Genomic DNA, 50,513 nt, shown 5'->3' with positions numbered 1-50,513 from the left:
GACAACCTCAGACAACCTCAGACAACCTCAGACAACCTCAGACAACCTCAGACAACCTCAGACAACCTCAGACAACCATGTGAAAGGCTTTTGAAAAAAATTTCCTCATTGAAAATTTTTACAAGGTATTTTTTTAGATTATAGTCTGTTTTCCACCTAAAATGATGATTTTACCACCTGAAACCAAAGAAAAATACATGTCACCTTGCATGCTTTGTTGGCTTTCCCCAAAATGACAAAGCCTTCTCCACCGGTCTTCAAACAATGCCAATCGATAAACAACAATCTGTAAACAATCTGGTTTCTTATCTAACGGATTTGACTGAGCTTCCCCTTCAAATGCAGCCTTGTCTAGAGTTATTCTACAAAAAACGCTGCTTTAAGAATACGCACAGACGAAAAACATCCCAATGCATAAAGTTTTAACCGCATCTCAAACAATGGTATTTTACGACACAACGGGATAAACTATTGTCTTACAGATTTTCTCGTATCACTCTCATTCTGTTTCAAGAAGTTTCCTGACAAGTACAAAATGCATCTAAGAGAGTTCAATTACTCACCATGTGTTAACGCATCGCCAATTTGCTCTAGCCAACAGAGCGCCCATTTTGAAAAAAAAGAACGCCTTTTGCATACACGCTCTACCCAAAAGAGGGAGAGTACCATTTTGCCTTTTCTCGCTTTAAATAAATATATCCGTTGATCTCTTCCCGCCACCTCAAAAGACGAAGATTTTAGCCCCACATCGATTTGTAAACAATCCAACGACTCTGAAGGGATTCCGTCTGCTGCTCACTTATATGATTCAATTGCATAAGGCTTAACGAAGCACCCCTTCCCCTGAATAGATGTCTCTTTAATACTTAAATGGATCAAGTATTGTATGTCTTATTTTCCTTATATCACCAGCTTCAATAATAGTGTTTTAATGACGGTGTTTTACGGTATAACAGGATAAAATTCTACCCATGGGCTTTTTGTCATCGCCTATCAGCACCTTAAACCCAGCGCTTTAAGCCCAGCGCTTTAAACAATGTATCACGATACCACAAGAGAGAGCATTTTGGATACAACTTTATTCCTTAGAAAAAAACTCTATGAATAAAGGAAGATTTTTTGTTCTCTTTTACCCCTACCTTCAATAATCACTGTCTTGATCCTCTAAAAAACAATAGGCAAACTGACCGTTACACATCCAACAAAGGCAGCACAAAAAATAAAATAATAAAGAACGCCTCAAAACTTTCTGCACAATATATTCTATAAGATTTTATATTCTATAAGATTTTTTTCTCATAACAGACATTTTGCAATCATTTTTATCTCTCTCAAAGCTTTCATTCTCAGGCTTTGACAGCATAAACCACCGCCATATTGACGGGGCGTGTTTCATCCCCCCCTGTTTTTTGCAACAAGACCTTATGTTCATGCTCTCCCGCAGCCTTCGTTAACCGATCTTTATTGTAGACTTGAGCCAGATTTCTATAATATTCACCGTGATTCATATCCCAAACTACCTTGTCAATCATTGGATAACTATGCTGGTGGTTACCTGTTGAATCTGTTTTTCCCTCATGGGTATGAGATTTAAAAGACTCTTCTTGTCGACTTCCCAAGCGACGTCCTTTATCAATTGCTTTTCCACTATCGAGCCCCCGTAAAAACATTCCACGCAAATCGGGAACATTGAATGTTGTTCTCCCGTCTCCTTTTCCCCACGTTTCCCCCAAAACAGCAAAGAGATTGGCATAGTTCTTTCGCGAATATTCTTTACCATCACACAGCAGCCATCCAGAGGGTATTTTTTCTGTAGCAAAAGTCCCAATAAATCCAGAAGAAAAAGTTTCCGGCAAAGGGGGAAAGGGGGGGATTTCAGGAAGTTTTATAGTAGGATTGGTTAAAAACCATCCATCAGCATTTTTTCCGGCAATATCACACGTATAGACGATTTCATAAAGCCCCCCCTTTTGAATTTCCCCCCCTTTTAAAGGCATAATACCCTCTGGCGTTGCCATATAAGTTGGTCTTGGCGGCAATTGATTTAAAGAAACATTTGTTATTCCTCTGTTGACGCCTTGTGCTTTAAAGCGCACAACAATGCCATCCATATAAGTCTCAAAAAAAGACTTTGTCGCCAACCGAAGTGATGTCCTCTCGTTTTCCACATCGACAGTAAACTGTGTTTCAATCCCGCCCCCATTATCCAACAAATATTCTTTGATGCGTTGCATCATAGCGCGAGCACTATCATTGACTGTGCTTGGCGGTTGCCCTTCTGACCAGTTTATACTCTCGTCGGCATAAGCATTTTCTGATGCGATAATTGACCAATCATAAATTGAACTCATAGAAGATACTCTTTTTTCAAAAAGGGAAAACGAGCAAAAAATGAAGAAAAGAAAGCCGCAATTTTATTTTTAGATGCCGGTATTTTCTCCCCTTTCATTTTCTCCATTTTCAGGCCTATTTTGTCATAATCAACATGCAATAATTTTGTTTTTGCATTGACATAAACAGCTTCCGGCTTCACACGCAACACGTCTTGCGCCATAACACCCTGATAACGTTGTGGATTTCCCTTATAATTAAAGGTATAAAGTGGGTATCCCTTTTTCTGCCCCACAGGGATAATATTTTCTTTTGCTCTCACATCACAAAGCCCTAAAATTCCTCCTACCAATCCAAGTACTTGCTGCGCATCACGCAATGGATCTTTTGTCACAGAAGGCATTGTCGTGGATTTTCCTGAAGTCGTTCCGTAATTTCCAGCAGCCTGTGTTCCTATCTGTAACAAGCTTTGCAATCGGTTCCAATCTTGATTATCTTTTTCTGACCATTTTTGGCGTTCAGCATCTAAGACATTTTGACGGTTTATATCTTGAATCATGCCCCCTTTCAAAGCATTGCTTTGCACGTTACTCTGTCCTTGATAATAGCTATTTGCCGCATTAACCTGATCATTCTGAGAGCGATCAATCATCTGATTTGCATTCATCATATTGTTAATATCTTGATTATATTGCTGTGCCGCAGCATTTGTTGCCAAGGCGCCTAGTTCATCGGCCAGCACACCGGTGTGAGCCCCAGAGCCATAACGTCCTGCCCCAGACATCGATTGATTAATTGCATCGGAAGTTTTATTCAGAGCATTTTGCAATGCAGTATTAAATTTACTATTGCTTCCAATCCAGCTTCCCTTAGCCATACCGGAAAGATTTGTAGCGCTGTTGGTTGGTGCATTCAACCATTGCGTTACCGTTGGATTGTTATAGAGCCCTGCTGCTTGTTGTAAACCGGTCAGAGCATTTTTTGTCATATCGCTAAGACCAGCGACTCTGTCTCCCTGATAAACGTTTCCGCCAATTCCTTTATTATAAAGTCCAAGTGCATCAGCACTGGCTTGTTTAAAAATATCAGCCGCCCAAGCAGGTGGAGCATTTGTTTGTGTTGTTGTCTGCACCTGAGGTGTGGTTTTTCTACTCATGGCTTGAGAACCTTTCTATATTGAATAAGATTACGAGAATATCCGTGATGAGCGAGCCTTTTCGCCCATCCAGTTCTTCCAAACATGTGCATTTCTTCAGCATTAATTGTTCGCGCCCATTTTTCGACTTCATCAATCAATTTGACCAATTTCAGCCCTCCCTCTCCAGCAAGATCTGAGAGAACGACGCATTTTTTCCCCGTATGGGTTATTTCAACTTTGGTTATTGCAAAAGCACTAAATTGGATTTTATTTTTTAAGACCAGCCACAATTGTGCTTGTCCTGTAGCGATTTCTTCAGCAATTTTTTCCAGACAAACATCATCCGGAAAGCGCTGAGCATATTTTTTCAATGCAGCATTGAGTGCCTCTTGATAGGGAGCTATTTTTTCCCATGGCCATTGCTCTGTCAAATGAGCAGAATACAAATCTTGACTCTCTTGCATCATAACTTTGGCTCTTTTAGCTTTATCACTCATCTCCCCTTAAAGAACATCCCCCTACGCATTTCACATATTCCATGCTTTCCGCACAAAAAAAGTAAAGAAGCCCCATCATCCCTTTGTCACAACAAATAGGAAACTTTCTTCTTTATAAAAATAAGCCATTGTGCAGACTATTTTTCCTTTATCGCAGAAAAGCATGAAGCATAACGCACCACCTTGTTCCTTTGTTTATAAAGGCTTTGGTCTATGAGCATTTATTCTTTAATAATTTTAATAATAGAGGCTTTGGCCTATCGCATGCCGGCTCGCGTCAATTCCACATCAAATCCAGTGACATGAGTCCAATTTACCCCTTCAGGAATGCGCAATTTAAAGCGATAAAACCGTGCCCTTGCGCGACAATGAATTTGTCCAGTATTATAAGAGGGCTGTTTTTCTGGCAACCAAACAGTTTCCTCTTCAAGAGATTGTCGAAAGCGCATTCCCACAGACAAATAAAACTTTCCACTATTGACTTGAGGCATAATATTTTTCACCCGTGTTATCATGCCATTTGTCTGCCCCATTTCTTGTGATGTCACGACACAAGCCATAGCCCCCCCAGAAAACGAACCCAGTCTCCCCTGTTGATCAAATGCCCCCAGAATAGGCGATTCATTTTTCCAAGCTTTACTATCGAGAGAAAAGGACAAATCATCAATATTCTTAGTCACAAAATCAAGACCTTCTAGGGTTGTTCCTGCTAAGAAAATAGGCAATATCATTTTGATATCCACGAGAGCTTTTGTCCATTTTTGCAATCCCCAATCATAAATGAGCAAGATACGTTTATGAAGGTTCTCATCAGAATCAACCATCCAATAAACACGATTATACACCCCATCGATAGCTGCAGACATGGTATACAGATTATCCTGCCTTGATTTTGCGGTCATCGTTCGATCGACTTTTTCGAACCCAATGGGGATAATCTGTCCATCATTTGTTATTTGATAAAAACCGCCCTCATCGGCAAAGAATGCTAAATCGCCTCTACAAACAATCGATTCAGCATTTTTTGCACCTCGTTTATCGTGGATTTTTTGGAAACTAAAAATAATCTTAGAGCCAGGGATAAAAGAACCGGCATAGATTGCAGAACGCATAAAGATAATTGGATTTGTTGTCTCGGTTGCCCCTTGGACGAATCCGCCATCAGGAAAATCTTGATAATCGCAACTTTTTTTCCCCACGGTCCAAAATTCAGCATCATTTAATCCAGACCAATGAACCCGTCTTGGATACTCGGTTAATTTCATCAAACAAACAAAATCTCCCCAAACTCGAACAATCCCTGCTTGTGGTGGATTTCCCCCCAAATTCCTAAATTTTTTATCATGATTAATATCAATCACTTGTGGTTTATCATTGGCATTCACCGCAATGATAAAATCACCAAATAAAGCAAAAGACCACGGAGCATCGATATTAGCAAGATAAGATTTCCCTTTTTGGCTAATGTCTTTCCACTTCATTGTTGTATTATCAAGCAAGAAGATTTTTTCTCTTGTCCCAACAATAATAGAAACCCCATTTTTTGTTTTAACCGCAAGAGCGCCTAAAATTGGCTCAGGACAAGGATCTGATAAAGGTTCAAAACTTGGCATAGGAATATAGGAGCCATCAGCCGGTAGCACATTAACAAGTTCATCGGTAAAAATTCCATTGATATCCGCCACATCGGGTCGATAATCAGCGATTGGGAAAAAAGCCATCAAGACCCCCATAAAATCTTTGAAAAGCCTAGTGCCATTCAAAACACCAAGGCTTATTGATAAAAAACCACAAAAGCCCTTAAAACTCTAAAGGCATAAAATTCAACAAAAACACAACCTTAAGTTGATTAATACGTCGAAAAAAAAGATACCATAAATAATGGCATACCCAGCGCCATCCACCAGCGCCAGACCAAAATCAACCGCCAGCAATCCCCCAAATAACTAGGAAAAAATCCTTAAAACTCTCCATAAAATCTTTGAAGAGCCTAGTACCATTCAAAACACCAAAGCTTACTGATTGAAACCACAAAAGCCCTTAAAACTCTAATGGCATAAAATTCAACAAAATACACAACCTTAAGTTGATTAATGCGTCGAAAAAAGATACCATAAATAATGGCATACCCAGCGCCATGCACCAGCCCTTCACCATCAATTCCCAGCGCTCATCCAACCATAAGGGACAAACCAGCCATCAACGATTTGAAACAAAGCCTTTTAAAAACTCATTGGGCGAATCTTTGAAGAACCCTTTCGGCGCGATGTTTCAATGCGCAAAGCTTGAAGCTGTTCTTGAAAATCTCTGAAAGAAACGGCGGCATATTCAGGATCTTTAAGAATATTTTTATAAAGTTCATATTTTGCCCGTGCTTTAATAAGATCAAAAGCATAAATCAACCAAGGATTATCGCTTTCTTTCAGCTGTTCATCAGCAAAATGAACAGGAGCATAGGAAAGCTGTACAGTTTCCACATATTCTGGTGTTGGAAAGAGTCCTATTTTTTGATCAAGGCACGTATAAAAGAATGGCGTTCCCAGCGCAGGATGCATACCATATTGTTGATGCAATACTTCCAAGGGCTTAAAGAACAACTTTGTTGGTGTTGCATTCTTTGTTGCTAAAAAGACGCCTTCCAAACTCTTTTCTGATCCAATAAAAACTCCCTCTTTTTGCCCATACCATGTTTTACCACTTTGTGTTTTAAACGTCCTTTCTCTTTTTTCATTAAAGAAAAAGGGTTCGCATTCACACACACGCAAAGCCGTAAAAATTGAATCTTGAATTTGCAGAGAATATTCTGCTGTTGTATCGTCAATTTCATCTTGAATAAGCGCGACCATATAAGCAAAAGTTTTAGAATGGTCTGAATGTGTAAGGTTTAGATTTTTGGGATCAGTGGATAAAGTGGTCATAAGTCTGTCCTTTTTCTGGAAGCATTTTAAATTTTTCCCCCAACAGATCCCTCTTGTTGGGGGAAGTTAGCAAACATTCGCTTTAAGCAGGTGCTCCATAAGTTGGGATGACGATAGTGCCAAAATCCTGAGCCCCTTGCGTACTTCCTGGCAAGGTAAAGCAAGTTTTTTTCATACCAATAATGGTTTTTGCCGCGACCCCGAATTCTCTTTCATAGTCGAAGAGTTCTTCCACCAATTTATAGCGTGTCGCCCCTCGATCTTTACCAAAAGCAATCACAGCACTCTGCGCACCAAGTAGAACAGCACGACGCACATTTGGTACAGCTTTATTTGCCGTCCCAGATTCGACTCCTTCGGTAATATGTTCAGCTTCGCGCAAAACCACACCATTATACATGCCCAAAGATCCATCATAGAGTGGATTTTTGATACGGCTTCCACTATAGATTGCCTTGGTAATATCGAGCCATTGCCCCGCATCTGTATTGGTTCGCAATTGCGTCACTTGGGTTGGATGTAGATAAAGCACATAGACATTTTCCCCATCGATCCGCACGGGTCTAATTTTGGGATTTGCCAATTTAGCCCTTTCAACAGCTTTATCAATGAGCTTGAGATCAAAAACATCGTTTGATTTTAAATCTTCATCTTTTGTTTTTCCATTAGGGCGCACGACGCGTTTATCGGTTGGTGCCGTTGGCGCATTAAACCCATAATGGACAGGTTTAAGAGTAATCGTACGTCCCTCAAAGTTAATAGCTTTTGCGGTATATCCACACACTTGAATGAAGAACATCATACTCAGACGATCTGCATACCAATCAACTAAGCCATTTTTTGCCTCGGTACGCAAATCATGGAGAATTCGTTGTTGATCAATCGTTCCCTCATTTTTGACACGCACAGCATGAACGAGTTCATTAATTGCCAAGCGATCATTGAGAAACTGTAAAGCTTCTTCATTGCCTTCCAATGTCTGCCCTTCACTCACCCCATCGCCTAGCAACTGCACACGCAAATTAAAGCTAATGGCATCCCCACTTGCTTTCGTGGTTTCATCCTTTAATTGTACGATACTATTTGAATCATTTCCAATCAACGGTGCAATCGGAAGTGCTTTTGAGACTTCTTGGTTTAGTAATTTAGACCATGTGCGCACTGCCATTGGGTCATTAAGTCCGATATAAGTTACAGTCATTTTGTCCTCTAAAAGTTTTATTGACATAAAAAACCCGGCAAAGCGCCGGTTGTTAAAACACCACATTTCATTTCAAATGGTGAATAGGTTATTCGTGAGTTTTATCTAATTTCTGTTAGCGTCTGCCTCCCCCTTATAAGAGCTCTCCTCACCACATCCGTGCTTTGAGAAATCCCCCGTATTCCCCCGCGCTAAAAGCCTCTCCACGTTCCTGCAAAAAACACTCCCCCGCATTCCCTGCGCTAAAAGCCTCTCCACGTTCCCGCAAAAAACACTCCCCCGCATTCCCTGCACTAAAAGCCTCTCCACGTTCCCGCAAAAAACACTCCCCCGCATTCCCTGCGCTAAAAGCCTCTCCACGTTCCTGCAAAAAACACTCCCCCGCATTCCCTGCACTAAAAGCCTCTCCACGTTCCCGCAAAAAACACCCCCCGCATTCCCCGCGCTAAAAGCCTCTCCACGTTCCCGCAAAAAACACCCCCCGCATTCCCTGCGCTAAAAGCCTCTCCACGTTCCCGCAAAAAACACCCCCCCGCATTCCCTGCGCTAAAAGCCTTCCCACGTTCCCGCAAAAAACTCCCCCCACATTTTTATTTTTAAAATTCTCTTCCCCCCATTAAACGATTAAAAGAAGCTTTATTTTTAGGATCAGAAACCCAAGCGCTAAACTCTGCTTCTGACATTTTATCAAGCATCTCCAAAGAAATCGGCCCATTTGGCGTCAAGCCGTTATAAGCAGCAAGTGTACGTGCAGAATTGTGTCTTTCCTGTAAATTTTCATCCATGTTATTGGAAACATTTGTGTAGCCAATTTTTTGTGCAATAGAGTAAATCACTTCAGCCGGATTTTGATTTTTTTGCGCACAATCGCGCAAGATCTGCTTCAACTCATCGCCAATCAACGCATCAATATTTTTGGGATCTGCCATCTCAGGATAGAGCGAAGCGCAAGCTGCCAACTGTTTAGCCCGCGTTTCATAAATAAAATCAGCAGCTTGATCAAAATCATGATGCTTTTGTTTAACACTGGCAACAGACTGCTGAAAAAACGCATGCAACTGTTCTGCTTCGCGATCCAGAGAAGGTTGTTGTTTTTCATTAACAAGTCCCTGTTTTTGGAGTGTTTTTCCCAACCATTGCATATAGCCCATAAAGTCTTTTTGTGGATCTGGTGGAGCATCTTCTCCCCCTTGAACCTCTTTTCCAGCCTTTTGCGAAGAATACTGCTGTTGATGCGTTTGCCCTTGGAAATTATCTTCAAGAGTTTTTTCTTCTCTTCCAATTTCACCATCTTCTCCCTCTTGTGTTGAGAGTAGATAATCCTGTTTCAATTGGTTTTGTTCTGCCGGCGTTAAGTGTTCTTGATCCATGACATTAGCCTTCTCTTTTTTTAAACAATAAAATTAAATTTTTCAGATAAAACAGCCTGAGAGCATTTATCCCCTTAATGCTTACCCATCTTTTGGCTCCAACATTCCCCCACATGGCTCCCCCACCATGACGACAAGACTTCTATCGAACATTTTCCCCAATACACACTGTCCAATAAAACAGCTCTTCTGAGATAAAGAGAGGCGACATTGCACGACATAAGCAACATGGGTAACTATGGAAATTGTTTAGATAAGCAACTTCTGATAGACGAAATTCATCCAAGAGAGCACATGATAAAGCACCCTATTGTTGAGCCTTTACTGTCTGCAACATCTGCATTATCTGCTCTGTTCCCATATTACCCCCCATCTGCGCTGAGGCATTTTGCTCTTCTTGAAGAGAATTTTGCGCCTTTATCGCAATTTTATGAATGAGTGAGGCTGGTAAAGGTGAATAGCGTAAGAGATCAAGCATAATCTCAGGCGTTGCAAAATTTTGCATCAAAGGAAGTAATTGCATAATCAGTGCAAAAGTACGCTCTTTTTCATTAAGACTTGTTGGCGCATCATCCACAACAATATCATATTCCAAACTTGTCACCATTTCGCGTGTCAGTGGAACATACTGGGCATTTTCATCACCAGCAATACGAACCAGCCGCCCATCGGACAGATAGTTTTGAATAAGATAGAGAATAATTTTCCCCTGTCGTTGCCGATATCGACGCAACCCATCAAAAAAGGAAGCCAAAAGATTAAGTGACGATTGTCGCCGTTGTTGTTCAAGAACGCCAGGCTGATTGACAGCTCTTGTCCCAATAAATTCAGAAGACAACCCCGTCACCTGTTCAAGTGCGCTCTTTGCTTCATTAAACAATTGGAAAAACCCTTGCGGAAACTGAGCCACGGGTTTAGGCTGAATTCTTCCCCCAGACACAGCACCACTTTTCAACCAAGTAATGCTATCGGCTCTAGCCCAACTCTCGAGGGCTTGTCGATCATCATCAAAAGCATCGCGTTCTGCCATAATTCCGCCTTTTGATTGGCTATTGAGCAAATGCATCACTTGACTAAAATATTTGTTTGCCCACCGTTGGGGATCTTTTGTTGGTTTAACAAGTCCGTAAAAGTGCCGGCTTAACTTATCAAAAGTACCGGTAATACATTCCCATCCCAATTGATTGTGTGGGACCAAGGGCTTATCAGGCGCTTCGAGCAGCTTTCTGCCCAAAAATGCCCGTTTGACAATTTTTCTGTTCAACCTTGTTGCTTGAACATGAGGAAAGGTTTTGCTTAAATTTTGGAAATCCTGCTCTGAATAATCGATAAACTTTCCACTTTGAGGCTCGAGAACTTTATAAATCACCTCGCGTTCAAACCAACGACATTCTACCAATGTCACCATTTTAGGACGTTGATAGGTGCCTCCCTCTTCCCAGTCTCCCTGATATCCCCTCTCAGCTTGATAACTTTGTGTCATCCCATTGCTGGTTGAATGTAAAAAACTCTGATGTTTAACCCAATCAGCATTAAGATCACTCCAATGAACATTGGGAAACATTTCCTGAGCCACAGCAAGAGGTTTTTCATCAATATACCATAAACGTTGTGCATCAATAAGATTAGGCTTAACAGCACTTGCATCCCACACCATTTTCATAGGGTCGAGCCGCGCAATGATTGGTTTTCCTTGTGGATCTTCTTCATAATCAAGGCGTGTATCTGTCCACCCCATTCCGCAAATAATTGCATCTTGAAAGGCATCGGAATCTTCGTATTCCCCATCGGCTTCATCACGAAACCACTCAGCCGCCCCTGTCAGAATCTGGTTTGCAAAGGCTGCTCCTTCTTGTCGTGGAATAAATTGCACTTGTCTTTTATTATTGCGCTCAGCCCCAATCACGGCATTAATTAAAGGTGCAATACGGTTAAAAGTCATGACCGGTCTGTTTTGTTCGTGCAAGGCAGCCAAGTCTTGCTCATTCCATTGCCGTCCATTATAAAAATCGTAATCTTCTTGGGCATTTTTTCGCCATTTTTCGACATGGGCAATATCATCCTGATACCACCCCACGAGTTTTTTAAAGAGTGCTTGATTTTCAAGCGTTTCGATTTGATCAAAAGAAGAATCTGTAGAAATATTCATTAAAAAGCCATCCATGAAGTTTGAGAATGGTGAAACGAGCGATAAGGTTTTTTTCGCGCTCTAGCATTTGGTTGTTCATAAGCCACACACATCAGTCCAAAGGCATCGGCCCCATGGCTAGCCCAATCATGTTCAGCCCCTAGTCCGATATTGCGCTGTTCGTCGCGCTTTTCATGATACCAAGCGAGTGCTTTTCTGCCCGCACATGTCGTTTCACGATTAAACCATAGTGCAGGAAACAATCGCCTTACGGCTTCGATACGCATTTTCACAGCGCCTGTCCCTTGATTAGGGATCACTTTAGTTTGAAACCCAGCTTGTTGAAGGGCACTTTCAAAACTCACATTATAAACACGATCTTTTGTTGCGCCATCATGGGGCAAAACCATGAGAGCCTTTTCATATCCCCTTTGAAAGACCCAGCCCACATGCTCTGAGAGAGGCTGTCCTTGGGCTTCATAATAATCGAGCACTCGAATTTCCCGTCCAATAAATTGCGCAACCCACAATGCGGTAGCATCAGCCTTTGCTCCTGTTCCCCCGATATCCCAAAAGATTCTCACCTGCATCAAAGGATCACGTGGAACGGTAGTAATCCGCCCTTCCATTTCAGCTTCGAGAAGACATTTCTGATAATAAGCCCCTTGGACAGCTTGGAGATATTCGCCTTCCCAAATATGGTTATACTGCTCTGGTCTTTGCTGCAAATCGTCCATTCGATCACGATTGAGTTTTTCAGGAAATTGCGGATTATCACGCCAATTAATTTCTGCCCCTTTGATATGAGGATTATCGACATTTCGGAAACGTTTTTCCACGGGTGCATTTTCATGGCACGGGTTCCATGTGACCCATAATTCTGCATTCCAATCTTTTCCTTCTTCGCGCAAAGTTGGAATGAGGGTTTGCCAAGCAGTTTCTGTCACGGGCTCGGCTTCATCGACCCAGCAAAGGAAAACGCGCCCCATTGATTTAATACTTGCGATATTTCGATCAAGCCCAGCAAACACATAGACAATCCGTCCATCTTTTGATTTAATATACTTATCGCCGATTTCATAATAGTCTTGTAAAAAAGGATAAGATTCGATAGCGCGTTTAATTTCTTCCAAAGAACTGTCATTGAGAGAATTTTGAAATTGCCTTGCACAAAGAATAATCCCGCGTTCTCCAGCCATTCCATGGCGATATCCCACAACAGCCGACATCAAAGCAAAAGAACGTGTTTTTCCAGACCCCCGTCCTCCCCAAGCAGCTCGCACATCTGCTTTTCCAGTAAAAACAGGAATAAGCTTTGGAATAAGAGCCACTTGAGCCGTTTTCTGCTCTATTTTTTGAGAAATTTTCTGAACAATTTTCATTATAAATTTTCATACTTTAGCAATAATTGCGCTTCACCCTTTTGCTTATCCCAAGTTTAATTATCCCAGAGCAATTGAACGAAACGAGCAATTGAACGAAAAACGCCCTTCTCAAAAGCAGCGCTTTATCTTTTCTTCATCCTAATACGCAATGAATTTCACTTTTTTGCATGAAGCCCCCCCTTGGACCGCGTTTGACCCCGCATATACACGATATGCGCCCCCCCAAGGGTCCCACCCCTCAAACACCGCGCCCTGTCATCCCCCAACCAAAGCACGGCATCCCCCCACCAAATCATAGCCTCAGCACATGGCTCTCAAGCATATCCAAAGCCCAACATCCTCCAATATCATGCCTCTCAAGCTTCACCAATCCTCACACTTATCTATCCCCGATACCCCCACCAAAACACATGCATCCCGCAAGCATAATACTTCTCTCAAGTTTCACGCCCTTCACCCATCAAAACACTGTCCCATATCCACCACACAAACATCCTGCACCAAATCTCCTCCAGCACATGGCTCTCAGGCATCATTCACCCAAGCCAAGTATCACGAGCACCTACAAAGACGATAAGCCTCCGCTTCAATCCCCTCAAGACAAGCAATCACTAAAGCAGCCCCCTTGCAAGACATCACCCCGCATCATCCACCTCAGCCTAACATTTTTCAATGTCACAAGCCTCCGTTGCTGAAAAATCACGCTTCTCCGGTTCGATATTTTTTGCATTCACTGGTACAATCTCAATACGCGAAACTGTTTTTAATATCTCCACACCTTCAATAACGAGAAAAGCCCAAACCTTCACAAAAAATCCAAAACAGTAGATAACATCACGCCCTCTAAGCATCGTACCTCTCGAGTATCACCTCTTCAGCACACGCCCCTCTGTCATCACCCATAAAAGCCGGCGTCCCCATAAAGCCAAGCCCAAATATCTCCCCCCGAAATATTCTGCCCTCCAATAAACGCCCAAACATCACAGCCCCCTCTTCAAGCCTCCGTTGCTGAAGGATCACTCTTCTCCGGTTCGATACTTTTTGCATTCACTGGTACAATCTCGATACGCGAAACTGTTTTAACCTCCCCTTCTCCAGTCCCCTGAAGAGGCAACACTTTTGCAAGCAGCGAAAAAAACGGTACGGGATTATTCAGAGCATGATACTGAAGATAAGACACCAACCCATCTTCACCATAGTGATAGCCAGCCTGCTCCGCCGCTGTCAGAAGAGCTTCATTAAATCGCTTTGTTGTTTTATTCAAAGCCCCTTTTTTCCGCCCTCTTCGACGTAAGGGAAGACAATGTTCATCTACCATCATCATGTTCCTTCCAACTAAAGAGAAACCAAAACCTCAAACACAAAAAATGACATGAAAATCAGGAATGAAACCTCAAAAGCAACCAGCAATTAAAAAAATGGGACACACCCTAAAAGATAAAAAACACGCACAAAGCACAAAGCCTCTGCTCCTTTTTTACAGATCAACGTTTTTACGCTTTTACATCATTACAGAACAAAGCCAAATGAAACTCCCAAACCATTACCCCGCATCGCTCTGTAAACACGGGTCTGTCAACAATCTGATTTCTCGTCTATCAGATTCCCCTGCTGATTATTTCATATGGCTATCCCACACTTCAAAGAAGGCTGTTTCATCAAACACGCCAGATAAGCTCTGATCTACAATTTGACTTCAAAAAGCAAATTTTCCTCTGCAGGATAAAGCTTCCACCCCGCACCGGTTTTAAACTATAATCCAACCTCTTACCCAGTAAATTCCCCTACTAACATCAGATTACTTACCCTACTAACATCAGATTACCGCTCCCAAACATCCCTATTTTACAGTATAACCGTATAGCAAATATTTTAATTTTCTTGCCAATCTTCTGAAACTACTTTATTGATGAGCTTCTGTTTTTGATCGTCCACGCAACGGTCAAATAGGGATTTGAAAGCCCAAAAACTCAAACGTTAATTTACCCCACTTTGTGGGTATCTCGGAGTTCCGGGAGTTTTTGCTATGTCCAAGTGCTTGTCAGCACTAAAAGCAAAAAGCTGATTTGAGTTCAGTATTTTCAACCTCCCGGAATACCAATGCGAGGGCGCTCGCAACCGGAGGGGGGCTTTAAGTGCCAACTAAAAATCCACATTTCAACGACATTTTGATCGGTAAAAGAATCCGTCACAGACGCATTTCAATGGGGCTTTCTCAAAAGGAATTAGGAAGCCATTTAGGTGTCAGTTTCCAACAAATCCAGAAATACGAAAAAGGCTCCAATCGTGTAAGCGCAGGGTGTTTGCTCGAAATTGCTAAAAAACTAGCAGTTCCTATTACCTTTTTTTATACTGATATTTTTGCAGAAGAAGATATTCCCACAAAAGAAACTCTCCTACAGCGTGATCAATACACCTATAGCGAAAAAGAACACGCCCTTTTGAAAAACTTTAGAGAACTCAAAGCGAAAAAACAAAAAGCAGTTTTGTGGTTGATTTCTGATTAGACAAAAGCGCACCTATCGACATCCCTCACCAATATATCCAACACCCTTAAAATATAAGCTTCAGATCACGACACCTCAAAGAATGCAGTTTCATCAGACAAGACAGATAAGCCCTGCCCTAAAATATTCCTTCACACACTTTTCTCCAGTCAACGCACTTAACACCCCTCTTCATCCCAGCTTTTCCCTGCTCCACTCACAAATGCATCTCTCCTAGTTCTCTGACCACATTCCATGCCATGATAAAAGCATACACAAAGTACAAATCCTCCGCTTCACTTTTACAGATCACCGTTTTTGCGCTTTTACATCATTACAGAACGTAAGCCAAACGAAATATCCACCACCCCGCACCGCTCTGTAAACAGGGGTCTGTCAACAAGCTGATTTCTCGTCTATCAGATTTCCCTGCTAACCACTTCACATGGTTATCACCGCCCCCAAACATCCCTATTTTACAGTATAACCGTATAGCAAATATTTTAATTTTCTTGCCAATCTTCTGAAACTACTTTATGAATTAGCTTGTGTTTTTGATCGTCCACGCAACGGTCAAATAGGGATTTGAAAGCCCGAACGCTCAGTACATAAATTTATCCCGCTTTGCGGGTATCCCGGAATTCCGGGAGCTTTTGCTATGTCCAAGTGCTTGTCAGCACTAAAAGCAAAAGGCTGACTGAGCTCAGTGCTTTCAAACTCCCGGAATACTAATGCGAGGGCGCTCGCAACCGGAGGGGGCACAAAGTGCAAACTAAAAATCCACATTTTAATGACATTTCGATAGGCAAAAGAATTCGTCATAGACGCATTGCAATGGGGCTTTCTCAAAAAGAGTTAGGAAGCTATTTAGGCGTCAGTTTCCAACAAATCCAGAAATACGAAAAAGGCTCCAATCGTGTAAGCGCAGGGTGTTTGCTCGAAATTGCTAAAAAACTAGCAGTTCCTATTACCTTTTTTTACACTGATATTTTTGCAGAAGAAGATATTCCCACAAAAGAAACTCTTCTACAGCGTGATCAATACACCTATAGCGAAAAAGAACACGCACTTTTGAAAAACTTTAGAGAACTCAAAGCGAAAAAGCAGAAAGCAATCTTGTGGTTGATTTCTGATTAGACAAAAGCGCACCTATCGACATCCCTCGCCAATATCCCCCTCTGCCTAAAGCCTTGCCCGCCTGATACCACCACATCTCAAAAAACGGTTTACGGCACCGGTTTACGACATCATAGGATAACAAACTTCACAATAGGATAACAGACTTCAAAATAGGATAACAAACACCAAAGCCTTGGAAAAACATCCCCACCCCTCTCACAGAATCTTATCAAGAGATCTCTTCTGATTTAAACGCACAATTCCGATTGTATCATTATGATACCTTTTTACATTTACCTTGTCAAGTTTTTATATTTTTCTTTTTATATTTTTGTGTTTTTCTTTAAGGGAGCCACATCCCTCAAAACACCTCTCTTGCAAAACGCCATTCCAGCAAAACGCCTCTCATAAAAAACACAATGTCCAAAACAACAAGAGCTAAAATAGGATTTCCCCTCTAAATAGGATTACCCCTCTAAATAAGATTACCATTGTATTTCTCATTCACCCACTTATTAAAAAAACATCTCTCAATGCTTCTCACACCCATTTCACGGATATCCCCCATACAAATATAGACGCAAATATAATTGTTAAATTCCGCATAGAATATAAAAGCCAACCACGATTTTCTCTCTTCACATCTCTTTACACATCCCCTCTTTACACATCCCCCTTTCAATCTGTTCACAGCTATTCCCAAACTCTCCTCTCCAACCAACGCACGAACAGCACTCTTCATTTCCCCTCCAGTTTGCATAACTCTTCGCCTCAACCCCTCCTTCTCACCACTCCATACCATAACAATATATTGATTTATAAGGATAATTTAGCATCATTGATATTGATTGAGAATTCCAAACATCGTAAGATTCTCTCATTTCAAATCTCTCCCATGTTGAATCAATCAAAATCATTCGCTTGCACGTCAAAAGAGAGGAGAGCCCGTGTGGATAAAAAAACGATTAAGAAAGGAATAAAAATAGCTCTTATGAACCATCTCAAGTGCCAAGGGCTGTAGCCAACACCCACGAGCTAGCAAAATAATGATGATACCGGCTTGCTTCTTCACAAGCGTAAAGATAGGAGTGCTCAATGGATTTATCATTATACCATGACAAAAAACACGCACAATATATAAATCCACAAATCCTCCGCATCACTTTTACAGATTCACATTTTTACGCTTTTACATCTTTACAGAACGCAGCCAAATGAAACTCCCAAACCACCACGCCGCACCGCTCTGTAAACACGGGTCTGAAACAATCTGATTTCTCGTCTATCAGATTCCCCTGCTGATTATTTCATATGGCTATCCCACACCTCAAAGAAGGCTATTTCATCAGACAAGACAAATAAGCTCTGCCCTAAAATATTTCCCACAAGCTCTTCTCCAGTCAACACGCTTAACACCCCTCTTCATCCCAGCCTTTCCCACTCCATTCACGAAAACACTTCCCCCAATCCTCGCACCACATTCCATGCCATGATAAAAGCGTACACAAAGCACAAATCCTTCGCTTCATTTTTACGGATTCACATTTTTACGCTTTTACATCTTTACAGAACGCAGCCAAATGAAACTCCCAAACCACCACTCCGCACCGCTCTGTAAACACGGGTCTGAAACAATCTGATTTCTCGTCTATCAGATTCCCCTGCTGATTATTTCATATGGCTATCCCACACCTCAAAGAAGGCTATTTCATCAGACAAGACAAATAAGCCCTGCCCTAAAATATTTCCCACAAGCTCTTCTCCAGTCAACACGCTTAACACCCCTCTTCATCCCAGCTTTCTCCGCTCCATTCACAAGAGCCCCGTGTGGATAAAAAAACGATTAAGAAAGGAATAAAAATAGCTCTTATGAACCGTCTCAAGTGCTAAGTGCTGTAGCCAACACCCACGAGCTAGCAAATATAATGATGATACCGGCTTGCTTCTTCATAAGCGTAAAGATAGGTGTGCTCAATGGATTTATCATTATACCATGACAAAAAACACGCACAATACATAAATCCATAAGTCCTCCGCTTCACTTTTACAGATTCACATTTTTACGCTTTTACATCTTTACAGAACGAAGCCAAACGAAACTCCCAAACCACCACGCGACAATTTGATAAAAACAAAACACCTTTCAACAATCTCAAACAACAGATTTCCGTAAAGAGTTCATATGAATTTGATTGTTTAGATCTGACTATTAAATTGGCGTATAGAGCCGTAGAACAGAAAGTAATTTTCTATAAGACAGAAACGATAAAAGCGCTATATAACTGAGACAGAACATGAAGAATTGCGAACAGATAAAACGATATCTCTTTTCATTACAATACTGAAATTGTAAACGAGACGACTGGTAATTGTCAGCTGAATATATAATTTTCACATCTGTAAATTTTTATTGATTAATTCAATCCCAAAATTTCCCCTGAAACACATTTCTTCATTATCTACTTCTTTGAGACAAACCGGCAAAGGAGCTTCATCTATTATAAGTACGGAAATAATAACGCGTTACTCCAACCTCATCATAAGAAACCATAGACAGGATACCTGTATTTATTGGCGTTATTTTATAAGTCAAGATTACACCATTTTGCTGTTTGTTTGGTTGATCTGTATAGATCACGTTATATCCATTCCGTCGCAAGAGATCAATAAATACAGGAGTAAAGTTGTCTTCTGTTTTATTTTTTTTCACAATAAGTGTTGTTGTAGCGGGCGGTAAAGGTTTTTTAAGATTACGAACAAAATCGTTAGCAATTAATTTTACATCATCTTTCGTAATATTTGGACTGACATAACTTGATGAATAATTACCCATAGATGCACAACCAGCCACCAAGACAAGAGGCAACGGAAATAAATATTTTGACATCGAGAGTCCCCCTATAAATTGTATTCCTTTTTGAGAAGCTCCTACACCAGAAATAAGAGCATCCTTTCTAAGAATAGCCTTAACAACATATTTCTTTACAATCAAGCGTTAGTTAATCACTTTCTCACTTGTTAAAAAAACGACCATCATCTCTCATAGTACTCAAAGCTTACGCTTAACATAAAAAATATATATTAAAAGTACACAAAACATATGCAAAGAATGTAGTATACATATAATATATTTATACTTATTTTCATGATTTTCTGTATTACATATTATTTAAGACAGATTTATCATTAAAGAAGCACAAACATTGGATGACTTTCCAAGCAATAAAAATGATATTTTTTATCCCCATAACATTGAAATTATCACGTGATCGAAGAGTAATTATTGTTTGAATACTTAGGCTTTTACGGGCCATTTAGATCCCGACTTCCCCACTATCTACCAATTTGTACCGATATTGTTTCTTTTGGTTTTTCATTTACGCTCATCATTAGCTATTTTATGTGTTTTTTGAAACAATTATGAAGCTCTACCCTAAAACAACGAATGAAATTTCCCAAATCCCACGCGACAATTTGATAAAAACAAAACACTTCACAACTTAAATTCCACTGGCAAGCTTATCCCCACCCCTTTTCATTTTTTCTCCATCCCAAGGGGGATATCTACCCCTCACACATCATCCTTCATCCCTTCGCACCACCACCTCTTATCCACACTCTCCTAACCTATCCATGCGCACTCTCTTCATCTTCTATTCCCCCTTTTTCCCCCCCATTATACACTTAACAACTTAACACCCCTCTTCCCTCCAACGTCCCCCTCCATTCAAGAAAACTCTTCCTCCAATCCTCGCACCCCATTCCACGCCCCAAAAAGCCCAAAGTGACCAAAAACACGCACAATATATAAATCCACAAATCCTTCGCTTCACTTTTACGGATTCACATTTTTACGCTTTTACGTCATTACAAAACAAAGCCAAAGGAAAGGCTCACCACCCCACGCTGCTCTATAAACACTGGTCTGTAAACGAACAAAGCTTTTTGCCTAGTACCCCTTACAGTCTTCAGACACCCCTCCTCAAACGACAGCACTTAATCAGGCTCAACAAATCAAGCCCTGCCCTCAAATATTCTAGCTCTTCACTCCCCCTCAAAGAGCGATGTTTTTACATTACAACAGGATAATTAACGAACCGTCTTAGAAAAAAGAAACGGCATAGAGATATTAAATATATCAATGGTCGTCATCTACTGTCGTATTAAGAGATGTTGTATCTTTATTTTTCTTAATTTTTAAAATGCCAATCATTCCCGTGGAAATAATTAATGCAGACATAGCTAAAAAGGAGCTTAACAATCCCAAGAGTGCAAAAAGTCCAGCAATAAAGCCAGACACTGCTTCCGCAGAGTTCGCTAAAGTTGAAAAAGTTCCAAAACTCATACCAAAATCTTCACGACGAGAATATAATTGAATAGCTGAGACTAAACTAATATCCACAAGTGCACCAATAAATCCTAAAACAAATGCTAACACGAGAAGGAGTTTTAAATAAAGTCCTGCTGCTAAGGGCATAACAAACAGAATAACCCCATAAAGAAGCCAAAATACCATGAGCTTCAACGATGTAATCTTGAATATAATTTTACTATATAACAAACCACCAACAATAGTTCCAACAGCCATGAGAGAAAAAATATAACTCACAAGGCTTTCCTCTCCCCCTATAGAGAGGACAAAAGCTGGAATTAAAAATCTTAAAATTGCACCAGTAAAGAGAATAGCAAACGACGAGCCGACAAGCGTAATAAATAAATTATTATTTTCTTTAGAAATATATTTAAGATAGGAAGCTGTTTCTCGATAAATTTTTATAAAATTGAATGATTTATTCTCGCTTGAATTTAAATTCATGAGATTAAATAACACTATAATAGATATAAAATAGGTAAAAAAATCAAAAATGAGTACTGCCGATTTATTTGCTAAAAAAAGCAGTAGGGAACAAACTAAAGGACCCATGACGGATGCAGTTTCCTCTATAATTTGTGCAATGCTATTGGCCTTTGTCAGATCCTTTACTGAGAACATTCTGGGAATAGCAGCTTGAAAACTTGGTTGGAAAATACTTCTTCCTATCGTTGTACATATTGCTGCGAAAATAAGAACAATAATATGTGCAGTCCCTGTTATAGTGGTTATAAAAACGAATAATGAGGCTAATAATCTAACAAATTCACTTAAGATCATATTTTTCTTCAAAGAAAAATTATCAGCTAACCAACCTCCTATAGGACCAAAAAAGAGAAAAGGGATAAATCGAAAAAAATACACAAGACCTGTAAAAAAGATGTTATCTGTTAATTCTAAGACAAGTAAAATAAAAACAACTTCATAAGCATAATCACCAACTTTAGAAATAAAGAGAGAGGAAAAAAGAGCTAAAGGACTCTTTTTTAAAAATAAATTCATATCAACCATCCGATATTAAACTTTTCTACAGTTAAAGTTGCATTCCCTTCAATACAATTGGTGATATGAACTTCAAAAGAGTTGTTTACTCTAACAAATTGCTTAATAAGTTAAGTGAAAATTTTTAAAGAAATACTCCTCTTGATATAAGCATTTAGACTAATATCAAGTAATATATTAATTTTTCTTTCTTATTTGCTTTAAAAAAAAAGAAAGAATGTAAAAATTATGAGATCAAAATCTGCTATATTATTATATTGACTTCCAGCCCACGTCTCAAAGAATGAAAATTCCCAACCAGCACTGGTCTACAACCCCACTTCAAAAAGCAGCTTTCCCCACAGAACAAAGCTTACACCCAACCGCCCCTCAAATGACAACACTTCGTCAGGCTCAACAAATCAAGCCCACTCTCCTCGCCAGCCTTCATCCCTTCGCACCACCACCTCTTATCCACACTCTCCTCCTATCCATGCGCACTCTCTTCATCCTCCATTTCCCCCTTTTTTCTCCCATTATACACTTAACAACTGAACACCCCTCTTCCCTCCAGCTTCCCCCTCCATTTATGAAAACACTTCCCCCATTTATCTCACTACATTCCACGCCATGATAAAAGCCCAACGTGACCAAAAACACGCACCAATACCCCTCTCCACTCCTTTCTCACAGACACATTTTTACGCTTTTACGTCATTACACAACGCAGCCAAACGAAAGCCCGCACCGCTCTGTAAACAATAGTCTATAAACGAACAAAGCTTTTTGCCTAGTACCCCTTACAGTCTTCAGACTATTCTCCTCAAATGACAGCACTTCATCAGGCTCAATAAATCAAGCCCACTCTCCTCGCCAGCCTTCATCCCTTCGCACCACCACCTCTTATCCACACTCTCCTCCTATCCATGCGCACTCTCTTCATCCTCCATTCCCCCTTTTCCCCCCCATTATACACTTAACAACTTAACACCCCTCTTCCCTCCAGCTTCCCCCTCCATTTATGAAAACACTTCCCCCATTTATCTCACCACATTCCACGCCAGACAAAAACCCAACGTGACCAAAAACACGCACAATATATAAATCCACAAATCCCCCACTTCACTTTTACGGATTCACATTTTTACGCTTTTACATCTTTACAGAATGCAGCCAAATAAAATTTCCACCCCACACCGCACTGCTCTGTAAACAATAGTCTGTAAACAATCCAGCTTTTTGCCTAGTACCCCTTACAGTCTTCAGACTATCCTCCTCAAATGACAGCACTTCATCAAGCTCAACAAATCAAGCCCTATCCTTGAATATTCCAGCTCTTCACTCCCCCTCAAAGAGCAGTGTTTTACGGCGTAATAGAATAGAAAATGTTTTCATTTTTCTTGCCAATATACTGAAATTACTTTACAAATTTAAAAGTGCTTTGGTCGTCTACGCAACGATCAATAGGGAAGACGAGCCCTAAGCTCTAGCGTAAAAACGAACCCGCTTTACGGATATCTTCAAATTCCGGGAGATTTTGCTATGTCCAGGTGCTTCTCAGCACTAAAAGCAAAAAGCTGACTCGGATTCAGTACCTTTAACTCCCGGAATACCAATACGAGGGCGGCTCTCCCCCAGCGGGGGGCTTGAAGTGCAAATCAAAAATCCACATTTTATCGACATTTCTGATTAAGCAAAAAACGCGATTTATAATCCATATTTCGCACTTTTTTAAAAAGTACCCAATCTTATAGTCTTTGAGATTATTTTGATTTTTCTTGCCAATTTTCTGAAACTACTTTATTACTTAAAGTGTAATTTTGGTCGTCTACGCACCGATCAAGAGGGATTAAAGGTCCTAAATCCGAGCGTAAAAACAAACCCGCATTGCGGGTATCCCGGAATTCCGGGAGATTTTGCTATGTCCAGGTGCTTCTCAGCACTAAAAGCAAAATGCTGATTCGAGGTCAGTGCTTTCAGGCTCCCGGAATACCAATGCGAGGGCGCTCGCAACCGGAGGGGGACTTGAAGTGCCAACTAAAAATCCACATTTTATCGACATTTTAATAGGCAAAAGAATCCGTCACAGACGCATTTCAATAGGGCTTTCCCAAAAAGAATTAGGGAGCCATTTAGGTGTCAGTTTCCAACAAATCCAAAAATATGAAAAAGGCTTCAATCGTGTAAGCGCAAAATGTTTGCTCGAAATCGCCCAAAAACTAGATGTCCCTGTAAACTTCTTTTATGCAGACCTTGCCACAAAAGAAGATCTTTCAACAAAAGACACTCTCTTACACCACGATCAAGAAACCTATAGCGAAAAAGAACACACCCTTTTAAAAAACTTTAGAGAGCTCAAATCTAAAAAACAAAAAGCAATCTTGTGGCTAATTTCTGATTAAGCAACAGCGCAACGATCAACGTTATTCCATTCATATCCCCCCCCTTAAGTCAAATTCAAACCAGCTTCCCCTCAAACAACAGCACTTCATCAGGCTCAATAACTCAAGCCCTGCCCTCAAATATTCTAGCACACCACACACCTTCAAAGAGCGATATTTTACGGCAGATAGGATAATCAGCTGCATTTTTGTTTTCACTTATAATTTTCCAATGACTTTTGAATGCCTCAATTAATCTTTTTATAGCACTTTTACTCTTTTTAAAGCTTCTTTCTCTGCTTCTTCTTTTAACTTCATGTCATTGGCGACTTCGTACCTTTTTATTGTTTTTTCAATCTGATCATCAGTCCCTGCTTTAAAAACAATCATTGTTTCAAACGGACGAAATAATGACGATTGCGAAATATGAAAAAAGATATTCGTGCTCAAATTGTTTGGATCAAACTTGCTATACCTTTTTATTTTTAAGTCATCGATAGATATCGCTTCTTCTGACATAGCAAGACCAATAACATCGCTATTTTTCTCACCAAAATCTCTCACTTTTAAAAGGTTATTTTTAGCGTCACAAACTGTCGATATATTCATGACTTCGTTAAGAACTTGATCATTTATGTCAAATTGAGCACCTATGCCAAAAATGAATACAAGATCACGCAAAGAACAAGCTTTTTGAAAATAACAAGCATTGTACAAACGTGAGAGAATCCCAAGACATCCGACTGCTTGTCGAATGATTTTTATAGCGAGCTCATATGATTTTTCATCTAAACGAAGATTACGAATGTCTGGAATGTAGATTTCTTGTGTTTCTTGTAACGGTGCAACTTCATTGTTTAATGCACGATCAATAAGCTTTTCTAACCAATGGTAACTCTCAATATTATCCTGCTCTCGGACAGACGATCTGATCTCTTCTAAAAGATTGTCCAGCCCATACTCTTCTCTAAAAGCATGCTCTCTTCGATCACACGTCATCGTAAATGTATGGGTATTTTCTCGTTTGTCCGGTATAGATGATGCGTCAATTTCTGGATCATTCACTTTAAATGGATCAACGCTTTCTCCACTTTTAACAGATATCGAATGCTCACCTCTAATAGTATCAAAAACTCTCGCCCCTTGCTTCTCCCTAAAAGAAATGCCTTGTTCAAGAAACATCTTTAATGGATTGGAATCATCCGGTGTTAACGATATACGCTGTATTAAAGAGTCCAAAATTTCCTGTTGAAGCTTATCATCACTTATTAACGAATCTTTCCTATCCTCGTAGAAATCCTTTAAGCCTTCTGGAATACGCCGATTGTAACTCTTAACTTCCTTTGCAAACCAGCTGTTAATTAATTCCTTGTTTGTGGCTAATTTCATGAGATTATACCCCCCATTTAAATTTCAAATGATCCTTTTGATCAATAAACTCCAATACAGTTTTTATTAAAACTCTTGAAAAAAGTTCATTATCTTTTTGTTTTACTTAGTATTTACCATATTATAGTTTATTGGTAAATAAGTAAAGTAAAGTAAAGTAAAATCAATTAAGATATAGATGATATTTTTAATATACACCTTCACTTAAACTTGCTTTTATAACAACGAATAGCGGAAATTTTAACCAAAAACAGGTTAGGGGTCTTGTTTTTCAAGTCTTTATCTTGATTAAAAAAACTGCAAAGGAGCAAACTTGATTGTGCAGATAATCATGCTCCATCATCTATTAGCCACCAACATAGAGTTGTGATCAATCAAACAGTTTTAAAAAACTTTTAGCAAAATTTTAAAGCAGAAAAACGCACGTCACCGAAAAAATGAGAGAGCTGTGCATTTTACGCATCCTCCACCTTTTGCTTAAACAGCAAAACTCCAACCCATCGTCAAAATATCTTCGTCTAAAATCCCCCATGTCACAGATCAGCCCCCTCAAAGAGCAGTGTTTTACGGCAGATAAACAGCATTTCTCTTTAACGCTTTTACGCATAAAGCAATAAAGCAATCCCGCTTGTGACTTCACTCATAACATTGCAAGAAAATAGCTTTCACGACAACCAGAAGTAAAAGAACCCTACGATATTCGAGAACGCTCATTTAACATGCAAAAACACCGACCACTCCCTTTGCTTTGCAATAAAACACCCGCTGTCTCATCGTGAATTTTTCTAAATCAGCATGCCCCAAAGAGCGGTGTTATCGCATAATAAGATTATCACCGCCCTTTATAGCATGAATTTCTCCAAACTTAATCTTCAGGCAAAAATTCCAACCGATCACCTTGTTTTGTAATTTTCACCGTTGATTCATCGTGAATTTTTCCAAATAAGATGTTTTCTGCCAGTGGGTCTTGAATTTCTTTTTGGATAATCCGTTTAAGCGGACGTGCACCATAGAGGGGATCATAGCCTTTATCAGCAAGAAATTTCCTCACCTCTGGCTCAATTTGCAAAGTTATTTTGCGTTCATTGAGCAAATTTTGCAAATGTTCTATCTGAATATCGACGATCGCTTCCATATCGTGGCGTTGCAATCTCTGAAAGAGAATAATCTCATCAATACGGTTTAAAAACTCCGGACGGAAAGCCGCTTTGACGACATTCATGACATCATTTTTTGCCTGATCGGTTGTTTGTCCTTCAGGCAAAGCGGTTAAAAATTCAGCGCCAAGATTAGAAGTCATAATCAGCAAGGTATTACGAAAATCAACGGTACGTCCTTGACTATCGGTCAAACGTCCCTCATCGAGCACTTGCAACAAGAGATTAAAAATATCAGGATGTGCTTTTTCAATTTCGTCGAACAGAATGACCTGGTAAGGTCTTCTACGCACAGCTTCGGTCAGCACGCCTCCCTCTTCATATCCAACATATCCAGGCGGCGCCCCAATAAGCCGCGCCCCAGCATGTTTTTCCATATATTCAGACATATCGATGCGCAACATGGCATTGGAGTCTTGGAAAAGAAAAGCAGCAAGAGCTTTGGTTAATTCGGTTTTTCCCACACCAGTAGGACCCAAAAACATGAAAGAGCCAAGCGGGCGATTGGGATCTTGCAACCCTGCGCGCGCACGGCGTACAGCGCGAGAAACAGCTTGAACAGCTTCGCCTTGACCAATCACACGTTTGCTAATTTCATCTTCCATCCGCAACAGCGCCTCCCGTTCTGCCTCCAGCATTCGATCAACAGGAATACCGGTCCAGCGTGAAACAATCCGTGCCACATGTTCAGCAGTGACCGTTTCTTCAACGAGATGATTTTGTTGGTCATCATTTTCAGCGATGCTCAATTGTTTTTCGAGTTCAGGGATAACGCTATAAGCGAGTTCTCCAGCTTTTTGGAATTGTCCATCACGCTGTGCAATAGCCAAAGCATTACGGGCTTCTTCGAGTTGTTTTTTCAAATCAGCAGCATGCCCTAATTTTTGTTTCTCAGCCTGCCAAGCCGTTGTCATCTCAGCGGACTGTTGTTCCAATGTTTTCAGTTCATCCTGCACGCTTTTCAAACGTTCTTTTGCTGTTGGCTCCACGTCAGTTTTCAAAGCTTCACGTTCAATCTTCAATTGTAAAATACGCCGATCAAGTGCATCAAGTTCTTCCGGCTTTGAATCGACTTGCATCCGCAACCGTGCCGCTGCTTCATCGATAAGATCAATAGCTTTATCCGGCAAGAAACGATCCGTAATATAGCGGTTAGACAACCGCGCCGCCGCGATCAGTGCACTATCTGCCAAGCGCACTTTGTGATGTTGTTCATATTTTTCTTTAATACCGCGCAAAATAGAGATAGTATCCTCTAAAGAAGGTTCCGGCACAAAGACAGGCTGGAAGCGGCGTGCAAGAGCAGCATCTTTTTCGACATATTTTCGATATTCATCCAAAGTCGTAGCCCCCACACAATGGAGTTCTCCGCGTGCGAGAGCAGGTTTTAGCAAGTTGGAAGCATCCATAGGCCCATCGGATTTTCCTGCCCCCACGAGATTATGCAATTCATCGATAAACAAAATGATCTGACCATTTTCAGCTTGCACCTCTGCCAGCACCGCTTTGAGGCGCTCTTCGAATTCCCCACGAAACTTTGCACCAGCGATAAGCGATCCCATATCGAGCGCATGAAGCTGTTTATCACGCAAAGTTTCAGGCACATCGCCATTAACAATGCGCAATGCCAACCCTTCCACAATAGCTGTTTTCCCCACCCCAGGCTCCCCAATCAACACAGGATTATTTTTCGTCCGCCGTGAAAGCACCTGAATAGTGCGGCGGATTTCCTCTTCCCGCCCAATCACAGGATCAAGTTTTCCTTCACGAGCATCTTTTGTCAAATCACGAGCATATTTTTGCAGAGCATCATATTGGCTTTCGGCATGGGGGCTTGTTGCTGTTTTTCCCTTCCGCAAATCATTAATAGCCTGATTAAGCGCTTGCGCTGTCAACCCTCCACTTGTGAGAACATCAGCGGTTTTTGCGGTCTTTTCCATGATCAATGCTTGCAACACACGCTCCACAGTCACAAATTGATCACCGGCTTTTTTCGCCAGATCTTCAGCCATATTAAAGATTTTTGCCAATGGCTGAGACAAATAGAGCTGTCCATTCCCCCCTTGCACTTTTGGCAAAGCATCAAGTGCTTTGTTAAGCGCCTTTCGAATAAGAGTAAGATCACCACCCGCTTTTTGGATCAGTGATGCCGCCAACCCTTGAGAATCATCTAACAGCACTTTCAACAGATGCTCCGGCATAAATTGCTGATGATCAGAAGAGAGGGCACTATTTTGTGCTGATTGTAAAAAACCTTGCAACCGTTCGCTATATTTTTCCAAGTTCATTTTTTTTCCTTAAATCTCAAGCCACCGCCGCACTTTAAACTCCCCCAACATTCCACAAAAGAGACATCTTCAAAGGATCGACTAATCCCCACAAAACACCGCAAATGATGCCGCATGAAGAAGAACCGTAGTGCTAAAAAGAATATGGGTCCTCACAAGCCCTATAGCAAGAGGGAGAGAAAGGTGCACTGTCATTATTTAAATAAAAACTGCAACTCCTCTATACCCTCCACCAGCACAACCCCACCATCACAACCCCACCAGCAAAGCCTCACCATCACACACTTCACAACTTAACCCCCCTCTTCCCCCTTTTCTCTCCCATCACACACTTCACAACTTAACACCCCTCTTCCTCCCAACTTCCCCCTCCATTCACCAATGCCTCCCCCCCCCAGTTCTCTGACCACATTCCACGCCAAACAAAAGCCCAACGTGACCAAAAACACGCACAATGCATAAATCCACAAATCCTCCACTTCACTTTTACGGATATACATTTTTACGCTTTTACATCATTACAGAACAAAGCTAAAGGAAAGGTTCACCACTCCGCGCTGCTCTATAAACAATCCAGCTTCTTATCTAGGGAAGGACTACTGATCACTTCATATAATTATCACCACCCCCCAAAAGACGCACTTCATCAGACAAGGCAGTTAAGTCCAGCCTAAAATATTCCCCACACACTCTTCTCCAGTCAACGCGCTTAACACCCCTCTTCCTCCCAACTTCCCCCTCCATTCACAAATGCCTCCCCCCCATTTATCTCACCACATTCCACGCCAAACAAAAGCTCAACGCGACCCCAAAACACGCACAATGCATAAATCCATAAGTCCTCCACTTCACTTTTACAGATTCACATTTTTACGCTTTTACATCATTACAGAACAAAGCTAAAGGAAAGGTTCACCACTCCACGCTGCTCTATAAACACTGGTCTGTAAACGAACAAAGCTTTTTGCCTAGTACCCCTTACAGTCTTCAGACACCCCTCCTCAAACGACAGCACTTCCTCAGACTCAACAAATCAAGCCCTATCATGAATATTCTAGCTCTTCCCCCCCTAAAAGAGCGATGTTTTATGGCATAACAGAATAAAAAATATTTTTGATTTTTCTTGCCAATATACTGAAATTACTTTACAAATTTAAAAGTGTTTTAGTCGTCTACGCAACGATCAAGAGGGAAGACGAGCCCTAAGCTCTAGCGTAAAAACGAACCCACTTTGCGGATATCTTGAGTTTCCGGGAGATTTTGCTATGTCCAAGTGCTTGTCAGCACTAAAAGCAAAAAAACTGACTAGAGCTCAGTACTTTTAGACTCCCGGAATACCAATGCGAGGGCGCTCGCAACCGGAGGGGGGGCTTGAAGTGCCAACTAAAAATCCACATTTTATCGACATTTCTGATTAAGCAAAAAACGCGATTTATAATCTATATTTCACACTTTTTTAAAAAGTACCCAATCTTATAGCCTTTGAAATTATTTTCATTTTTCTTGCCAATTTTCTAAAATTACTTTATTGATAAGCATGTGTTTTTGATCGTCCACGCAACGATCAAATAGGGAGCTAAAAGCCCGAAAGCTTAATACATAAATTTATCCCGCATTGCGGGTATCCCGGAATTCCGGGAGATTTTGCTATGTCCAGGTGCTTTAAGCACTAAAAGCAAAAAGCTGATTAAGCTCAGTACTTTTAGACTCCCGGAATACCAATGCGAGGGCGCTCGCAACCGGAGGGGGGCTTGAAGTGCCAACTAAAAATCCACATTTTATCGACATTTTGATAGGCAAAAGAATCCGTCACAGGCGCATTTCAATAGGACTTTCCCAAAAAGCATTAGGAAGCCATTTAGGTGTCAGTTTTCAACAAATCCAAAAATACGAAAAAGGCTTAAATCGTGTAAGCGTAGGGTGTTTACTCGAAATCGCCCAAAAACTAGAAGTTCCCGTGAACTTTTTTTATGCAGACCTTGCCACAAAAGAAGATATTCCTACAAAAGAAACTCTCTTACACCTCGATCAATGCACCTATAGCGAAAAAGAACACGCACTTTTAAAAAACTTTAGAGAGCTCCAGCCAAAAAAACAAAAAGCAATATTGTGGCTGATTTCTGATTAAGCAAAAGCGCAATGATCAACGTTATTCGCTAATATATCAAACAATAAAACATCCTTAAGTAAAATTCAGCTCAGTACACCACACCCATCAAAGAGTGATTGTTTTACGGCATATAGGATAATTCACTAGGATAATTCACGCTATAGCTCGTTTTCTGTTTCTGTTATCGCTTTAAGTCAAGCTGATTGAGGATCAGCGGCTGGAGTTTAAAGTTTGACTATTCGTGGCAAAGCAGAGTCAAACAAAAATGACATTGTCGCTCAAAACCATGCCCCCAATTGCGTTTACGAGACGGTGGAACAATATCGAGAAGGCAAAGACTAGACAGAACAAACATATGAGCGGTTAAGTAAAAATCAAAAATTGAATCTATAACGTTGAAAAAGCTACCCGATGCTGGATTATCCCCACACCCTCTAAATCTCAGAAAAATGATTTAAAACATTTGTTTCATTGATGAGCCAATCATTAAGAACGAACAATAGACAAAGAACGGTTCACCAATATCCTGATAGCCAATAAACAGAATAATCCACTCAATCCAGAAAAAAGGAACAGCTGCCCAGCCGAAGTGTGACCTAAAACAAACGCTCCAACAAAGGGAGCCACCAACATAGCTAAATTTTGTATAGACTGCACCCATCCAGAAGCCAACCCAATCTGTTCATTGAAATTGGTTACCAGATAAACGTTAGAAGATATGGAAAAGTAGGCACTAACCATTCCAATAAGGAAAAAACAGAGCAACAAAGTTTCAATACGGAGTAAATCCAAGTAAAAAAAGCACACTGAGATCATTAGAAAACCAATCATTGTTGACATTGCCGGCATTAACAACTCTGATATTTTTCCTGTAAGGGGTTTATGCTTTGATTGTTTCACACTCCAAAACCCATAGAGGAAATTACCGATTGCCGAAGCCGATACCAACATCCCAAGAGCCTGTTTATTCATTTTCAGCGCATTAAGGATGACAGGCAACTGATTATTCACCATAAAGATCATGGCAAAATACACAAACAGCACCGCCACATAGGCATACCAAGTTGTCCCATAAAGCCTATGCTGTGATTTCATGGTGTTTGCTGTTTTTACCATGAGCGACGAGACAGGTTGTGCACCAATACAACAAAACACTATAAAGCCTAGCAATGTCAGAAATCCAGAAAACAATAAAGTATATGTATCTGACAAAAACGCAGAGAGCGTACTCCCCAAAGCAGGTCCTATCATCTTTGCTGCGCTATTGATCATGTTAAGCACAGAATAGTAACGAGTCCGCCCGTTTTCAGGCACCGAATTTGCACTAAGAACGGAAATTGCAGGCATAGCTAGACTGTTGAATATCGCTCGAATAACTGCCAGTATAATAAATGCTTGCAGACTCGTCGCCATTAATAAAACGACAGTACATAATGCTCGTAACAGCAACGATGCACGCAGCCAATGTATCATATAACGGCTACCGACCAACATTCCAATTAGCTTAGACAGAACGATACCCGGTAATAATGTTGCCGCTCCAATAAAAGCGACATCATATTGATCAGCTTTCCAGATGAACACAGATACGGTCAAAATCACGATATAATCAATCCAGCCCCCAAATGACACCATGCCATTACCCAGCAAAAGCACCAACAAGCGATTTTTTGTTGCCCCATCTATTTGCACCAAAACACGCGCCCCTCTTTTTCCTTAGCAATACTGATTAGATGATCAATCCTTCCCCCACACCCTAAAGGCATCAACAACCTTCCTGCAACAAGACACCAACAAGCGATTTTTGTTGCCCCATCTATTTGCACCAAAACACGCGCCCCTCTTTTTCCTTAGCAATACTAATTAGATGATCAATCCTTCCCTCACACTCTAAAGGCATCAACAACCTTCCCGCAACAAGACACCAACAAGCGATTTTTTGTTGCCCCATCTATTTGCACCAAAACACGCGCCCCTCTTTTTCCTTAGCAATACTGATTGGATTATCAATTCTTCCCCCACACCCTAAAGGCATCAACAACCTTCCCGCAACAAGACACCAACAAGCGATTTTTTGTTGCCCCATCTATTTGCACCAAAACACGCGCCCCTCTTTTTCCTTAGCAATACTGATTGGATTATCAATTCTTCCCCCACACCCTAAAGGCATCAACAACCTTCCTGCAACAAGGCACCAACAAGCGATTTTTGTTGCCCCATCTATTTGCGCCCCTCTTTTTCCTTAGCAATACTGATTAGATGATCAATCCTTCCCTCACACTCTAAAGGCATCAACAACCTTCCTGCAACAAAGAAATTTATAATTACAAAACCACTGGTGCTAAGTCTTAGATATGTATTAAATTTTTCATCATTGATTGAACTTAATCTGCATCTCTACGAACAACGACAATAACCAAGCCGTTAATCCAGCTCTTGAATCCATTTACGAGTCATCCCGCGCGCCCTCCCCTTCAGCTCCAACACAAAAAAACGCTCTGAGCATTCTCTCCTCAAGAGGACTCTTTATTCTTCTTCATCACTTTTCTGCGGCGGGGGCGGTAAAATATAAGCGCCAGAAAGCCAACGATTAAGATCAATGGCTCGGCACCGTGTGGAACAAAAAGGATAGGCGTTTTGTTGTGCCATTTGACCACAAATCGGACAAGGATGCGGAGGACGAGTCTCTTTTTGCAAATTTAGCTCTTTTTTTTCTTGGCGCACCTTTGTCATCTGCCCCTTCATTAATTTTTCTTCTGTTCCTTTTTTTTCATTTTTGCTTTTCTCTTTTTGTTGCTTTTCACCTTGCATTGATCTTGCCTTAAAGTTTTTCTAATGCACTTCTTCAGCCCAGTGCGTGAAAAGTGGATAGTGATAAGCGGTCAAGAGATCGACTGTTTCAGCCAACGGTAAACCAACCACATTGGAGTAAGAACCAGCCATATGGACAACGAAAGCGCCGGCTTTTCCCTGAATAGCGTAGCCACCAGCTTTCCCTTGCCATTCACCAGAAGCAAGGTAAGCCTTCATCATAGCAGAAGTTAAGCGTCTAAAACGGACACGACTTTCAACCAATTTTACGGTTATTTTTCCACGTTCATTGAGCGCACAAACGGCGCCATAGACCTTGTGCGAACGCCCAGAAAGGTATCGCAAACATTCATAAGCCTCGTCTTCACCCTCTGGTTTGGGGAGAATGGTGCGCCCCACAGCCACCACCGTATCAGCAGCCAAGATAATCATTTTCTGTTGAGGTAATTTTTCTCGACCATTCTGCAACTCTTCTTGACCATTCTGATCGTACCAGCGCAAAATTTCTTGGGCTTTCAGGGCTTTTTCTTTTGCCAAACGTTTAGCAAGGTTTGCAGGATGTTCTTTTAATTTTGGCGTTTCATCAATATCGCTTGCACAAACCTGCTGAGGATCAATCCCTATTTGTGCTAAGAGCGCTAAACGTCTTGGCGAAGCGGAAGCAAGCACCAAATGAATTCCTTCTGTAAGAGCATCTGCCAAACGTTTTTTCCCCCACTCTCTTATATTTTTCATTTCCACCCCTTCACAATCGACTTCCCTCTCACCCCTTTTAAACACCCCCTTTTACGCGCCCCCTTTTTAAACGCCATTAATCTCCTTGATCTTTTTCCGCATTGATTTTACAGTTTTTCAGTGCCATTCAAACACTCCCCTTTTTTCACTCATGAAAAGCAAGCTTAAAAACTGTTAAAAAATAATAGAAATAATATGATGGCTTTTACAAAAAAGCGCAAGCCACCCCTTAGGCTACTTATAGCGATATGTAATGCGCCCTTTTGTCAAATCATAAGGTGTCATTTCCACCATGATTTTATCACCTGCCAACACGCGAATACGATTTTTTCGCATTCTACCAGCAGTATGCGCAATAATTTCATGATCATTTTCCAGTTTCACACGAAACATTGCGTTCGGTAAGAGTTCAGTAACGATACCAGAAAATTCTAAAACTTCTTCTTTTGACATAAACAAACATTTCCTTTACAGTGCACATATTTTGTTAAGCTGTGCGTTATTTCCAGCGTTCATATCCTATTTTCTTGAGTTTGTGAATAAAAATTCAACAAAAAGAGAAAGGTTTTTCAAGTTTACTCTCTCATGCGCTCAAAAAACATCACCACAGATATCACCACAGATATTGAGGCTCAAAACTTTCTCTCCACTAATTTTACCCACCCATTTCCTCCAATTTTATGATGATCTTGATTTCAGAGTGACGAGAAATTACGCTAAAATTTCTCCCCCTCAAGCGTTTTCCCAACGCCTCTGACTATCCTCCACGACTTACAAACAATCCTCATCCCTCCAACTTTACCTCACCTTCCACACCCTAAACACGCGCCATTTGGATAAATGCAAACACTTCTCCCCATCCAGAAGCCCTCTCCTTTTTTCAAAAACATCCTTCACAAATCCATCCACGATATGCTCTACAGCCTTTCTCCACTCTCTATGCATTTCCCGTACAGCCTGCCCCATTTTTCCTCTCTCCACACACTTCCTCTAAGCCACTCCTTCTATTTATGTTGCTCTCCCAGCTTGAAAACACGATCCCTATACATTCCGTCTCATTAACCACAACGCCCCCTAACGACATAAAGCCTTTTCCTTTTTTTTGCACATTTCTGTTTTCACGCTTTTACGTCATTACAGAAAGAAGCCAAATGAAACTCCCACACCACCCCGCGCTGCTCTGAAAACAATGCTCGACATCCCAGCTTCTTACCCAACACCCCCACGCACTTCAGATCCCCCTCAAACGGGACTGTTTCATCAAACCAGACAAAGAAATCCAGCCTAAATATTCATCACACTCTAAAAAACACCTTGATAAATTGATATGCCTGATATCACCCCACCCCTATAAGCTCCCCTTCTAATTATGATTTCGGAGCCGCGTGAGAGGGTGAGTTCCACCGTGTCAGCCTGTGGAGAGGAAGGCTCTGGCCAATATCCTGTGACTTTGGTGAAACCAGCCTCGAAGACGCAGGAAATCAACAGTATATTTAATCAGAAATGATTATATTTACATAAGTTTGATAGAACGGACAAAACAAGCCGTTAGGTTCTTTGTCAAGGACGCCGTTAGGCGCCCTTGTAAGGGTTTCCTTGACCTTAAGAACCAAGACTTGTTAGTCTCCTCATTAAACGCGGTCTGATCTCATGATTTTGGTGAGCGTTCCGGAGAGTTTGAGAGGCGGAAAGCCTCTCATTAAAAAATAAAGTTTATAAATAAAAACTATTTTTATTTGCCAATCTCCTGAAATTACTTTATCACTTAAAGTGTAATTTTGATCGTCCACGCAACGATCAAGAGGGAAAACAAGCCCTAAACCCTAGCGTAAAAATGAACCCACTTTTGTGGGGGTCCCGGAATTCCGGGAGTTTTTGCTATGTCCAAGTGCTTTAAGCACTAAAAGCAAAAAAACTGACTAGGGTTCAGTACTTGTGACTCCCGGAATACCAATGCGAGGGCGCTCGCAACCGGAGGGAGGCTTGAAGTACAAACTAAAAATCCAAATTTTATCGACATTTCTATAGAAAAAAAACGCGATTCATAATCCATATTTCACACTTTTTTAAAGAGTACCCAATCTTAAGCCTTTGAGATTATTTTCATTTTTCTTGCCAATTTTCTGAAATTACTTTATCACTTAAAGTGTGATTTTGATCGTCTACGCAACGATCAATAGGGAAGACGAGCCCTAAGCTCTAGCGTAAAAACGAACCCGCTTTACGGATATCTTGAGATTCCGGGAGTTTTTGCTATGTCCAGGTGCTTTAAGCACTAAAAGCAAAAAAACTGACTCGGATTCAGTACTTTTAGACTCCCGGAATACCAATGCGAGGGCGCTCGCAACCGGAGGGGGCTTTAAGTGCCAACTAAAAATCCATATTTTATCGACACTTCTATAGGCAAAAGAATTCGTCACAGACGCATTTCAATGGGACTTTCCCAAAAAGAATTAGGAAGCTATTTAGGCGTCAGTTTCCAACAAATCCAAAAATATGAAAAAGGCTTAAATCGTGTAAGCGCAGGGTGTTTACTCGAAATCGCTCAAAAACTGGATGTTCCCATAAGCTTTTTTTATGCAGACATTGCCACAAAAGAAAATCTTTCAACACATGTCTCACACTATGATCAAGAAACATACAGCGAAAAAGAACACACCCTTTTGAAAAACTTTAGAGAACTCCAGCCGAAAAAACAAAAAGCAATCTTGTGGTTGATTTCTGATTAAGCAAAAGCGTAACAATTAACATTATTCCATTCATATACCCCCTTAAGTCAAATTCAAACCAGCACACCACACCTCTCAAAGAGCAGTGTTTTACGGCATAATAGAATAGAAAGATTTTGATTTTTCTTGCCAATTTTCTGAAATTGCCTTATGAATTAATACTGTAAGTTTGGTCGTATACGCAACGACCAATAGGGAACTGAAAACCCGAAGACTTGACACATGAATTTATCCCGCATTGCGGGTATCCCGGAATTCCGGGAGATTTTGCTATGTCCAGGTGCGCTCTAGCACTAAAAGCAAAAAGCTGAGTCAAGTCAGTGTTTTCAGACTCCCGGAATACCAATGCGAGGGCGCTCGCAACCGGAGGGGGCTTGAAGTGCCAACTAAAAATCCAAATTTTATTGATATTTCTATAGGTAAAAGAATTCGTCACAGACGCATTTTAATGAGCCTTTCCCAAAAAGAATTAGGAAGCTATTTAGGCGTCAGTTTCCAACAAATCCAAAAATATGAAAAAGGCTTAAATCGTGTAAGCGCAGGGTGTTTACTCGAAATCGCTCAAAAACTGGATGTTCCCATAAGCTTTTTTTATGCAGATATTGCCCCAAAAGAAAATCTTTCAACACATGCCTCACACTATGATCAAGAAACATACAGCGAAAAAGAACAGGCACTTTTAAAAAACTTTAGAGAACTCCAGCCGAAAAAACAAAAAGCAATCTTGTGGTTGATTTCTGATTAAGCAAAAGAGTAACAATTAACATTATTTGCCAATATATCCAACTCCCCCTACAAACTTCAGATCACCACCCCTCAAAGGATGATGTTTCATCAAACGCGACAGATACGTCCTATTCTAAAATATTCTTGCCCCTTCACCACTCTAAAGTAAGATCACTAAAAGCACCGATCAATCCCTCTTCAAAAGGCAACTTTGCCCCTCTATTTCCTCACATCCTCTCTTCTCTCTCATCAACACACCCGCTCCTTCATCCCAACCCCTCCCTTCACAGACTCTTCATCCCTCACATCCTCTCTTCTCTCTCATCAACACACCCGCCCCTTCATCCCAACCCCTCCCTTCACAGACTCTTCATTCCCTCACACCCTCTCTTCTCTCGTCAATGCACTCGTCTCTTCATCCAAACCCCTCCCTTCACAGACTCTTCATTCCCTCACACCTTCTCCTCTCTCGTCAATGCACCCGCCTCTTCATCCAAACCCCTCCCTTCACAGACTCTTCATTCCCTCACACCCTCTCCTCTCTCGTCAATGCACCCGCCTCTTCATCCAAACCCCTCTCTTCATAGACTCTTCATCCCTCACACCCTCTCTTCTCTCTCATCAACGCACCCGCCTCTTCATCCAAACCCCTCCCTTCACAGACTCTTCATTCCCTCACACCCTCTCTTCTCTCTCATCAACGCACCCGCCTCTTCATCCAAACCCCTCTCTTCATAGACTCTTCATTCCCTCACATCCTCTCTTCTCTCTCGTCAATGCACCCGCCTCTTCATCCCAACCCCTTTCTTCACAGACTCTTCATCCCTCACACCTTCTTCTCTCTCATCAACGCACCCGCCTCTTCATCCAAACTTCCCCTCCCTTCACAAATGCGTCCCCCTAGTTCTCTGACCACATTCCATGCCATGCCAAAAGCATACACACAGCACAAATCCTCCACATCACTTTTACAGATATACATTTTTACGCTTTTACGTCATTACAGAAAGCAGAAAATCTGTAAAAAATGCATTACACAATAACGCTTTCAACAACTGTCTTTAAAATCTCACCTCCCTTTTCATTTAAATCCCCCTATTTTCACTTAAATCATAGGTATAAACCGCCCTATTATTTGCATTGACCAGCATAAAATTTTTCGACAAATTCTAGCTATCAAAAGGGTTCATAAGAAGCATTTTACGACTTTTAAAAGAATTTTTATTTACATCCAGCGCTTTCTTATAACGTACGAGAGTACATTTAATTGATTGACTATAAGAAAATTTGAAATGAGAGAACCTTTTCGTTTTTCTCATTCAACATCTGCAACGATAACTTATCCTTATAAATCACCGTATTTTTTCGTAAGACAAAACGCACAAAACACAATATACTTGCGTTGCATATTCACACGCTTGTTTTAAAGAAAAATCTCTCAACGCTCATCACACCCATTTCGCAAACGCTATTCATAAAGGCATGGAAAAACCCCCATGAAGGGAATAAAATCCATTCAACCCTCCCTATCTTTACGCTTATGGAGAAACAAGGCAGGCACTATCACAAAAACTCTGCCAGCTCCCAATGTTGCGGGCAACCTTCAGTTCGAAAGACGATTCATTAAAGGCATGGCTTTCTTGTACAGTTTTTACCCACATGGCCCACCCACTCATGATGTGCAAGCAAGTCATTTTAATTGATTCAATATGAGAGAACGGGTGATGAGAAAATCTTATTATATTCAGCGTTGTGCTTCACGTTGAAAATGATAATTTATCATTATAAATCAACATATTAACAAAAAAGAGAGCCACCCAGACGCTTTATTTTTTCTAAAAAAGGCTTCACACTGAAAAAAACATCTAAAAATTAGATAAAAAAAAAGGTTTGCCTCTAATAAACAAACCCCTGTAGAAAATTATCAGATAATCTTCAAAATTTTAAATTAATCCCTCTAAAAGCAGCAAAGATACTTCAGAAGCATCAAAATGAATACAAGAACTTATTTAACACAACGTTAAGAAAAATCAAGAAGAAAAAACTTTATCGTTTTTTATCGTTAATGCACCTTTAAAAAACGAGTTTTTTAACCCACACAGCTCAACAATTTGGGGCTGCCCTATAAACGCCTCCGACCAATCCCTTCATCTCCCTCAAAAGACCGTATAAAAGGTTCACAGAGCAAGTCTTCGCTAAAAAAATACCAATCGCAAGCGCTCATAAAAGCCAGTGTTGGCATAAAAGATCAGCTTATCGAATAAGCTTGCTGAAATGTCTTCCCAATCAATAAAAATGCACTTTAAAAAACGAGGCTTCTTAACCCACACAGCTCAACAATTTGGGGCTGCCCTATAAACGCCTCCGACCAATCCCTTCATCTCCCTCAAAAGACCGTATAAAAGGTTCACAGAGCAAGTCTTCGCTAAAAAATACCAATCGCAAGCGCTCATAAAAGCCAGTGTTGGCATAAAAGATCAGATTATCGAATAAGCTTGCTGAAATGTCTTCCCAATCAATAAAAAAGAAGCGGACTTTTAAATATTTCCGCCTCTTTAACAATAAACCATGATGAGGGATTATTTAAAAATTTCAAGACTATGAAGGGAACCAATTTGATAACAATTCATACCTTACAGGATCATCGGCACATTGTCCACCACCACATTCCAGTATGGTAGAAATCAAATTTGCCGCAATCAAAAACACAAATAAAAAACTTGCCGTTTTACTCAAAAATGGAAAAGGAGAAAATTCTTTGAACTTGTGTGCCAATTCGCCTAAAATCATGACAAATGAGACAGCAAAGATACAAAGGACAGAAATAATGAAAGCCCAAGTATAAAAATGCAATCCAAAGAACGTTGAACCATATCCCAAATCATCAGGTGTGATATGCAAAAACACTTGCCGTGCTGCAACGGCACTCGTTACCATACAACCGAGAATAACCATACCATAATGGGTATTTTTCACCTTATGGTGAATATTGAGCAAGAACCCACAACCTGCCAGCATCAATCCAACGCGCTGTAGCAAACAAAGGGGACAGGGTAACTCAAACTTTACCAATTGATAATAAAAAGCCACCACCAAGACAATGGATAACCCAATGAGTCCTAGCGTATTCATAAAGATGACGAAGTGAGGGTTTTTTTGTTCAACTTGTTCCATGGCTATTCTCTCAAAAAGATAAATTTAAAGTAGAAGTTGCGTGATGATTGAAAGTGAGAAGAATGACAACGAATAAAATTGCCCACAAAGCATAACTTATATTTTTTTTGCCATACATAGTCGTTATTGCAGTACCTAAAGCGATTAAAAATGGAAAAAACATAGCTTTAAATCTCCTTTACATCCGGTGTTTAACTCTTAATTTATTTCAGCTTCCACCATTATTACAAAATTGGGCAAAAAAGAGACCATGGATTTATTATTCACAATTCGTCATTCACTTTTCTTGTCATTATATCTAAGTGAAAAAACAACGAACCATATAATCGCTAAGAAACACATCCCAACAAAAGCACAAAAGCGCTGATTATTCGCTGCCCTTTATATCAGCTATTATTAAAGATATATCAACGATTATAAAGAGCACATTCCCCCACTCAATTAAAAGAATCACTTGAACAGCAAAATAAATAGCCTTTGAAATTAAGAGATCGACATCTCTTTTTTCTCAAAAGAATATCCTCACTTTGCAACGCATTTTCGCCATAAAAATCTCTTTTTCTCATGAGCAATTTTTCAAATTGCAGCAGACCTCATAGTATATGGTGACCATGTTTATTTTAGCAAATAAAAATGAGATATTTTTTTAAAAAAACTTACAATCAATGGCTTTCCCCCGATGTATTTTTTCCTCTTACCTTAAATAAACGGCAATTCCGCAGCTCAACAGCCTCATAGGTCCAACACCACCCCTTAACACCTCCCCTCAAAATTCATCCCTCCCCCTCAAAAGAAGTGCTTCATGACCTTCAATACTTTAATTTTTCATCTCTCGAAATCCCCCTTTAAATTTTTAGCTTTCCATCTTATTTGAAAAATAACTGTTTCTCTGTCATCAATTGGCTTTGCAAAGAGAATATAAAACTTTAAAAAAATAATGATAAAGAATCGCATTGAACCTTTGAAAAGGATGGTGAATGATGAAAAAATCATGTGATGTCGCGATTTTAATGGGGAGCCAATCGGATTGGCAAACGATGTGCCATAGTGCAGATATTTTGACAAATCTTGGTATTTCTCATAGTTCGCATATTGTCTCAGCACACCGAACCCCTGAACGCCTTTATCAATTTGCAAAAGAAGCAAAAGACGCAGGATTTAAAGTTTTAATCGCCGGTGCAGGGGGCGCAGCGCATCTTCCTGGTATGCTAGCAGCCCTTACGCCTCTTCCTGTTTTTGGCGTTCCAGTGCATTCTCATTCTCTTTCTGGTCAAGATTCTTTGCTTTCAATTGTGCAAATGCCAGCAGGGATACCCGTCGGCACATTAGCAATTGGCAAAGCAGGTGCAATTAATGCAGCACTTTTAGCCGCAGCCGTTATGGCCATTTATGATCATGATCTCGCCCAGCGATTACAAGATTGGCGTCAACAACAAACAGCCAATGTCGCCAAAACGCCTGTAACGGAGGTTTAAAATGGCACCGTTTTCCAACACCACCCCCTCATCCAACACCACCCTCTCATCCAACACCACCCTCTCATCCAACACTACCCCCTCATCCAACACCACCCTCTCATCCAACACCACCCCCTCATCCAACACGCCCCTCTCATCCAACACCACCCTCTCATCCAACACGCCCCTCTCATCCAACACGCCCCTCTCATCCAACGCACCCCTCTCGTCCAACACGCCCCTCTCGTCCAACACGCCCCTCTCGTCCAACACGCCCCTCTCATCCAACACCACCCTCTCATCCAACACCACCCTCTCATCCAACACCCCCCCCTCACCTAACATGTTACCTCCAGGCAGCGTCATTGGTTTAATCGGCGGCGGACAGTTAGCACGGATGCTCGCCATAGCGGCCGCAGAATTAGGATTTCGAACAGTTATTTTTTGCCCTGAGTCCGATTGCCCAGCCGCTCAAACAGCGAACAGCCATATTGTTGCCTCCTATGACGATACATCAGCTTTAGATCATTTTATTTCTCAGTGTGATGTTGTCAGCTATGAATTTGAAAATCTTTCGCTTCAAACGGTTCAATATGTAGAGAAGAATAAGCCTGTTTATCCTTCTTCCAAAGCATTAGAGATCACGCAAGATCGACTTTTTGAGAAGCAATTTTTGCGTGATCAAGGGATTGGCACCGCCTCATGGTATGCTGTTGACAATTCTTCTTCTCTTCTTTCTGGTCTCGATGCCTTAGGCGGACGTGGTCTTTTAAAAACGCGTCGTTTTGGTTATGACGGAAAAAACCAGATCAAACTTGATCGCCCCAATGAACAAACCCTTGACGAAGCCTTAAGGACTTTTCAGGAGCAGCCTTGTATTTTGGAAGAAATAGTTCCTTTTTTATCGGAAATTTCGGTTCTCTCGGCTCGCACAAAACAAGGGGAACATATTTTTTATGATTGCCCTGAAAACCAACACAAAAACGGGATTCTTCATAAATCCTTTGTTCCATCACATATTCCACTTAACGTGCAAAAAGCAGCCCAAGAAATCAGCCTAACAGTAATGAATGCGCTCGATTATGTTGGTGTTCTTTGTATTGAGTTTTTTGTCTTAACGGATGGTCATCTTTTAGTAAATGAACTCGCGCCGCGTGTACATAATTCTGGTCATTGGACACAAAAAGCATGCATAACTTCACAATTTGAACAGCATATCCGTGCTATTTGCGGTCTTCCCTTAGGCAGCACATACCGTCATAGCGATTGCCAAATGACAAATCTTCTTGGGAACAATTTAAGCACGTTAAAATATTTTCTCACGCAAGAGCGCACCTCGATCCATTTATATGGCAAAAGCACTGTTCAACCCTACCGCAAAATGGGGCATGTCATCCAATTAATGGGACCAGCCAACAAATCTTAACGCTCACACATAAAAACGCTTTTACCCCCAATGAACTGAAAAACATCCTCTTCACCCCTCACGTAAAATAAAAAACCTCAAACAGAAGACACTTGTTTTGCCAATTTACGCGCTTATTTTAAAGAAACATTTGGCCAATGCACATTGCCACCACTTCACAGTAGCCCCCCATCATAGAGTATAAAAGCTCTCGGTAATAACTTAAACATTCATAGTGCACCACCCTCTTAAAACTCATGAAGCGTAAACGCCAGCCTCATCACACCATTTTGCCAGTCCCCAATGTTGCAATACTCTCTTGCACTTGAAAGCATTTATAAAAGACCGTTTTATTCCTTACTCTTCAAGTGTCTTTACCCGTACACCAATCCCGCTTGTGATATGCAAGCAGCAAATGCTATGGTCAAAGATACACCGATTTGCAATGAGAAAACCATAATACTATGCGAAACTCTTAAGTTTTCTATGTTTACTATGAACAATAGAAATTAATCCTTATCAATTCATCCCTTTTGTCTTCATCATGCAATTTATTTTCTAGGTTTTAAGAGCAAACTTTAAGAATATCCTCACACACTAACAAAAAACACCTCATGGTATAAATTTTACATAAGCCTTCTACACCGCCTAAACGATGATATTTTACGGAAAAACAGGTTTCTCTTCTTACAAATGAGAAGCTTTTACTTGTTCCCACTTTTTATCCTTCTTTTTTGCGAGAATATTTTTACCTTCAAGGCAACCATTAACACACTATAGGAAATGTATAATACACCCTTGACAAGAATAAGACTTCTTGTTAGACCTCTCTTACTTTTTTTGCAATTTTCACTTATTCGTTGTGCTAATGAAGTGTGTCAATGCGTGCCTTAAGAGTACGCTTTTCTTATTTGTGATCACAGTGAAAAAGTGTGTCGTGTGACGTTATGATGCAAGTACGATATCGCAATGCAATGTTCACAGAGTGAACAGTGTATTGGGGTTTTGGTATTGTATTTTCGTGTTTTAATGTTGTATTATAGTGTTGTATTACGTAAACTGTTTAACGGTGAATATGATGAAAATTAAAAATTCGCTTAAAGCACTAAAGGAGCGCCACCGTAACAATCGTTTGGTGCGTCGTAAGGGTCGTATTTATATTCTTAATAAAACGAACCCACGTTTTAGAGCGCGTCAGGGCTAATTCTTTTAGGGTTAATGTTTTTATGCCTACTTTTTGTAGGCTTAAAAATTTTTTCTTAAAGTTTTTTTGGTTATAAGTCCGTTGGTTACGAGTCCATTGTTTGATAATATTTGGTGATTTATCTTTTGGGGGCTTGTTTTTATGGATTCTTCTATTTTTCTAAAAGCTTTTCGATTTTTTCAACTGCGTTTTTTCTGTATTTTCCAGCGCATTTTTTTTCTTTTCTTTGTTGGCATTTTTTGTTTTGTTCCCTCGAGCTATGGGCAAAATCCTCCTTCGCTTCCTGAAGATCGTCCTTCTCCACAATCGCTTTTACCATTAGATGATCTTATTCCCAATTCTCCTGCCCCTTCCTCAATGCCCTCTGATTCTGATTTGTCTGCGATTACTCTTGAAGAGTTTGACAAAGAGCAGCTTTCCCATATTGACAGAGTTAAGCAACGCAAAGAAGCTGAAATTTTACGTTTACTGAAAGAGTTGAAATATTGTGCTGATGTTTCTCAAGCAAAAAAGATCAGTCAACAACTTCAACATTTATGGTCCCAATCGGGGAGTGAGACGATTGATCTTTTAATGTCATGGGCTGAAAGTGCGATCAGTAGCGACGATTATGGACTTGCACTTGATTATATTGATAATGCTATTGCACTTTTACCTACTCACGCTGAAGCTTGGGTAAGACGTGCTTGGATTCACATTCAACTAAACGATTTCAAGCTTGCCATGCTTGATCTCAACCATGCTCTTAAACTTGAGCCGCGCAACTATATAGCTTTTTTTGAACTTGGCGTTACCATGGAAGCAACAGAGCGTCCAAAACTTGCCATTAAAGCTTATGAAACAGCATTAGAGTATTACCCCCAAATGCGGAGGGTTCAAAAGCGCGTGCAAGCTCTGTTAGACGAACAATCACCGCAATCTCTTTGAAACCATTCAAAAACGAGATGCTTTACGCATCTTTTCAAACTTGGATAAGACGCAAGCCAGCTTTACATTCCACTCAATAAACTAAAAGCCCCCTGCTTATCACCACACCATCAAACGCCCCCCACGCAATTATAGAACCTTTTTTTGAAACTTTAGCCCTTAGAAGCAACAGAGCATCCAAAACTTGCCATTAAAGCTTATGAAACAGCATTAGAGTATTACCCCCATAAATGCGGAGGATTCAAAAGCGCGTGCAAGCTCTGTTAGACGAACAATCACCGCAATCTCTTTGAAACCATTCAAAAACGAGACGCTTTACGCATCCTTTCAAACTTGGATAAGACGCAAGCCAGCTTTACATTCCACTCAATAAACTAAAAGCCCCTGCTTATAACCACACCATCAAACGCCCCCCACGCAATTGACCCCACTCCACGCAATTAACAATGTCTTTTTTGAATTTGGATCTGTTTTGTATTGAAGGCAGCTTCCAAACACTTCCAATACCCCTTCAAGAATTTCTTCTCATAGCAAACAAACGCTTCACGCCTGTGTCCTCTTCACAGCGCCTCTTTTTTTTACATCCCTCCATCATGGATAAAAAAATTTGTAAACACGATCCTCAAAAAATATTTTTTGAAAAAAGCTTAAAACATCGCTGAGCACCTCTGATAAACTATCATCGTCTGTTTTTATTTTTATGAGCTTCAACCATAGCAGCACATATCGTATCGGCTCTCCTCCACCCCTCAAAGTTGATAAAACAGCACTGAAATATTCCCTACAAGGCAAAAACTTCAAAGATGCAATGTCAGTTAAAAAAACATCCTTGAATAAGAAATATCTCTCTTCAAAGCTCCTCCAAGTATTCCCGCGAAACATAAAAATCAAGCGATTGCCAATAAACCGTTCCACCCACCCCTACTCATATTTTTTGCTTTTTTTACTTTGAATAAAGCGTTCTATATATCATACAGCCATTTCCAGCAGCCACCAGCAAGATTGTAAAACCATCTTGAAAAAACTTTATGAAAAATAAGAGATTGCAGTTATTTTATCTCTAGCAGAAGATCTGAAATTGTTTTATATTAAGGAGGGTGTTCTGCGCTTCTCGACAGGAAATAACGTATTCCTGAGACCTTAATGATCTCCAAGGGAGCTGTCCCTGATCAAGCCCGTGGGCTTTTTCATATGGCGCCCACCTATTTGTATAGGTTCCCGGGATCAGCTTTTTCCATCGGCTGTTGTGGATCACCCTTTTTTACATCAAAATTTTTCCAGATAAAAATTGAGAGCATCCTTTTACATAAGACCAATGACGATACTCTCTTTTCAAGAAATAAAAATTACGTTGGGCTTTATTTTATAAAACAGATAGCACTTACAAAAATAATCCCCTCTGTGAATCTGCTTCATCCCTTGGCACGCAAGCAGCGCAAAAGCGGTTTGTTGCATCAAGATGCCCTACCATAAGAGCGCACATTTTTTCATGAGCACAGCTCTTGTCCTAACAGAGATTTACAAAACGCCAACAATGGATAAAATGCCAACATCTTATAAAACAACTGGCGAGACAATGACACATAATCCCCTCAGTGAATCTGCTTCATCCCTTCGTACACAGCAGCGCAAAAGCGGTTTATCGCGTCGTGATGCTCTTTTAATAGAAGAGCGTGCACTCTTTTCGCAGCGTGCTTGTTGCCACTTTATTGAATACCTTGAAAAAAAGGGAACAGATTTTTCACGCCTCATTTTAGCAGGCTATTGGCCCATTAAATCGGAAATTGACCCGCGTCCTTTACTGGATGCTGTAGCATTACGCGGCGGACGTTTAGCCTTACCAGCAGTGCTTGATTCCACCACCATGGTTTTCCGTGCATTTTCTCCCAGCACAATTTTAGAGCCCATGCGTTTTGGCACCTTTGGTCCCAGTGCAGACAATAGCGTTGTTGTCCCCAATAATATTATTGTTCCGCTTTCTGCGTTTGATCGTCAATGTCACCGTCTTGGCTATGGAGGAGGATATTATGACCGTGCGGTTGAAGCTCTTGAAAAACAAGGGCATCAAATGGCATTATGGGGCATAGGATTTTCATGTCAGGAGGTTTCCTCTATTCCCGCAGCAGAACATGATCTACAGGTACAGGGAATTTTTACAGAAAAAGGTTTCTTAAAATGTTAAAATGTGATTAAAGCGCCTATGCGTTTTTTATTTTTAGGTGACATTGTTGGTAACACAGGCTGTAAAGCTGTTTTTGAACACCTTCCTCAACTGATTGAGAAATGGCAGCTTGATTTTGTTGTGGTAAATGGTGAGAATGCCTCTGGTGGTTTTGGTCTCACACAAGAGACGTATCAAGATCTTTTGATGGCCGGTGTTGATGTTGTGACCACGGGCAATCATGCTTTTTCTCACAAAGAAGCATTGCAGTATGCCCATGAGAGTGATCGTTTTTTACGCCCTGCCAATTTTTCGAAAGAAACTCCTGGAAGAGGTGCTGGTATTTTTACGGCAAAAAATGGAGCTCGTGTTCTTGTCGCCAATCTGTTGGGCAACGTTTTTATGCCATGCAAAGTAGAAGATCCATTTGAAACAGCGGAAAATATTCTTTTAGCCTGTTCGTTGATGGAGCAAGCCGATACGGTTATTTTTGACTTTCACGCAGAAACGACAAGCGAGAAGCAATGTTTTGGCCATTTTCTTGATGGTCGTGTGAGTGTTATCGTTGGCACACATACGCATATTCCCACGGCTGACGCGCAAATCTTAGAAGGTGGGAGCGCCTATTTAACGGATGCAGGCATGTGTGGAGATTACAACTCATCTCTTGGAATGGATAAAGAAGAACCCTTACACCGTTTTCTTTATAAGACGAAGCAAGGTCGTTTTGAACCGGCGTGTGGTCCCGCCACCCTTTGTGGTTTAGCAGTTGAGATTTCAGATCGCACAGGTTTAGCAGAAAAGGTCTCGGCGGTACGGATTGGTCCTCATTTAAAGCCTGAAGTTCCAGATTTTTGGTAGCTTCTTTTAAGCCACCCCCTTTGATGATCGCTCTCCACTGGGCGCCCTTTGGATGATTGCTCTCCAATGTTTCCTTTTGAGAACTTTTTTGGCAAGACGATTTTTCAAGCCCTTTCCAAATCCCTAAAAACGCTGCACCCTCCAATTTGCCTAACACAAATAAGTCACCCTTTAAAAAGGGGAAAGGTCCAAATTTTCATGATTTTCAAAATGACGAGAAGGTGGTTTTATTGGGACATTTCTGCGGGGGGGGGGGAGGGAGAAATGCTAACCCCCTTCTCTGAAAAAGGGTTTATATAATAATTGATTATTTAGCAAGAGAATCTTTAATTTTTTTTGATTCTAACGAAAATTTAATCTTAAAATTGCTTTCTGCTTTTTAGGTTTGAGCTCTCTAAAACTTTTCAAAAGGACTTGCTCTTCTTTGCTCGAGATCCTTTCATCATAAGGATACAAGACGTCTTCTTTTGTTGAGAGATCAGCGTAAAAAAAGGAAATGGGAACATTGAGAATATCAGCAATTTCTTGTAAACGCCCCGCCCCTATACGATTAGAGCCTTTTTCATATTTTTGGATTTGTTGAAAAGTCACACCTAACTGGCTGCCTAATTGCTTTTGCGACATTCCCAGCATTGTTCTTTTAAAGCGAATTTTTCTGCCTATCGAAATATCGTTAAAGTGTGGATTTTTAGCTTTCACTTCAAGCTCCCCTGCCGGTTGCGAGCGCCTCTTATGCGTATTCCGGGAGTCAAAAACACTGAATCCGAGTCAGCTTTTTTGCTTTTAGTGCTCATCGCACCTGGACATGGCAAAAACTCCCGGAATCTCGCGATACTTATAAAGCAGGCTAATGTCTCAGCTTGGATTTTCAGGCCTTGGGTTCCACCATTCCACACTGTACGACGAGAACCCTGGTGCTTGTTCATAAAATAATTTCAGGAGACCAGCAATAAAAATTAAAACAGTGTTTCTTATCTCATGAGACAATCAAACACAAAATTGCTTTCTGCTTTTTAGGTTTGAGCTCTCTAAAACTTTTCAAAAGGACTTGCTCTTCTTTGCTCGAGATCCT

Annotated in this window: 45 protein-coding genes, 1 other RNA gene and 1 pseudogene; 13 read left to right on the top strand and 34 right to left on the bottom strand. The window is 40.7% G+C overall.

The window, feature by feature from the left end:
- Positions 1-1,346: 1,346 nt before the first annotated feature.
- The 14 genes from ACFIJQ_RS05300 to ACFIJQ_RS05235 all read right to left on the bottom strand — a co-directional run bounded on the left by ACFIJQ_RS05300 (position 1,347) and on the right by ACFIJQ_RS05235 (position 14,289).
- Positions 1,347-2,351 carry a phage tail protein gene (locus ACFIJQ_RS05300; protein ID WP_375628927.1) on the bottom strand — a complete coding sequence of 335 codons (1,005 nt, stop codon included), beginning with the start codon at positions 2,349-2,351 and terminating at the stop codon, positions 1,347-1,349.
- Positions 2,348-3,487, bottom strand: coding sequence for a tail fiber domain-containing protein (locus tag ACFIJQ_RS05295; protein ID WP_273788463.1), 1,140 nt, complete (start codon positions 3,485-3,487; stop codon positions 2,348-2,350). Before ACFIJQ_RS05295 ends, ACFIJQ_RS05300 begins: the two co-directional genes overlap by 4 nt.
- Entirely contained in the window at positions 3,484-3,966 is a 483-nt protein-coding gene (locus ACFIJQ_RS05290) for a hypothetical protein (protein WP_375628924.1), read from the bottom strand. The genes ACFIJQ_RS05295 and ACFIJQ_RS05290 overlap by 4 nt, the downstream gene beginning before the upstream one ends.
- 257 nt (positions 3,967-4,223) lie before the next feature.
- A complete protein-coding gene (locus ACFIJQ_RS05285) occupies positions 4,224-5,687 on the bottom strand; it encodes a hypothetical protein (RefSeq protein ID WP_375628922.1) in 1,464 nt (487 codons plus the stop codon).
- Positions 5,688-6,188: 501 nt separating this feature from the next.
- The gene (locus ACFIJQ_RS05280) at positions 6,189-6,884 is read right to left on the bottom strand and encodes a hypothetical protein (RefSeq protein ID WP_273788460.1); all 696 of its coding nucleotides are present in this window, start codon (positions 6,882-6,884) and stop codon (positions 6,189-6,191) included.
- Between the two features lie 82 nt (positions 6,885-6,966).
- Entirely contained in the window at positions 6,967-8,085 is a 1,119-nt protein-coding gene (locus ACFIJQ_RS05275; RefSeq protein ID WP_015856832.1) for a N4-gp56 family major capsid protein, read from the bottom strand.
- A 148-nt stretch (positions 8,086-8,233) separates the two neighbouring features.
- Positions 8,234-8,506 (bottom strand): hypothetical protein, encoded by a 273-nt coding sequence (locus ACFIJQ_RS05270; RefSeq protein ID WP_375628920.1) that lies wholly within the window; start codon positions 8,504-8,506, stop codon positions 8,234-8,236.
- Complete coding sequence (locus ACFIJQ_RS05265; protein WP_375628918.1) at positions 8,481-8,657, bottom strand: hypothetical protein; 177 nt, start codon at positions 8,655-8,657, stop codon at positions 8,481-8,483. The genes ACFIJQ_RS05270 and ACFIJQ_RS05265 overlap by 26 nt, the downstream gene beginning before the upstream one ends.
- Positions 8,658-8,681: 24 nt before the next feature.
- The gene (locus ACFIJQ_RS05260) at positions 8,682-9,455 is read right to left on the bottom strand and encodes a hypothetical protein (protein WP_375628916.1); all 774 of its coding nucleotides are present in this window, start codon (positions 9,453-9,455) and stop codon (positions 8,682-8,684) included.
- Between the two features lie 307 nt (positions 9,456-9,762).
- Positions 9,763-11,604 carry a portal protein gene (locus ACFIJQ_RS05255; protein WP_273788457.1) on the bottom strand — a complete coding sequence of 614 codons (1,842 nt, stop codon included), beginning with the start codon at positions 11,602-11,604 and terminating at the stop codon, positions 9,763-9,765.
- The gene (locus ACFIJQ_RS05250; RefSeq protein ID WP_273788456.1) at positions 11,604-12,965 is read right to left on the bottom strand and encodes a PBSX family phage terminase large subunit; all 1,362 of its coding nucleotides are present in this window, start codon (positions 12,963-12,965) and stop codon (positions 11,604-11,606) included. The genes ACFIJQ_RS05255 and ACFIJQ_RS05250 overlap by 1 nt, the downstream gene beginning before the upstream one ends.
- A 662-nt stretch (positions 12,966-13,627) precedes the next feature.
- Positions 13,628-13,819 carry a hypothetical protein gene (locus ACFIJQ_RS05245; RefSeq protein WP_273788455.1) on the bottom strand — a complete coding sequence of 64 codons (192 nt, stop codon included), beginning with the start codon at positions 13,817-13,819 and terminating at the stop codon, positions 13,628-13,630.
- Positions 13,812-13,949 (bottom strand): hypothetical protein, encoded by a 138-nt coding sequence (locus ACFIJQ_RS05240; protein ID WP_375628913.1) that lies wholly within the window; start codon positions 13,947-13,949, stop codon positions 13,812-13,814. Before ACFIJQ_RS05240 ends, ACFIJQ_RS05245 begins: the two co-directional genes overlap by 8 nt.
- A gap of 13 nt (positions 13,950-13,962) precedes the next feature.
- Positions 13,963-14,289 carry a hypothetical protein gene (locus tag ACFIJQ_RS05235; RefSeq protein ID WP_375628946.1) on the bottom strand — a complete coding sequence of 109 codons (327 nt, stop codon included), beginning with the start codon at positions 14,287-14,289 and terminating at the stop codon, positions 13,963-13,965.
- A gap of 814 nt (positions 14,290-15,103) precedes the next feature.
- Here ACFIJQ_RS05235 and ACFIJQ_RS05230 point away from each other — a divergent pair.
- Positions 15,104-15,475, top strand: a complete 372-nt coding sequence (locus ACFIJQ_RS05230; RefSeq protein ID WP_375628911.1) for a helix-turn-helix domain-containing protein — start codon at positions 15,104-15,106, stop codon at positions 15,473-15,475.
- A gap of 744 nt (positions 15,476-16,219) precedes the next feature.
- Entirely contained in the window at positions 16,220-16,591 is a 372-nt protein-coding gene (locus ACFIJQ_RS05225; RefSeq protein WP_375628909.1) for a helix-turn-helix domain-containing protein, read from the top strand.
- A gap of 457 nt (positions 16,592-17,048) precedes the next feature.
- Here ACFIJQ_RS05225 and ACFIJQ_RS05220 read toward each other — a convergent pair whose 3' ends face one another.
- The 3 genes from ACFIJQ_RS05220 to ACFIJQ_RS05210 form a co-directional block, all read right to left on the bottom strand.
- Positions 17,049-17,333: a hypothetical protein gene (locus ACFIJQ_RS05220; RefSeq protein ID WP_375628907.1), complete on the bottom strand. Its 285-nt coding sequence runs from the start codon at positions 17,331-17,333 to the stop codon at positions 17,049-17,051.
- Positions 17,334-19,064: 1,731 nt separating this feature from the next.
- Positions 19,065-19,460, bottom strand: coding sequence for a hypothetical protein (locus ACFIJQ_RS05215; RefSeq protein ID WP_273788475.1), 396 nt, complete (start codon positions 19,458-19,460; stop codon positions 19,065-19,067).
- 1,251 nt (positions 19,461-20,711) lie between these two features.
- Entirely contained in the window at positions 20,712-21,947 is a 1,236-nt protein-coding gene (locus ACFIJQ_RS05210) for an MFS transporter (RefSeq protein WP_375628944.1), read from the bottom strand.
- Between the two features lie 2,009 nt (positions 21,948-23,956).
- Between ACFIJQ_RS05210 and ACFIJQ_RS05205 the strand changes: the two genes are divergently transcribed.
- Positions 23,957-24,328 carry a helix-turn-helix domain-containing protein gene (locus ACFIJQ_RS05205; protein WP_375628906.1) on the top strand — a complete coding sequence of 124 codons (372 nt, stop codon included), beginning with the start codon at positions 23,957-23,959 and terminating at the stop codon, positions 24,326-24,328.
- A 240-nt stretch (positions 24,329-24,568) separates the two neighbouring features.
- Here the strand turns inward: ACFIJQ_RS05205 and ACFIJQ_RS05200 are convergent, their stop codons facing one another.
- From ACFIJQ_RS05200 to ACFIJQ_RS05185, 4 genes are all read right to left on the bottom strand, one after another.
- On the bottom strand, positions 24,569-25,696 hold the full coding sequence (locus tag ACFIJQ_RS05200; RefSeq protein WP_375628904.1) for a hypothetical protein: 1,128 nt from the start codon (positions 25,694-25,696) through the stop codon (positions 24,569-24,571).
- Positions 25,697-26,561: 865 nt separating this feature from the next.
- On the bottom strand, positions 26,562-29,141 hold the full coding sequence (gene clpB, locus ACFIJQ_RS05195; protein WP_375628903.1) for an ATP-dependent chaperone ClpB: 2,580 nt from the start codon (positions 29,139-29,141) through the stop codon (positions 26,562-26,564).
- A gap of 293 nt (positions 29,142-29,434) precedes the next feature.
- Positions 29,435-29,641: a hypothetical protein gene (locus ACFIJQ_RS05190; RefSeq protein WP_375628901.1), complete on the bottom strand. Its 207-nt coding sequence runs from the start codon at positions 29,639-29,641 to the stop codon at positions 29,435-29,437.
- A gap of 103 nt (positions 29,642-29,744) precedes the next feature.
- Positions 29,745-29,885, bottom strand: coding sequence for a hypothetical protein (locus ACFIJQ_RS05185; protein ID WP_375628899.1), 141 nt, complete (start codon positions 29,883-29,885; stop codon positions 29,745-29,747).
- Positions 29,886-30,897: 1,012 nt separating this feature from the next.
- Here ACFIJQ_RS05185 and ACFIJQ_RS05180 point away from each other — a divergent pair.
- The gene (locus ACFIJQ_RS05180; RefSeq protein ID WP_375628897.1) at positions 30,898-31,269 is read left to right on the top strand and encodes a helix-turn-helix domain-containing protein; all 372 of its coding nucleotides are present in this window, start codon (positions 30,898-30,900) and stop codon (positions 31,267-31,269) included.
- Between the two features lie 468 nt (positions 31,270-31,737).
- Here the strand turns inward: ACFIJQ_RS05180 and ACFIJQ_RS05175 are convergent, their stop codons facing one another.
- The 6 genes from ACFIJQ_RS05175 to infA form a co-directional block, all read right to left on the bottom strand.
- On the bottom strand, positions 31,738-32,943 hold the full coding sequence (locus ACFIJQ_RS05175) for an MFS transporter (protein ID WP_273788473.1): 1,206 nt from the start codon (positions 32,941-32,943) through the stop codon (positions 31,738-31,740).
- On the bottom strand, positions 32,934-33,080 hold the full coding sequence (locus tag ACFIJQ_RS05170; RefSeq protein ID WP_375628896.1) for a hypothetical protein: 147 nt from the start codon (positions 33,078-33,080) through the stop codon (positions 32,934-32,936). Before ACFIJQ_RS05170 ends, ACFIJQ_RS05175 begins: the two co-directional genes overlap by 10 nt.
- A gap of 122 nt (positions 33,081-33,202) precedes the next feature.
- On the bottom strand, positions 33,203-33,337 hold the full coding sequence (locus tag ACFIJQ_RS05165; protein ID WP_375628894.1) for a hypothetical protein: 135 nt from the start codon (positions 33,335-33,337) through the stop codon (positions 33,203-33,205).
- 440 nt (positions 33,338-33,777) lie between these two features.
- On the bottom strand, positions 33,778-34,062 hold the full coding sequence (gene yacG, locus ACFIJQ_RS05160; protein WP_375628893.1) for a DNA gyrase inhibitor YacG: 285 nt from the start codon (positions 34,060-34,062) through the stop codon (positions 33,778-33,780).
- Between the two features lie 21 nt (positions 34,063-34,083).
- Positions 34,084-34,797 carry a Maf family nucleotide pyrophosphatase gene (locus ACFIJQ_RS05155; RefSeq protein ID WP_375628891.1) on the bottom strand — a complete coding sequence of 238 codons (714 nt, stop codon included), beginning with the start codon at positions 34,795-34,797 and terminating at the stop codon, positions 34,084-34,086.
- Positions 34,798-35,031: 234 nt separating this feature from the next.
- The gene (gene infA / locus ACFIJQ_RS05150; protein WP_004857577.1) at positions 35,032-35,250 is read right to left on the bottom strand and encodes a translation initiation factor IF-1; all 219 of its coding nucleotides are present in this window, start codon (positions 35,248-35,250) and stop codon (positions 35,032-35,034) included.
- A gap of 1,910 nt (positions 35,251-37,160) precedes the next feature.
- On the opposite strand from infA, the gene ACFIJQ_RS05145 reads away from it, so the two are divergent.
- Together ACFIJQ_RS05145 and ACFIJQ_RS05140 are read left to right on the top strand one after the other, a co-directional pair.
- The gene (locus ACFIJQ_RS05145) at positions 37,161-37,526 is read left to right on the top strand and encodes a helix-turn-helix domain-containing protein (RefSeq protein ID WP_375628889.1); all 366 of its coding nucleotides are present in this window, start codon (positions 37,161-37,163) and stop codon (positions 37,524-37,526) included.
- 379 nt (positions 37,527-37,905) lie between these two features.
- Positions 37,906-38,271, top strand: coding sequence for a helix-turn-helix domain-containing protein (locus ACFIJQ_RS05140; protein WP_375628887.1), 366 nt, complete (start codon positions 37,906-37,908; stop codon positions 38,269-38,271).
- A gap of 807 nt (positions 38,272-39,078) precedes the next feature.
- Here ACFIJQ_RS05140 and ACFIJQ_RS05135 read toward each other — a convergent pair.
- The 4 genes from ACFIJQ_RS05135 to ACFIJQ_RS05120 form a co-directional block, all read right to left on the bottom strand.
- Positions 39,079-39,234, bottom strand: coding sequence for a hypothetical protein (locus ACFIJQ_RS05135; protein WP_375628885.1), 156 nt, complete (start codon positions 39,232-39,234; stop codon positions 39,079-39,081).
- Between the two features lie 556 nt (positions 39,235-39,790).
- The gene (locus ACFIJQ_RS05130) at positions 39,791-39,913 is read right to left on the bottom strand and encodes a hypothetical protein (protein ID WP_375628883.1); all 123 of its coding nucleotides are present in this window, start codon (positions 39,911-39,913) and stop codon (positions 39,791-39,793) included.
- 937 nt (positions 39,914-40,850) lie between these two features.
- Positions 40,851-41,426 (bottom strand): disulfide bond formation protein B, encoded by a 576-nt coding sequence (locus ACFIJQ_RS05125; protein WP_015856856.1) that lies wholly within the window; start codon positions 41,424-41,426, stop codon positions 40,851-40,853.
- A gap of 10 nt (positions 41,427-41,436) precedes the next feature.
- Positions 41,437-41,589, bottom strand: a complete 153-nt coding sequence (locus ACFIJQ_RS05120; protein WP_015856857.1) for a DUF5993 family protein — start codon at positions 41,587-41,589, stop codon at positions 41,437-41,439.
- Between the two features lie 814 nt (positions 41,590-42,403).
- Here ACFIJQ_RS05120 and purE point away from each other — a divergent pair.
- Positions 42,404-42,901, top strand: coding sequence for a 5-(carboxyamino)imidazole ribonucleotide mutase (gene purE, locus ACFIJQ_RS05115; RefSeq protein ID WP_015856858.1), 498 nt, complete (start codon positions 42,404-42,406; stop codon positions 42,899-42,901).
- Here the strand turns inward: purE and ACFIJQ_RS05110 are convergent.
- On the bottom strand, positions 42,839-43,207 hold the full coding sequence (locus ACFIJQ_RS05110; protein ID WP_375628880.1) for a hypothetical protein: 369 nt from the start codon (positions 43,205-43,207) through the stop codon (positions 42,839-42,841). The two genes, purE and ACFIJQ_RS05110, sit on opposite strands and share 63 nt — an antisense overlap.
- 19 nt (positions 43,208-43,226) lie before the next feature.
- On the opposite strand from ACFIJQ_RS05110, the gene ACFIJQ_RS05105 reads away from it, so the two are divergent.
- The 6 genes from ACFIJQ_RS05105 to ACFIJQ_RS05080 all read left to right on the top strand — a co-directional run bounded on the left by ACFIJQ_RS05105 (position 43,227) and on the right by ACFIJQ_RS05080 (position 49,441).
- Positions 43,227-44,309, top strand: a complete 1,083-nt coding sequence (locus ACFIJQ_RS05105) for a 5-(carboxyamino)imidazole ribonucleotide synthase (RefSeq protein WP_375628878.1) — start codon at positions 43,227-43,229, stop codon at positions 44,307-44,309.
- Positions 44,310-45,366: 1,057 nt separating this feature from the next.
- Positions 45,367-45,492 carry a type B 50S ribosomal protein L36 gene (gene ykgO, locus ACFIJQ_RS05100; protein ID WP_013545486.1) on the top strand — a complete coding sequence of 42 codons (126 nt, stop codon included), beginning with the start codon at positions 45,367-45,369 and terminating at the stop codon, positions 45,490-45,492.
- A 141-nt stretch (positions 45,493-45,633) separates the two neighbouring features.
- Positions 45,634-46,419 carry a tetratricopeptide repeat protein gene (locus tag ACFIJQ_RS05095; RefSeq protein ID WP_375628876.1) on the top strand — a complete coding sequence of 262 codons (786 nt, stop codon included), beginning with the start codon at positions 45,634-45,636 and terminating at the stop codon, positions 46,417-46,419.
- A gap of 1,096 nt (positions 46,420-47,515) precedes the next feature.
- A non-coding RNA gene (gene ssrS, locus ACFIJQ_RS05090) (6S RNA) lies at positions 47,516-47,676 on the top strand.
- A gap of 319 nt (positions 47,677-47,995) precedes the next feature.
- On the top strand, positions 47,996-48,601 hold the full coding sequence (locus ACFIJQ_RS05085) for a 5-formyltetrahydrofolate cyclo-ligase (protein WP_375628942.1): 606 nt from the start codon (positions 47,996-47,998) through the stop codon (positions 48,599-48,601).
- 18 nt (positions 48,602-48,619) lie between these two features.
- A complete protein-coding gene (locus ACFIJQ_RS05080; RefSeq protein WP_273788604.1) occupies positions 48,620-49,441 on the top strand; it encodes a TIGR00282 family metallophosphoesterase in 822 nt (273 codons plus the stop codon).
- Positions 49,442-49,783: 342 nt separating this feature from the next.
- Here ACFIJQ_RS05080 and ACFIJQ_RS05075 read toward each other — a convergent pair whose 3' ends face one another.
- On the bottom strand, positions 49,784-50,140 hold the full coding sequence (locus tag ACFIJQ_RS05075) for a helix-turn-helix domain-containing protein (protein ID WP_375628874.1): 357 nt from the start codon (positions 50,138-50,140) through the stop codon (positions 49,784-49,786).
- A gap of 277 nt (positions 50,141-50,417) precedes the next feature.
- Positions 50,418-50,513 (bottom strand): annotated as a pseudogene (locus ACFIJQ_RS05070) (transcriptional regulator); the annotation flags it as partial.

This window comes from Bartonella sp. TT67HLJMS, assembly GCF_042193375.1.
GTDB lineage: Bacteria > Pseudomonadota > Alphaproteobacteria > Rhizobiales > Rhizobiaceae > Bartonella > Bartonella grahamii.
Note: the sequence above shows the minus strand (reverse complement) of the source record. Positions and strands in the feature narration are given on the sequence as shown.

What these genes read in the sequence shown, in the direction of transcription:
- ACFIJQ_RS05125 (WP_015856856.1), bottom strand. Translation starts at nt 41,426, where the DNA reads ATGGAACAAGTTGAACAAAAAAACCCTCACTTCGTCATCTTTATGAAT.
- ACFIJQ_RS05255 (WP_273788457.1), bottom strand. Translation starts at nt 11,604, where the DNA reads ATGAATATTTCTACAGATTCTTCTTTTGATCAAATCGAAACGCTTGAA.
- yacG (WP_375628893.1), bottom strand. Translation starts at nt 34,062, where the DNA reads ATGCAAGGTGAAAAGCAACAAAAAGAGAAAAGCAAAAATGAAAAAAAA.
- purE (WP_015856858.1), top strand. Translation starts at nt 42,404, where the DNA reads ATGATGAAAAAATCATGTGATGTCGCGATTTTAATGGGGAGCCAATCG.
- ACFIJQ_RS05240 (WP_375628913.1), bottom strand. Translation starts at nt 13,949, where the DNA reads ATGTTTGGGCGTTTATTGGAGGGCAGAATATTTCGGGGGGAGATATTT.
- ACFIJQ_RS05085 (WP_375628942.1), top strand. Translation starts at nt 47,996, where the DNA reads ATGACACATAATCCCCTCAGTGAATCTGCTTCATCCCTTCGTACACAG.
- ACFIJQ_RS05280 (WP_273788460.1), bottom strand. Translation starts at nt 6,884, where the DNA reads ATGACCACTTTATCCACTGATCCCAAAAATCTAAACCTTACACATTCA.
- ACFIJQ_RS05245 (WP_273788455.1), bottom strand. Translation starts at nt 13,819, where the DNA reads ATGCTTAGAGGGCGTGATGTTATCTACTGTTTTGGATTTTTTGTGAAG.
- ACFIJQ_RS05190 (WP_375628901.1), bottom strand. Translation starts at nt 29,641, where the DNA reads ATGTATATCCGTAAAAGTGAAGTGGAGGATTTGTGGATTTATGCATTG.
- ACFIJQ_RS05290 (WP_375628924.1), bottom strand. Translation starts at nt 3,966, where the DNA reads ATGAGTGATAAAGCTAAAAGAGCCAAAGTTATGATGCAAGAGAGTCAA.
- ACFIJQ_RS05300 (WP_375628927.1), bottom strand. Translation starts at nt 2,351, where the DNA reads ATGAGTTCAATTTATGATTGGTCAATTATCGCATCAGAAAATGCTTAT.
- clpB (WP_375628903.1), bottom strand. Translation starts at nt 29,141, where the DNA reads ATGAACTTGGAAAAATATAGCGAACGGTTGCAAGGTTTTTTACAATCA.
- ACFIJQ_RS05210 (WP_375628944.1), bottom strand. Translation starts at nt 21,947, where the DNA reads ATGAATTTATTTTTAAAAAAGAGTCCTTTAGCTCTTTTTTCCTCTCTC.
- ACFIJQ_RS05130 (WP_375628883.1), bottom strand. Translation starts at nt 39,913, where the DNA reads ATGTGGGTAAAAACTGTACAAGAAAGCCATGCCTTTAATGAATCGTCT.
- ACFIJQ_RS05135 (WP_375628885.1), bottom strand. Translation starts at nt 39,234, where the DNA reads ATGTATATCTGTAAAAGTGATGTGGAGGATTTGTGCTGTGTGTATGCT.
- ACFIJQ_RS05095 (WP_375628876.1), top strand. Translation starts at nt 45,634, where the DNA reads ATGGATTCTTCTATTTTTCTAAAAGCTTTTCGATTTTTTCAACTGCGT.
- ACFIJQ_RS05220 (WP_375628907.1), bottom strand. Translation starts at nt 17,333, where the DNA reads ATGCAAACTGGAGGGGAAATGAAGAGTGCTGTTCGTGCGTTGGTTGGA.
- ACFIJQ_RS05235 (WP_375628946.1), bottom strand. Translation starts at nt 14,289, where the DNA reads ATGATGGTAGATGAACATTGTCTTCCCTTACGTCGAAGAGGGCGGAAA.
- ACFIJQ_RS05080 (WP_273788604.1), top strand. Translation starts at nt 48,620, where the DNA reads ATGCGTTTTTTATTTTTAGGTGACATTGTTGGTAACACAGGCTGTAAA.
- ACFIJQ_RS05155 (WP_375628891.1), bottom strand. Translation starts at nt 34,797, where the DNA reads ATGAAAAATATAAGAGAGTGGGGGAAAAAACGTTTGGCAGATGCTCTT.
- ACFIJQ_RS05250 (WP_273788456.1), bottom strand. Translation starts at nt 12,965, where the DNA reads ATGAAAATTGTTCAGAAAATTTCTCAAAAAATAGAGCAGAAAACGGCT.
- ACFIJQ_RS05260 (WP_375628916.1), bottom strand. Translation starts at nt 9,455, where the DNA reads ATGGATCAAGAACACTTAACGCCGGCAGAACAAAACCAATTGAAACAG.
- ACFIJQ_RS05120 (WP_015856857.1), bottom strand. Translation starts at nt 41,589, where the DNA reads ATGTTTTTTCCATTTTTAATCGCTTTAGGTACTGCAATAACGACTATG.
- ACFIJQ_RS05165 (WP_375628894.1), bottom strand. Translation starts at nt 33,337, where the DNA reads ATGGGGCAACAAAAAATCGCTTGTTGGTGTCTTGTTGCGGGAAGGTTG.
- ACFIJQ_RS05200 (WP_375628904.1), bottom strand. Translation starts at nt 25,696, where the DNA reads ATGAAATTAGCCACAAACAAGGAATTAATTAACAGCTGGTTTGCAAAG.
- ACFIJQ_RS05105 (WP_375628878.1), top strand. Translation starts at nt 43,227, where the DNA reads ATGTTACCTCCAGGCAGCGTCATTGGTTTAATCGGCGGCGGACAGTTA.
- ACFIJQ_RS05295 (WP_273788463.1), bottom strand. Translation starts at nt 3,487, where the DNA reads ATGAGTAGAAAAACCACACCTCAGGTGCAGACAACAACACAAACAAAT.
- infA (WP_004857577.1), bottom strand. Translation starts at nt 35,250, where the DNA reads ATGTCAAAAGAAGAAGTTTTAGAATTTTCTGGTATCGTTACTGAACTC.
- ACFIJQ_RS05185 (WP_375628899.1), bottom strand. Translation starts at nt 29,885, where the DNA reads ATGGAGGGGGAAGTTGGGAGGAAGAGGGGTGTTAAGCGCGTTGACTGG.
- ykgO (WP_013545486.1), top strand. Translation starts at nt 45,367, where the DNA reads ATGAAAATTAAAAATTCGCTTAAAGCACTAAAGGAGCGCCACCGTAAC.
- ACFIJQ_RS05275 (WP_015856832.1), bottom strand. Translation starts at nt 8,085, where the DNA reads ATGACTGTAACTTATATCGGACTTAATGACCCAATGGCAGTGCGCACA.
- ACFIJQ_RS05215 (WP_273788475.1), bottom strand. Translation starts at nt 19,460, where the DNA reads ATGTCAAAATATTTATTTCCGTTGCCTCTTGTCTTGGTGGCTGGTTGT.
- ACFIJQ_RS05285 (WP_375628922.1), bottom strand. Translation starts at nt 5,687, where the DNA reads ATGGCTTTTTTCCCAATCGCTGATTATCGACCCGATGTGGCGGATATC.